Genomic DNA, 57,671 nt, shown 5'->3' with positions numbered 1-57,671 from the left:
AATTAAATGAGTTAACTGAGTTTATTCATTTTAACTGTAATCATAAAAATATCGATGCAGAACGTACTGAAAAGCTATTGTTTTTCATTCGAAAAACAATTACATATCTTTTGGATAAACGCGTTGAGAAAGAAAATAATCTAGTGGATGCGATTAATTGGAATGAAGATATGCTAGTGAAACTAAATGGTAGTATTAATAATCTTACTGCTTTTGAGAAGGAAAAAATTCATTTCATTACAAAATCATATCGTACAATGAAAACTGAAATTATGAATGACCTTACTGAAAATATTCCGAAGATATTACAGGGGTGTTCGGATTTAATTAGTGAAGAAAGTGATTTCGGGCACATGGATACGGAACTAAATAAAGCAATGAATGAAAGAGTACATAAATACTTAGAACAAACGGTATTACCTAATCTTGCTCTTTCTATGCAAAATTGGATTGTAACTTCTAATAATGAGCTCCTTCAAAGTCAATCGTACCTTGAGGAACTTAGTGAAGGACTTAATTCTTTATTTGGAGAAAATCGAATACAGTTAGCATGTGATTTTAAAGTGCTGGATGACTGGCGCAGAGATACGGACAGAATGACGACTAGAATACAAATGGAGGAAGTAAATATTTTACGTCGATTTACGCCAGCACAATTTTTACTGAAAAGTGCAGGTAAATTATTTGGAGTTCTTCCTAAAAACAAAGGTATGCTATATAACAAATATAAACAGTATGTAGAAAATGAAGATTATACCGAGGTAACAGCTTCTATTATGAAGAAATTTTTCTTGCAATTTGAGCTATTTGAAAACACGCAAGAACGGGATATTCATATATTCTTTAGGAATCCATTTAACTCCTTGAAACAAGCTGTAGAAAACACTCATTTAGAAAAACAAGAAAAACAAGAGATGTTACATAAAATGAAATCAAATCCTGAAGTCTATCATGATTCTATCATGCTCTTTGAATTGAGATTACGTCAATGTGAAGTGATTTTAAATATAGGTGATGATCATACCTATACAGATGTAACTTTAGAAACAAGCGTAGAATAAAAGTAAAAAATACGAGGTTTTTATATGAAATTACATCATATGTTATAGAAGAGTAAAAGGGAGCAACTGTAATGAGTTGCTCCCTTTTCATATGTAAATTATTTTTCAGTTTCTTTAATTTTAGTTTGTACTTCGCCAGTTTTCATTTTATTACTTTCTGAGAAACGTAATAAATCACCTTCAATAATTTTGTCAGACATTCGTAATTCATTTTGTGCACGGTTAATGAGTGCTTGTGCTTCTTTTTTTGGTAAATCTACAATTTCACCTGTTATGCGGTCATAGAAAGTGTTGTTTGTGTATGCATACTTGTCTGTAATAAAGCTACCATCACGTAAAACAACAAATCCGGTATATTCATCTGAAAACATATCATGGCCAAAACGAATATCGTTCGTAGTATCAATCCCAAGTAAATTTAGGATAGTAGGTTTCATATCGATTTGTCCCGTAGGCTTTGAAATCGTTTGACCTTCTGTTTGGTCAGGCATATGAATATATAAAGGTGTGCGTTGTAAATTTAAAGTATCAAACTCTGTTATTTGATCTTTTTCTAAAAACTGTGCCATTGCACGATTATGTTTTTCAGAAATGCCATAATGATCACCATACAATACAATAATAGAATCATCATACATTCCCTCGGCTTTTAAACGCTCAATAAATTTTTTGATGGATTCGTCTAAGTAACGTGCTGTTACGATATAACGATCAAATACGCCATTACCAGAGTTATATGGTTCAATGAATTTTGTATCTTCATCATACGTAAATGGATAATGGTTCGTTAGCGTAAGGAAACGAGCGTAAAATGGTTGATCAACAGTTTTTAATATATCTACTGATTGATCAAAGTATTCGATATCTTTTAATCCCCAATTTAAATTTGTTTCGGGCGTAATTTTGTAATCAAGTTCGTTATAGTAACGATCATAACCAAGAGCAGAGTACATAATGTTACGATTCCAAAATGTTGCGTTATTCGCATGGAATACAGAAGTGAAATAACCTTGCTGACGTAAAATTTCTGGAGTCGCAGTATAATCATTGTTACCGTGTGTGAAAAATACAGCTCCTCGATTTAATGGATACAATGACGTATCAATTAGAAATTCAGAATCGGATGTTTTTCCTTGCCCGGTTTGGTGGAAAAAGTTATCGAAGTAATAGCTTTCATTTATGAATTGATTCAAAAATGGTGTAACTTCTTGCCCGTTAACTGATGCGCCTATTAAGAATGTTTGCAGGGATTCAAGAGTAACGACAATTACATTTTTTCCTTTCGCTGCACCAAACATGTTAGGATTCGGTTCACTTTGGTTTGCCTTTACGTAGTTTTCTGTTTCTTGTAATTTACTACTATCAGCAAGTGCCTTTTGTGAACCTGCTTTTACTTGTAGTGTTAAATCATATATTTGATGAGTGTATAGTCCTAAATTTTTAACAAGCATAACTCGGTCGAATGATCTCGTTAATAGTTCAGGTCGCTCTTTTTCTGCAAGATGTAGATTCGCAAAAAATACACCAATCGTTAAAATAAAATATAACAAGCGTGCCGGATGAGTTACACGTCCTGTTTGGAAGACAATTGATTTCTTCTTCAATAAAATAAAGAAGAAAATAATGTCTACGAATGCGAGTATAATTTTGTAGTTCAATATTTCTATAATACTGCCGCCTAATTGGCCAAAGTTTGATGTTTGCCCAAGTACTGGTAACGTAACGAAATCGCTATAAAAATCATAGAACATTACATTCCCAACAAGTACGATTGTTAATAAGAAATTAATACATAGCGCGATATAATTTCTCTTTTCACCGGTTGCAAATAATGCTAATCCGACAAATGCTAATGATGCTGCGAGAGGGCTAATAAACAAAATAAGCTCTTGTGTAGAAGACTCAATTTTTAAATCAAAACTGAATCTTGTAATAAGGTATGTTTTTAACCATACTGCCATAGCAATTATTAAAACAAAGCTTATATTTTGCATTTGTAAATTGATTTTATTTTTCATTTTTACACCTTCTTTATACAAAGTATTTAACTTGTGTTATATATTATATTTTTATAACTATTAGAGTGTAATGAACCATTTAGCTTATGTTTTCTAAAGGTAATAATGTGAAGTATTCATATACGTACAATGAGGAATTTTAAAGCATAAATCTATTTTTTAGAAACAGAACAGAAAAAGTCATAGTTGTAGTAAAAAATACTTATAGACATCCTAACATATTAAACACTATGATGATGTTACAAAATATCGAACAAATGAAAGGGGAAATAAATAGAGGCTTTTAAACCTGTTGACATTCAATTTGTTGGAATTGAATGTCAACAGGTTATGTTAAATATGTATCTCATAAAACCCGGCTTCTTTGCGGCATAATCGTTAGTAAGCTATTATTATGGAATTTAAAATATTTGATTGCAATCTGAATGAAAGAAATTAAATATGAGATAAATATTTTCCAACATACAACCCACTTGCAGCAGCTTGAGATAATGAATGAGTGACGCCGGAACAATCTCCAACTAAAAATAGCCCATGCACACTTGTTTCAAAGTGGTTATTGATTTTTATCGTAGGAGCATAGAACTTTCCGTCAATTCCATATAATAAAGTATCTGTATCGATCGGTTCTTGGATGAATTGTTCTAAGCGTAATAAAAATTCCTTAAGTCCTTTAATATATAATGGAGGAATTTCTGTATGCAAATTTCCATAATCTCCTTGTAGTGTAGGTTGTATACGGTTATGTTTCATGCGGTTGTCCGTTGTAGGTTGTTTATTTAGTAAATCCTCTAAGCGCTGAATAACAATCCGATCTCTTCCTTGGTTAATGCTTTTTATAATTGAACTTGCGTATACATTTGCTTCTTTGAGAGTTGAAAAATAGCGCGGGATAAATAAAGTGAAATTTAAGTGAGACGTGCCAGTTCCTTCCTCTCGAAAATTTTGACCGTCAGGCATAACTAAACCTTCTTCATACTTTCTAATAATGCGTCCTTTTGGATTCATACAGTACGTAGTTGCTGTGAAGTGTTCATGCTCATAAGAAAGTTTTGTCTCAAACGTATCTTTTAATATAGAACGCAATTGGTGTTCTTTCATCTCTACTCGAATACCTAAATCTACACGAGTTTGCTCCTGATAAATATTGAGAGAAGTGCACATTTCTTTTAGCCAATCCGCTCCGGAACGTCCAGTTGCAAATACTAGTTGCTTAGATTGAACTGTTCCTCCATTTGTCTCTATTGTAAAATGATCTTTCTGTTTCATAATATGTTGTACATCTATATGAAATTGTATATTTATTTTCGTAAGTAAAAATTCATAGAGTTGCTGAAAAATGTCACTTGAAAGGGTAGTGCCAAGATGCCTTACTTCTGTTGTTAACATTTGCAAACCACACGCTTCAGCCCTCTTATTGAGAGTTGGATTTTCTGTAGAATATTTTGAAACAGAACTTCCTCCGAACTGACATAGAATTTCATCTACTTCATCCATAAGTTGTATAAAGCCTTCTTTACCGACTTTTTGCTCAAGTTCTCCGCCAAATCCGTTTGTATAATTAAATTTCCCTTCAGATTTTCCTAAACCACCAAACCCGAAATATTTATCACATGTAGTACAAGTACACGCTTTTCCTTCGTCTAAAGGACAATGACGATCTTCTAGCGCTTTACCTTTATCCAGAATTAAAACTTTTTTGTTACTTTTAGCTAGTGAATAAGCCATAAAAATGCTACTTACTCCAGCGCCGATAATTGTAACATCATACATATTCTCTCACCTGCTAACGAATAGTTTGTTTTTTATTTTTCTAGTGTATAACAATTTTATGAAGTTAAGAAATAGATTTTATTAATAAAGAGGGAGTTTTTGAACCTGATGTTTTTTTTTTATTTCTCTAAGTGGTGGAGTAAATACAAATGTCTGAAGGAATAGTTTTTTAAGATTACTATGTCATAGGATTAAAAAATTCTTACATATAAAAAACAGACCTTTTAAGTGAAGAGGTCTGTTAATGGTTTTAAATCTTATTTAGCAAACACATGGTTACCAATTACTGCTACTGTTTGACGTGTCGTAATCCATTTGTCTGTTGATGTTTTTGGATTGTAAAAATAAAGCCAATCAGAATGTATTCCATTTGTGGAGATAGCTTCTTCTACTGCCATTTTTGCTTCTGGGCTTGCAGGCTGATTAATTCTTCCATCTGTAATAGGAGTAAAGGCATATCCGTATTTAATAGGTTCATAAATAACGCCTGTTATTGTATTTGGAAAATCTTTTGCATTTACACGATTTAGAATAACTTTTGCTACAGCCACTTTTCCTTTATAGGATTCGCCACCTGCTTCAGCGGTAACTAAGCGTGCCATTAAGTCTTTTTCTTTTTCTGAAATGCTTGAGTTAATTTTTAAATGTTGTCCTGTATAAAGTTTGTTTCCGATTGTATTGTTAATTTGTTTTATAGATTGAACGGTAACGTTGTAACGCTTTGCTATCGTTTCTAATGAATCTCCCTGTTGTACTTGATAAATAATTTGTCCAGAAATGTTTGCAGGCTTGGCGTTTTGACGAACGGTGATTTCCTTTGAATTCGTGGACCCTGGAATATGTAACTGTTCACCAATAAAAGTTTGATCGTTTCCTTTATTGTTAGCCTGTTTAATGGATGGTATTGAAACCCCGTATTGTTTACTAATGCCCCAAAGTGTATCATTCTTTTTTACTGTATGAATGGTAGATGCTTCAGCTGTACTTTGATGACATACGAATGTAATTGCTGCTGCAGATATAGGGATTATATGTTTTATTTTTAATAATTTCATTGTAAATCCTCCTAGCAAAAATAAAGTGAAACTGTTAAGTAATATAGTTCAGAATGTCTTTGTATAATATTTTAATACAAGTATATTAGCACATATAAAATAAATAATCATTATAAGTTTCTCATTTATGTAGTGTAGAGTCCGAATATGAAATATTGCATATGAAAATACATTGAAGTTCATATTGCTGATTACTATAATCTATTTAGTAGAAAGGGAATATGTTATATAAATTAAATTATTATAGATTAATATAATGATTAATTGTTATTAATAGAAGGAGTGATGTAATGAATATATTTAAAAGAATATCTGTTTCAGCTGTAATTATTTCAACATTTTTAGGAATGGGGGACACTGTCAATATTGTAAATGCTGATTCTGTAGAACAGCAGAGTAAATTAGGGATAGAACAAGAAACAGATAAGCAAATCATTGTAAAATTCAATGCGGATTTGAAATTACCATATGAAGATGGTATTGAAAAACAGATACAAGCTCAAGCAAGTGATAAGGTACTAAAAGATCTTTTGGTAGAATATCCAGATGTAACATTCACTCGTTTATTCACATCTGTAAGTCCAGAAGAAATACAAGACCTTGAAGTGAAAGCACCCAATAATGTATCTACAAGTTTATTAAACTACTATATTCTTCAAACTCGAAATGGAGAGCAGAAAGAAGAACTAGTAGATAAGTTAAAGACATCTTCTTTAATAGAAGATGTCTATATGAAGAAACAAGAAAAAATTGCGCCACCGGAAGTGCAACTATCAAGTGTAGCTCTTAGTCCTAATGACAATCCTAGATTTAAAAACCAAGGCTATCTTGAAGCGGCACCATACGGTATTAATGCGCCTTTCGCCTGGGGAGTTCAAGGCGGTAATGGAAAAGGTATAACTTTTGTTGATATGGAATACGGATGGCTATTAAATCATGAGGATTTAGTACATCAAAATATTGAATTAATGTCTGGAAGAAATATAGATCAGCATGTTGGACATGGAACGTCTGTACTAGGAATTGTTTCATCTGAGGATAATGAAGTAGGGAATATTGGGATTGCACCAAAAGCGAAAGCAAAGGTGATTTCTCAAATAAGAGATAACGGACAGTATAATACAGCTGATGCAATATTAAGTGCTGTAAATCATTTAGAAGCTGGGGATGTTTTATTATTAGAGGCACAAGCTTCCTTTGATGGATATGGTGATAAGTATTTACCTGTTGAAGTACAACCAGATATCTTTGATGCAATTCGAGCTGGTACAGATAAAGGTGTTGTCATTATAGAGGCTGGAGCAAATGGTTGGAATGATTTAGATCGATTTAAAGATAGAAAAGGTAAACAAGTCTTAAATCGTAGTAGTAAAGATTTTAAAGATTCAGGTGCGATTATGGTAGGAGCTGGCTCTTCATCTTTCCCTCATGAACGTATGTGGTTTTCGAATTATGGAAGCCGTATTGATGTGTACGGATGGGGAGAAAATGTAGATACAACTACAGCCGAGCAAAGTAGAAGTGCTGTAAATCTTTATACTTCAAACTTTAGCGGAACATCTAGTGCTTCGCCAATTATTGCTGGGGCAGCGACTTTAGTACAAAGCATTACTAAAGAAAATTTAGGACAACCATATAGACCAAGTGAACTAAGAGCAATATTAAGCAACCGCAACACAGGAACAAAATCTAAAGATCCATATGCAGATAAAATTGGTGTTTTACCAGATTTGAAGTCTATACTAGTAAACTTAGGTTATGAACAAAGAAAACCAAACGGTGAGAATGAGTTACAAGTAACAGAAAATGAACCAAATAATGAGTCTAGACAGGCAAATAAAGTTAACTTTCATACACCGGTGAAAGGAACACTACATAATAGTGATAGAGTAGATGTATTTACTTTCCAAATTGACTCACCCGAAAATATTAAAATTTCTCTACTAAATGAACAAAACATCGGAATGACATGGGTACTTCATCATGAATCAGATTTAAATAACTATGTAGCATATGGTGAAAATGAAGGAAATGTAGTTAAAGGAACTTATAATGCAAAGCCAGGAAAATATTATTTATACGTCTATAAGTATGAGAATAAAGATGGTTCATATGTATTGAACATAAAATAAGCAAAAAGAACTTCAGATGAAGTTCCTTTAAATTTTTCTAATTCAGTATATGTGAATGATTTTTTAACTTTACTTCTATGCAATATTTCATATTGATGAAATTTTATTTATTTTTTATGAACTAGCTTATATTATATTCAATAAGTTTGATATAAAAATAGAAAGAGAGAGGGATAATAATGAGCAATAAGAAGTTAATTTTGAAATTATTCATATGTAGTACAATATTTATCACATTTGTATTTGCTTTACATGATAAGCAAGTAGTTGCAGCTAGCTCTGTTAATGATCTTGAAAATTGGTCAAAATGGATGCAACCTATACCTGATAACATCCCGTTAGCACGAATTTCAATTCCAGGAACACATGATAGTGGTACGTTCAAGTTGCAAAATCCAATTAAGCAAGTATGGGGAATGACGCAAGAGTATGATTTTCGCTATCAAATGGATCATGGAGCTCGCATTTTTGATATAAGAGGACGTTTAACAGATGATAATACGATAGTTCTTCATCATGGGCCATTATATCTTTATGTAACACTGCATGAATTCATAAATGAAGCGAAACAATTTTTAAAAGATAACCCGAGTGAAACAATTATTATGTCTTTAAAAAAAGAGTATGAGGATATGAAAGGGGCAGAAGATTCATTTAGTAGTACGTTTGAAAAAAAATATTTTGTTGATCCTATCTTTTTAAAAACAGAAGGAAATATAAAACTTGGAGATGCTCGTGGGAAAATTGTACTACTAAAAAGATATAGTGGTAGTAATGAATCTGGAGGATATAATAATTTTTATTGGCCAGATAATGAGACGTTTACGACAACTGTAAATCAAAATGTAAATGTAACAGTACAAGATAAATATAAAGTGAGTTATGATGAGAAAGTAAAATCTATTAAAGATACAATCAATGAAACGATGAATAATAGTGAGGATTTAAATCACCTATATGTTAATTTTACAAGCTTGTCTTCAGGTGGTACAGCATGGAATAGTCCATATTACTATGCCTCTTATATAAATCCTGAAATTGCAAACTATATAAAACAAAAGAGTCCTACAAGAGTAGGTTGGATAATTCAAGACTACATAAATGAAAAGTGGTCACCATTATTGTATCAAGAAGTTATAAGAGCGAATAAGTCATTGATAAAGTGAAACTTTAATTAGTGGGGGTCTTACTGCCCGGCAAATAGCGGGATAAAAGAATAAAGATGATGAGAAAAAGAAGCGATAAAATATATCGCTTCTTTTTATTTTCCAATAACCAACAATAGAAATTGTACTTTTATAATAGAAAAAAATAAAAACATAAGATATAATCATACATATAAAATTTGTACCTATAAATTTTGTATGTATCAATGAATTTAATTTGTTGTAATGAAATGGAGGTATATACTATGAGGTTTCCACATGATTTTTTATTTGGAGCTGCTTCAGCTTCTTATCAAGTAGAAGGTGCATGGAATGAAGATGGAAAAGGTGTTACGAATTGGGATGAGTTTTCAAAAATTCCTGGTAAAACATACAATGGAACAAATGGTGATGTAGCTGTGGATCATTATCATCGATATAAGGAAGATGTTCGCTTAATGGCTGAGATGGGATTAGAATCGTATCGTTTTTCAATTTCTTGGGCGAGAATATTGCCGACTGGAGATGGAGAGGTAAATGAAAAAGGGATTGAATTTTATAACAACTTAATTGATGAATGTTTAAAATACGGGATTGTGCCGTTTGTCACTTTATATCATTGGGATTTACCATCACCGTTAGAAAAAGATGGTGGATGGACGAATAAAAGAACAGCAGAGGCTTTCGTAAAATATGCAGAAACTTGTTTTAAGGCATTTGGTGACAGAGTTAAGCATTGGATTACTTTTAATGAGACAGTAATGTTTTGTGGATTAGGTTATTTAAAAGGTGCACATCCACCAGGAATCCAAAATGATGTTCCAAAGTATTTTCAAGCGACTCATTATGTATTTTATGCACATGCGAAAACAGTTGCGGTGTACAAGCAGCTGAAACAATATGGTGAGATTGGGATTACACATGTTTTCTTACCTGCTTATAGTGTGGATGATCAAAAAGAAAATATACGAGCAGCAAATCATGCGAATGAATATGAAACGTATTGGTATTATGATCCAGTTTTAAAAGGTGAGTATCCGTCTTATGTTGTACAACAATTAAAGGAAAAAAGGTGGACTCCTAATTGGACGGTTGAAGAATTAGAAATCATTAAACAAAATGCAGAAGAAAATGATTTTATTGGCTTGAATTATTATCAACCAATACGAGTAGAAAGATACGATATGGATATAAAGAGTGAGGAACATTCTCGAGAAAGCTCAACACTTGCTCCAGGTAACCCTTCTTTTGATGGTTTTTATCGAACAGTTAAAATGGATGATAAAATATATACAAAATGGGGATGGGAAATATCTCCCGAAGGTTTCTTAGATGGATTGCATATGTTGAAAGCGCGTTACGGTGACATAAAGATGTATGTAACGGAAAATGGACTTGGTGATGAAGATCCAATCATTGACGGAGAAATTGTAGATGTTCCGAGAATTAAATTTATTGAAGAGCATTTAAAAGTAATGAAGCGTGCAATTGAAGAGGGGATTAATTTAAAAGGTTATTATGCATGGTCAGTGATTGATCTTTTAAGTTGGTTAAATGGATATAAAAAGCAATATGGCTTTATTTTTGTCGATCATAATGATAACTTAAAACGTAAGAAGAAACTTTCGTTTTATTGGTACAAACATGTGATCGAAACGAGAGGGGAAGAGTTATAACAGATAAAAGAGTATTTTAGGAGAAAGTGTATGAGTGCAAAGTATAAACAAATTGCAGATGTGTTAGAGCAAAACATTCGAGATGGGCTTTTTAATGAAACGAAAAAACTACCTACAGAAGAAGCGTTGATGAATCGATTTGAAGTAAGCCGTAATACGATACGTAAAGTAATTAGTCAGCTTGTGAATAGAGGTTATATTTTTCAAGTGCAAGGTAGTGGCATGTTTTTACGCGAAACTTCTGTAACAGATTACATTAATTTAGGAAGTTTACGTGGATTAACGAAAAATCTTGTTTCACAAAATATTGAAACGAAAGTGTTAGAGCTTGAAGTAATAGATGCGGACGAGGAGATAGCAAAGCGGATGCAATGCGAAGCCGGAGCTAGGTTGTATTTTTTGAAGCGCTTAAGAATTGTAGATGCTAAACCATTCTCTATTGAAGTAAGTTATTTCAAAAAGGATATTATTCCATATTTGAACGAAGAAATAGCATTAAGCTCTGTATACAGTTATTTCATTGAAGATTTACGATTAAATATTGGTTTTGCTGATAAAGTTATTAGTTGTGAAAAAGTAAATAAAGAAAATGCACAGCTTTTAGAATTAAATGAAGGTGATCCGGCGCTTCTTATTGAAAATACAGTGTATCTTGTAAATGGAACAATTTTCGAGTTATCTCAATCGATGTTTCATTATGAAAAGACTAAACTTTTAAATCGAATTAATTTTAAATGAAAATTATCGTGTAGAAAAAGCAACTGGTCCTAAGTGATCAGTTGCTTTTTATTTTTAAAGTGGATGAGCAAAAAAACACAAAAGTGGTTGGTCCGTTTTTTGCAAACATCTATTATGATAAGAGAAGAAAGGTAGTATGTTATCAACGTTTTAAAGAGAAAAGTTTTTATGTAAGTTCTTTAATTAAAATAGACGGGTCTTAGAGAGGTGAAAAGACAATGAGTTTTGCAATTTCACTAGTCGTTATTATTGTAATTGTATCGCTGTTTGGGACTGTACTAGTTGCAAGAAACGTGGAGGAGAATTACGGTAAGTCTACAAAAAGAAATGTGAAAAACTTATCTGCAATCTATATTTTTCTTCTTTTTGTTCTACTGGTTGGGGTAACATGGTATGCGGTAATGATTTGATAGTTTGTAAAAGAACTGAAATGAGAGTATGAAGTTGGAATTTTAGAAGCTATCGAGCAATTAGAAAGAGAACAATTTGGGATATATCCATTTACGGATAAGAAAATATGGCTAATTAATACTATTTTTACGGTGAATACTGTTAGTAAAAAATGAGGATAGTTCGTTTTGAAAGGAGGGAACTAGATGGAATGGAAACCAAATCGTGCAGATAAGACACCTGTATATAAACAAATTGCTGATTATATTGAAAGAGGCATTTCTTCAGGTGAATTTCCTTCTGATAGTAAGTTACCTTCTGAGCGTATATTGGCAAAGGAATTACAGGTGAACCGGAGTACAATAGTAGCTGCGTATGAAGAATTAAAATCACTTGGAGTAGTAGAACGGCAAAAGGGAAGCGGAACACGGGTCAATACAGACATATGGGGTGTCTCACATAAACGAATACCGAACTGGGGTAGGTACGTGGAGGATGGATCGTTCTTACCTAACGTACCACTCGTTCAACAAATTCGAACGGAAACACAAAAAGATGATTTAATTAATTTAGCAAGTGGTGAACTGTCACCAGAATTAATTCCGAGTGATAGATTTCGAAAAATTTTGTCGGAGAAAACATTTATGGAAAACCTCGGCTATGACCATCCACTTGGAAATGAGATGTTGAGAAAAACAATTGCAGCACATGTTCAGCAATATAAACAAATTGAAGCAGATTCAAGCTCTATTCTTATTACATCTGGAGCACAACAGGCGCTTAATCTTATCGTTCAATGTTTATTAAAACCTGGCGATGCAATTGCAATTGAAGATCCGTCGTATTGTTTTTCATTGCCGATGTTTAAATCCGCGGGCTTACAAATATTCCATCTACCTGTTGATCAGCATGGAATGAATCCAGATGATTTAATTGATTTGCATAAAAAGCATCGTATTCGCATGGTATTTCTGAATCCAGATTATCAAAATCCAACAGGTACTGTGCTTTCATTAGCGAGACGTAAAAAGATTTTAGAACTGTCTTCTGAGTTCGGTATACCAATTGTAGAAGATGATCCGTATAGTTTAATTTCTTTTAATGGAGAAGTGAACCCGACATTAAAATCAATGGACCAAAATGGAAATGTTCTTTATATAAGTTCATTATCAAAAATTGTTGCATCAGGATTACGTATTGGATGGATAATTGGTCCGACACGCGTAATTGAGCGTTTAGCAGATGCAAAGCAACAAGTTGATTTTGGCCATAGTGTATTTACGCAGTGGGTAGCAAATCAATTTTTGGAATCAAAGGATTTTCATACACATATTACGATACTTCGTGGACAATTGAAGCAAAGAAGAGATGAATTAATTGCAGAGCTTGAAGAAACATTGGGAGACCGAGTTGAATGTTTCGTGCCAGAGGGTGGAATACATGTATGGTGTAAAGTGAAAGGAAAGTTTGATGAATATCACTTATTAGGTGAATCTATACGGAATGGTGTCGCATTTGTTCCGGGCAGTGTTTTAGGTTCGAAAAATGAATATATACGATTTACGTTTGGTAGAGCGAATATAGAACAAATTCAACTTGGAATTAAACGGTTTGCCGACACGCTAAATGAGATTTCATAATATGGATGTGTGATAGTGAAATGAGGGAAAGAAATGAAGTACGTGACGCTTTTACTTCAAGTAGGCGTGCTATATATATTTAGCTTAGTGGGTACGTGGATTCAGGAAATATTCCATCTATCAATACCGGGAAGTTTAATAGGGATGTTAATACTGTTCCTGCTCCTTTCCACTCGCGTTTTACCGTTAAAATGGTTTGAGTTAGGTGCGGAAAAATTAATCGTATTTTTACCATTATTTTTAATCCCTTCGACAACAGGGCTGATGGAATACGGGTCTTTTCTTTTCAGTAAGGGAATTGTTATATTCCTTTTAGTAGTTGTGAGCACAGTAGTAACTTTGATTATTTCAGGGTATATAGGTCAATTATTAGTAACATCAAAAAAATAAAATCGACAAGGTGCAAGATGCAAATGGTCTTAATTATTATTACTATAGTAATGTATGTATTGGCGACAAAGTTATATAAAAAAATTCCATTTCCTTTTACGTTACCGGTGCTAACAGTTACAGCAAGTATGATTTGCTTATTTTTGATTTTTGGTATTTCTCATCATGAGTATAGAGAAAATGGGGGGAATATTCTTTCCGGTTTATTGAGTCCTGCAATTGTAGCATTAGCGATACCATTATTTAAAGAGCGAAACATACTTATGAAAAACTTTTTGTCGATACTTATCGGCGTAGCAGTAGGTATAGTGGCTTTAACGAGTATGAATGTAGTGATTGGCGGGATGTTAAATATAGATAAGGAACTCATATTAACGACACTGCCGCAATTAGCGACGATGCCTATCGCCATTTCATTAGCGGATCAAATTGGTGGTATTCCATCTATGACTTCTAGTTTCGTAGTAGTTGCAGGAATAACAGGTGCTATGATCGGACCGACAGTACTGAAGTTTTTCCGAATAACAAGTACGATTGGAAAAGGAGTGGGGATGGGATGCGCATCACATATTATCGGTGTGAGCCGCCTCGTGAAGGAAGGCGAGAAAGAGGCGACAATCGGTTCGGTGACGATGATTGTAACTGGAATACTCATTAGTATACTCATACCGTATGGAACGAAATTTATTTTTTAAATGTAATGGAGATGATGAAAATGACAACATGGTTTATAGTTACTTTATTTATTTTTGGGGCTTTTAAAGTACTAGTTTCTAGTATGCCAACTTCTGTTGTAGAATCAATTATTAGTAGATTTGAATTGCATCAAAAACTTGAGGAAGAGAATACCTCTATATCGGTAGATGGAAAAAATATAGAGGGAGAAATGAAACTACAAGTTATTCATGAATTTAATGAAGCTTTATTTTTAGATAAACATTATTTCCCACCGCACGGGGAAGGAACACCGATCGTTATTAACACGAAGAAGGGGAACAAAGAGATTAGGTTTTCTCTATATAGCTATGAGGAACATGTTGATGTAATCAAGCAATATAAGAAGAAAATCGTTGCCTACCGTTTACGTTCAAAAAGTCTTCAAAACCCTGCATCACTAGCAATAACCGAAGAGTACGCTTAAAAAGAGATCTATAATGGTCTCTTTATTTTTGTATGAAATGATATACTTTCCAAATAAAAGAAAAGAAAATCATATAGCCAAATAAAGAATATGTATGATTCCAATCCACACTATGAATAAAGAAACCGAATCTTTCAGCAACCTGTTCAAAAATACTAGCACAAATACCTATTGAAATAATAAATACAATTCTAGAAACTGCAGATAATGTTTTTGAAATTTGTATGAAAATCGTTGTTAAAATCGGTAGTACAAACAAAGTAAAGCCAATGTTAACTGAAAATATGGATGAGAACGGTCTAACTGGAAAGGAATACATTTGTTTTGCAACGAAGAAAGCATCTAAGCAAGTTCCGATCATAGAAGAGAGTAAAATTGTAACGACTAATGCTAGAAACTCATTCTTCTTCTCGGAGGAGGACATTTTTCTTTGCGAGAATTGCGAGTTCAATTTTTTCGAGTGTTTTGCAGTAGTCTTCTGTAATTTGTCCATTTATATTTTCCTCCTTATCAACTAAGTAATTTACAACTTGCCAATCGGTAAACCAATCTTCACTGTCAACTTCCTCATGCTTCATATCTCTCCATGCATAGATGAGTGCAGGACTGTATATACGATAAGCGCCACTTCGCAACTGGCATTTCTTTATTCGGCGCTTATAAAACTCACGGGAAAAAGATTCATTTACACTTGAAAATAAATGGGGCCAGTAATCTTTCCTTGATCCTGTATGCGGATGGTGTTGGGCCCAGCTTATTATTTGAGATAAAACATGTGTATCTCGAAATAATAATGAATACAATCTTTTTCCAATTAATATTCGTTCATGTAAGGAAGTGAAATGTTTCATTGTATCACCAAATAGTAATACTTTTTGTTTTTTATCATTTTCGTAGAATGGGAAAAGGATATGATTAAACTGAAAGAAATCAAAGAGTTTAAATCCAATACTATTTAGTACAGTCTTTTTAAATTGTACATTTTGAATCACTCTTTTTTCTAAGTAGTTTTGTTCATTAATAATAGTTGCAATCGCTAATGTTTTTTTGTTGCCTGTTTTCCAAAAATCGTTCCACATCGTTTCCATAAATGTAGAAACATTTAGGTGAGGGAGAAGGTGAAATAACTTTTGTGATCTCTTTATACTTTGTTCGTAAAGTAAAAATTGAGGGTATACATCTTGGAAAATAAGCCAATTCCCTCTTTCTAAAAAAGAAAAAAATATGAATTGATCTTTCTCTGATAAAATTCTCGTATATAAATCGCCCTTTAAATCAGTCATATTCCAACCACCGTTACGTGATACCATATGTCCAAGCAGTGCCCAATGTATTTCTGGATATTGAATGTAAAATTGATAGTATGCGCGTGTTCTTGTCACATTATTTTTATTTAGCTGTTCTGTTTGTATTTTTATTTTGTTGATGATGAGTTGCTCTTCTTTCGTTAATTTATACATGGTACCAGAAGGAATAAGCTTGCTTTTTTGTTTCAATTCATTTTTTATATCGAATAGTGAGAGAGGCAGGGCTTTGGAATGTCCGTTATATGTATGATTTGAATTATTTCGGTCCATTCCGTTACCTCCCTTATTCATAAATTTAAACATGATTATTGGCTATGAGTCATTCTATTTATTTTATTACGAGTATAAGAAATAAATGAGCGGTGTTTTTTTACAAGGAATTTATTTATCATGAAAACAGTATAAAAAATCTTACTGTTGTGAGGTGAAATGAAAAACAGAAACTATGTTTAATAGTTTCTGTTTTTTTATTTTGTCAATTAAATGTAACAAACGACGATTATGATTTAAATCAATTGAAAATAATTCAATAAATTTTTATAAATACAATTTTAATTGAAATGTGTAGTAGGAGGAAAAGAAATGCTAAATAAAATAATTTTAATTACTGGTGGTACAGGCTCGTGGGGACATGAACTTATAAAACAACTATTAGAAAAATCACCGAAAGAAATTAGGGTTTTTTCAAGAAATGAAACGGTTCAGTTTGAAATGCAGCAACAGTTTATAAATGATGATAGATTAAAATTTATTATTGGAGATATTCGTGATAAAGATCAACTAGCCTATGCTTGCCAAGGTGTACATTATGTATTCCATCTTGCAGCTTTAAAACATGTTCCAGTATGTGAGTATTATCCTTATGAAGCTATAAAAACTAATATACATGGTACACAAAATGTAATTGAAGCATCTATACAGATGCAAGTTGAGAAAGTTATATATGTTTCAACGGATAAAGCGGCCGATCCATCAAATACGTATGGGATGACAAAAGCAATTGGTGAGAAATTAATGGTTCATGCGAATATGCAAACGAAGAAAACAAAATTCATTTGTGTTCGTGGTGGAAATGTTTTAGGAACGAGTGGAAGTGTAGTACCACTTTTTAAACAACAAATTAAAAAATCTTCACAAGTAGGGATTACCGATGCTAATATGACTAGATTTTTCTTAACAGTTGAAGATGCTGTTGAATTGTTATTTAAAGCCGTATATCAAGGTAGAGGCGGGGAAATCTTTGTTATGAAAATGCCGGCATGTAAAATAACAGATTTAGCAGAAGTATTAATTGAAGATTCGGAAAAAGAAAACATTAAGGTAAAAGAGGTAGGGATAAGACCGGGTGAAAAATTAAGTGAAATGCTTTTATCTGAGGTAGAGAGTAAAACAAGTATAAGTTTTGATCAAAATTATTTTGTGGTACTACCGACGATTTCTATAGAAGGACTTCAAGAATATTATTCTAGCTATCCGCTAGTGGATATGAAGAGTTTTAGTTCTCAACAAGACTTACTTACAAAACATGAGGTGAAACAAATGCTAGGAAAAGGAGGGTTTTTACGATGAAAAAAAATGCGAGCCTTTTAATAACTGGTGCAAATGGTTTCACAGGACGCCATGCTTGCCAATATTTTTTAGAGCAGGGCTTTCATGTAATTCCTATGTTTCAAAATCGTGCATATAGAGAAACAATTGGGAATGGTATTACTTGTAATTTAACTAATAAGAGCGAAGTAATGAAGGTAATGAAACGAATAAAGCCAGATTATGTATTGCATTTAGCAGGAAGGAATTCGGTCATAGAGTCTTGGACAGCTGCTCTTGAATATGTAGAGATTAATGTAATAGGGACATTATATTTATTAGAAGCAATTAAGCAAGAAGCACCTCACTGTAGAACGTTGGTTATAGGATCTGCTTTGCAAGCAGATAGTATGAACGAAATAAAAATTTCAAATCCATATAGTTTAAGTAAAACGATGCAAGTCATTATTGCAGAAGCGTGGAGTGAATTAATGAATTCAAATATTATCATTGCAAAGCCCTCGAATTTAATTGGTCCAGGAGTATCGAATGGTATTTGTTCTATTCTTGCAAAAAAAATGATAACGATAGAGTCGAATAAAAGTGAAGCAATTATTGAAGTAAACAGTTTGAAAGATAGTAGGGATTTTTTAGATGTACGTGATGCGGTTAAAGCGTATCATGTGTTATTACGCGATGGAACAAATGGAAAACAATATAATATTGGATCAGGGGTAAAACGGTCTTTATTAGATGTAATAGAACAATACAAAGAATTAACACAGCTAAATTTTTCCATAAAAGAAGCAGAGCATAGTGGGAGCGAATCAAATGAGAGTTTAGTAATAGAGGATATAAAAAGGTTAGGTTGGGTCCCAGAAATTCAATTTCATCAATCATTAAAAGATGTACTTGAGTATGCGAAGTGTAGTGAAATCTGCATTCAATGAAAAATAAAAAGGGTGTAAGAAATATATGAATGGCTATAAAACAATAGATAATCAAAATACGCTATTTCTTTTAATTGTTGATACGCTGGACTGGAAAGATGAGGAAGAGCATGTTTTGTGTATCTATGAGGCGATAAATAAATGTCTAGTCTATGTGGAGGGTAAAAAGGGTGATAGGAAAAGTCCAGTAATAGGTACAGGAACTAGGGCGGTAATTCAAGTCTTTGCTCAGTATGAATGTAGTGAGTATGGAAATGATTTTTATGATCTCGTTAAAGATTTTTTGCAAGATATAGGATTTGAGTTAAATGTTTATATAAATAATAGTAAGTTTACTTACATTTAATAGATAAGTATAAAACAAGATTTTTAATGATAAAGGTGGATATAAATTATGAATAAAAAGATTCTCTTTACTGGGGGCGGTACAGCCGGACACGTAATGATTAATATGGTATTGATTCCTAAATTTATGGAAAAAGGATGGGGAGTTGAGTATATTGGATCTCAAAATGGAATTGAAAAACTATTAGTTCAAAATGTGAAATACAATAGTATTTCAACGGGAAAGTTTAGGAGATATTGGGATTGGGAGAACTTTAAAGATCCTTTTAAAATAATAAAAGGTTGCATACAAAGTTATAAATTGATGAAACGAATAAAACCAGATGTTATTTTTTCGGCAGGAGGATTTGTTTCCGTTCCGGTAGTAATAGGAGCGTGGATGAATAAAGTACCCGTAATAATACGTGAACCAGATAGTACGTTAGGATTAGCAAATAAAATAGCATTACCTTTTACTACAAAACTATGCACAACATTTCCTCAGACAGGAGAAAATGTAAGTAATGAGAAGAAGGTTTATGTAGGACCAATTGTAAGGGAAGAAATTGAGAGGGGCAATGTATTACGGGGAAGAAGCTATTGTAAATTTCAGCAAGATAAACCAGTATTGTTAATTATGGGTGGGAGTCAAGGTGCTCAATGGATAAATGATATGGTAAGGGAAAGTTTGGAAACATTACTATTAAATTTTAATATTGTTCATATGTGCGGTAAAGGGAAGGTGGATTCATCTATTGGTATGGAAGGTTATATGCAATTTGAATATATAGGGGAAGAGTTGCCGCATATACTAAATATGGCGAGTGTTGTAGTTTCGAGAGCGGGTTCTACTGCTATTTCTGAATTGCTATTCTTGAAGAAACCAATGTTGCTTATCCCGCTAACTAACAGTTCCAGTAGGGGAGATCAAGTTTTAAATGCTGAATATTTTTCTCGGCAAGGATATGCAGAAGTTATACTCCAAGACAAAGTAAGTATGAATGTATTCATACATGCAGTAAATAAGTTGTATGCAAATAAGGAGAGATATATTCAAAACATGACTGGCTATACGAAAACAAATGATGAGGGGATTCATCAATTAATAGATATAATAAATGAAGTGGTACAGTAATAGAAATTTAAATAGTAAAAAGGAAAGAAGGTATCTTCTTTCCTTTTTACTATAGTTGTTCAAATTCATTATTACTTATCCTGATTAGCTATGTATTATGGGTGAATCCCACTTTCTAATAGCTCAGTAAATGCATTAGTATGAATAGGTTTACTGTAATAGTAACCTTGAATAAACTGACATTTATTTTTTTGAAGGAAATTCACGTGTTCTTTCGTCTCTACCCCTTCAGCAATGACAGACATTCCTAATGTATTTGCTAATGTGATGATTGTTTTAATAATTTCCATTCCATCGTCACATGTTTCAGACATTGTAATAAATTCTCTTGGGATTTTTAACGTATCGATTGGATATAAAGGTAAGTAAGCTAGCGAAGAATAGCCTGTACCAAAGTCGTCGATTGAAATGTGAATCCCTAAACTTTTTAGTGTGCGCAATTTTATCAATGTTTCTCGTTCATCCATCATTGCAATTCGCTCTGTTAACTCAAGATCGAGAGAACTTGCTGGTAAACCTGTATTTGCTAAAGTAGAAGAAATAGACTTTACAAAATCCTCTTGTTCAAATTCTTTAGCAGATAAATTTACACCTATTTTTAAATGTGAATATCCGAGTGCATGCCAACGTTTCATTTGCTCGCAAGCTTGCTCTAATGTCCATTTTCCTATTGGAATAATTTGTAGTGTTTCTTCTGCAATCGGAATAAACTCGTATGGAGAAATAACGCCTAATTCAGGATGATTCCACCTGATTAAAGCCTCTGCACCAATAATTTTATTAGATTCACTATCAACTTGAGGTTGGTATAAAAGGAATAATTCTTCATTTTGTATTGCGTTTGGTAAATCTTTTTCTAATCGTAATCGTCTTTCAATTTTTTTAGCGATTACATCGTCATAAATAGAGACAGAGTTAAGCTCTTTTGCCTTTGCATCATACATTGCAACATTAGCGTTTTTCAGAAGTGTAGCGGTATCGATTCCGGAATGTGGATAAATTGCGATGCCGATACTTAGTGATAAAGTTAATGTATGCTCATGTATGACAAACGGCTTTTCCATGCATTCAAATAACCGGTTACATAATTGGAATAAGGAATCTTCGTCAGTATAGTTTTCAATTAAAATTGTAAATTCATCGCCACCGATTCTTGACAGATGAGTATGTGATGGAAGACAGGATTGGAATCGCTTTGCTACTTCTTCTAATATGTAATCTCCTGACGAATGTCCCAGTGTATCGTTAATTGCTTTAAAGCGATCTAAATCTAAATATAATAATGCGAACTCACTGTCTGTTGTTCTAGCATTTTTTATAACTCTTTTTAATTTCTTATGGAAAAAGGCACGGTTCCCAATTTTCGTTACAGTATCATGGAATGCTAAATATTTTATTTCTTCTTGCTGTTTTTTTAGTGCAGTAATATCTTTCACCATTATATAGCTTCCTGAAATTTGCCCGTCTATCATAATAGGGACGATGGTAACGTATAAAAAATAAGTAAAGCCATCTTTATATTGAGAACTGAGTTGTAAGGATGCCGATTCTTGTTGTTTCACTTTTTCTAATGCAGATGCTAGTTTATGTTTATCTTCATCTAAAATAATCGAAAAACAAGTTTCACCGAGTAACTCATTCGTTGGTGCTCCCAGTAACATACTTCCAGCTTTATTTACATTTAAGAAGATTCCATTTAAATCAATCGTAAAAATAGGATCAGGATGATATTCATATAGTGATTTGAATTTTTGTTGTTTCTGAGATAGAGCCTCTGATTTATAAACTAAATCAGAAGTTCGTAAAGTCACTTTTTCTTCTAGTTGAGCATTAAATGCCTGTAAACGTTTTGTTAGGGAATTGTTTTGCATACGTACAATAGAATGACGAATGAGTACGAAAATAAAAGTAATACAATTTCCTGTAATGAGAGTTGAAGATGCTGTTTGTTCTTTTAGTGTAAACCCGATTAGTATTGTAACGGCAAGATAGGGGAATACAACTAAAACTTTTTTTCCTAGTTTAGGGTGTACAATAAAGTAATTTTTAGTGCTATTATAATCATCTGAAATAGAACCAGCTATTGCAATAAGTAATATAGGTATTCTATATAAAAGACGTAATAATGTTATCGTTTCAGTTGATAAATGATTATTTAAGTAAAAATAAATATAGTTAAAAGTTGCAGAACTTATTAATACAAAAATAAAGATATAAATCTTCCGTTTGGAATTAAAAATTGTCGGACGGAAAAAGAGACTAACGCCTAGTAGAAGAAATAATAAATCTGCAATTGGGTATAGAAATGAAAGGAAAACATCTCCTAGTGAAAGAGAGAATATATTTAAATTTGGCTGATTAAATAAATACCACTCCAATGTGAATATGGAAGTAAGTACGATGCATATATCACAAATAAAGAACGCTTTTTCCCATTTATCGCATTCTTTTAAAATTTTATAACAGAAAGCGATAAGACAGAAAAATAAGAAAAACATGTAAAATACATCAGAAATAGTAAATCGATGTATTGGAATTTCGAAGAAGCTATCCTCATATGTGTATACTATTTTCCCTAATAAAAAGCTACCGATTGCTATTGTGATACATATCCAAAATGGATTTGAACTAACTTTTTTAGAATATATAGAGTAAATGAGTGATACAAATGTAATGGCTTCAACGATAAGTGAAGCGAAGCGTACATCCGAATTTGAAAAATGAGTAGGGAACAGATAAAAAAATATAAAATAGATTGAATAGCATATTAATGTTCCAATTAATATATATAGTTGTAAATTTTTAGTTAATTTCAATAAAATCACCTTCTTTAATTATGCACTATATTCGTAATATCTATACATAATAATATTATTTAAGAATTGTATCAGATTTCCTTATAAAAATCATGTTTATAAGGAAAGTGTTAAAAAGTGTAATACTTCTTAAAATTAAAAAAGTGTTGTTTTTAATAATATGTACTTCATCAAGATTTTAAATGGGAATTGTATATTTAGTCATCCTTTGGATTCTATAGGTTTTTTAATAGTTCGCAAGTGAATATGCATAATTGCATAAAGATAATACATTCAATTTTATATAAAATATTTTCATTATAAAGTATGAACTAAACTTTTGTATGTGTTTATTCTCATACTAATGAGGGATTTCAAAAAGAGGTTACGTATATACAATAATACGTAAGCATGTATAAAATTTTTAGTATGGGAGGAAAAGCATGAAGAATTGGGTGAAATTTCGAATAGCACGTCCAACTGATCAGTTTGAAAAGGTTATAGAATTCTATGAAAAAGGAGTAGGCTTAAAACGTATAGGTGAATTCTACGATCATGAAGGCTATGATGGGGTCATGTTTGGACTCCCAGATGAAGAATATCATTTAGAATTTACGAGACATATAGAGGGGAGTCCATGTCCAGCTCCGACGAAAGATAATTTACTCGTATTTTATATGCGTGAAGATAGCGAAATGAAAAAGGTGAGTAAAAGGCTGTATGCATTGGGATATGATGAGGTAGAGCCTGAAAATCCATACTGGAAAGATAAGGGGATAACGATAGAGGATCCAGATGGTTGGAGAATTGTGTTGATGAAACTAGAGGAATAATGGGTAATGATGCTTGAAGTTCAAGTAGGACGAAATACGTAAAAGAGCTTTCTTTTGAGGGGATACACTCATGGAAGGCTTTTTTATTTGGAATCTGAAAAATAAAATTTGAAATTATATTCTGAAAAGTTGTAAAATAAGAACGTATATTCCTATTGGTTTAAGAGAAGAGTCTGTAAAGATAAATAGAAAAGTAGGGGGCTTTTTATGAAATGCCGGATTAAGGATACAGAAATATATTATGAAATCATTGGCGAAGGAAAACCAGTCATTATTATACATGGCTGTGCACCTGATCATAGGTTAATGCAGAGGTGCATGGAATCAGTATTCGAAAAATATAAAGGCTATCAAAGAATATATATTGATTTACCTGGCATGGGGAAATCGAATGCTCCAGATTGGATAAATAGTTCAGATCATATGTTAGAACTGTTACTTGCATGTATTGAAGAAATCATTCCAACGAAAAACTTTTTATTAGTAGGAGAATCTTATGGGGGATATTTAGCTAGAGGTATACTCACAAAGCTGTTTGAAAGAGTTAATGGATTACTATTAGTATGCCCTGTTGTTGTAGCGGAGCAAGAAAATAGGATTATCTCTAATAAACAGATAATTGTACAAGATAAGGAGTTTTTAAATACACTAACTGCCACTGATAGAGAAGAATTTTGCGAGTTAGCAGTGGTCGCGAATGAATATACATATACGAGATTTAAAGAGGAGATTAAGCCGGGACTAGATATTGCTAATTATGAATTTATTGAAAGGTTGCAAAAGAATTACTCTCTTACTATGAATTTTCATCATATGAAATATGAGAAACCCGTTCTTTTACTAGCTGGAAGACAAGATATCTCGGTAGGTTATCAAGACATTATAAGAATTATTGATGATTATCCAAGAGCGACATTAGCGATGTTAGATATGGCAGGGCATAATTTACAAATTGAACAACCTGAAGTATTCGAGTGTTTAGTAGGCGAGTGGATTAGACGAACAAATCAACAAAGTTTATAAAAGACGAATGAATATTTTCAAGGAGGAAGTATGAGTACCTATATCTATATGGTTAGACATGGTGAATCACCAAAATTAGAAGGAAATGAAAGAACAAGCGGATTAACTGAAAAGGGAAGTTTAGATGCTCATAGAGTAACGGACATATTAAAAACAGAGGGAATCGATACTTTCATTTCAAGTCCGTATAAGAGGGCTGTGTTAACGATAGAAAAATCAGCCGATTTCTATGAAAAAGAAGTAGTAGTATATGAAAATCTCAAAGAGTGTATGTTTTTAAGTGAGGATAAGATTATATCAGATAAAGAGGTGTATCCACTTGTAAAGAATATGTTCTCTGATCCGGATTTTGCACTAACGGAAGGAGAGTCATATAAGGATTGTCAGAGACGGATAGTGAAAGTGCTAAAGGAAATATTGATGGATTTTCAAGGGCAAAAAGTTGTAATTGGTACGCATGGGCTTGTAATGACTTTAATGATGAATTACTTTGATAATCAATACGGGTTTGAATTTCTTATACATGCATCGAAGCTCGACATATATAAGTTGGAATTTAAGGATGAGCAATTAATGAATGTAGAAAGATTATGGATAGGAGATAGAAAGAATCTTTATCAACTGTTTTTAGAATCTTAAATCAATAAGTAATTATTCAGTTTCTGAATAATATTATTGGAAGTTGGTTTAAGTAAACAACTTTTAATATGACAAAATTCCAAACATTGGATTTATATTCAATTGGAGAAAAAGATGTAGAATTTTGTCTTACGGTCCCCGTTTACTTTTCATTTCATTACATATAGGCTTTGTGGTGTAAAGGAGAAAATCACCTTTACACAAAATTTATAAGGAGGACATTGTGATGAAAAAGATTAGAAAGTTTGCGGGAGTTGCTTTAGCGGGCACGATTGGATTAAGTGGACTACTGTTTTTAGAACCAAGTGTAAGTGCTGCAGAAACACAGCAGGTGAAAGAAGAAAATTTCAATGCAATTGATGTAACGATGAATCAAAGTGAATTTTATGTATTGAGTGGCAGAAGCATTGATGTTCTTTCTGGAGATAAAGAAGCAATTCAACTAAATAAATACACAATTCGTTTTAGTAAACCAGGGAAGTATGTCATTAAAGTAAATGGCTGTATTTATGACGATATATATACTTTTATTGTAAATGAGTAGTATATATTCTTAAATTGTGAGATAAAAAAAGAAACACCCTATTTGCGGTGAGAATCGTAAATAGGGTGAATTTATTTGGATTAAGCTGTACTTTAAATATGTTCACTAATGTTCTTTTTGCTATGTAAAGTATGTAAAAGAGTTTGAAACATCTTAAATGATTGTTGAAAGATTGGGCTTTGAATAAAGGTGTACAGAAAAGTTACGATGAAAACAGGACCTCCTAGCATAAATCCAATAACTAGTACAACACATTCTACTATAATTCTAGCACGGCTAATAGACAGTCCTGTTTTGTCGGAAATAGTAAGCATGAATCCATCGCGAGGTCCAGCACCAATCCCAGCCGCAACGTACATCCCTCCCCCAATACCTGTAATGGCAATACCGGATAATAAAATGAGTAAATTTATCCATAAAAAATCACTAGCGTTTGGAAGGATATTTGATTGTAAGAAAAAGTCCATAATGGGGCCGATAAGTAGTGCATTTAAAAATGTGCCCACATTTATATATTTTCGATCTACTAGTAAAGAAATGAGAACGAGACATAATCCACATATGACACTCCACGTACCAATGGTCCATCCAAATCTTTGGTAGAGAGCCATGTTTAAAACTTCCCAAGGATGTAAACCGAGAAATTTAACTTTGACTGCAAGAGCATTCCCAAGGCCGAAAAAAATTAATCCTAAGAAAAAAAGAAAATAGCGTAAGAGAGTTAGCCTCATCTTTAATACCTCCCATATTTTATAATTATGTATATTACATGTAAGAGTCTTAATGTACAAATATTACGACTTTTTAGTTGGTATTCATAATTTCTAAAATACAAATGAAATATATATTCACAGTCAAAAAAGTTAAAATATTTCGTTTTAAGGATTATAATAGAAAGAGAAACGTAAAAGGGAGTGAATGAGTTTGAAACAAGAACTTATTGAAAGATTTACGAGATATGTAAAGATTGATACACAATCAAATGAAGAAAGTCATACAGTACCAACAACACCTGGACAAATTGAGTTTGGAAAGATATTAGTGGAAGAGTTAAAAGAGATTGGCTTAACAGAAGTAACAATGGATGATAATGGGTATGTAATGGCAACACTTCCTGCTAATACGGATAAGGATGTTCCAGTAATCGGCTTTTTAGCACATTTAGATACGGCAACAGATTTTACAGGGAAAAACGTAAAACCACAAATTCATGAAAATTTTGATGGCAATGCAATTACGTTAAATGAAGAGCTAAATGTTGTGTTAACGCCAGAACAGTTTCCAGAATTACCATCATATAAAGGGCATACGATTATTACAACGGATGGTACGACACTTCTTGGAGCAGATGATAAAGCGGGTCTTACAGAAATTATGGTTGCAATGAATTATTTAATACATAATCCGCAAATTAAGCATGGGAAAATTAGAGTTGCATTTACGCCGGATGAAGAAATTGGTCGTGGGCCAGCGCATTTTGATGTAGAAGCGTTTGGTGCATCATGTGCTTATACGATGGATGGAGGTCCATTAGGTGGTTTAGAGTATGAAAGCTTTAATGCTGCAGGTGCTAAGTTAACGTTTAACGGAACGAATACACATCCTGGAACAGCGAAAAATAAAATGCGTAACGCAACTAAACTTGCTATGGAGTTTAATAGCTATTTACCGGTAGAAGAGGCGCCGGAATATACAGAGGGTTATGAAGGATTCTATCATTTACTTTCTTTAAATGGTGACGTTGAGCAAAGTAAAGCGTATTATATTATTCGAGATTTTGATCGTGAAAATTTTGAAGCGCGTAAACATAACGTTGAAAATATTGTGAAGCAAATGCAAGAGAAGTATGGACAAGATGCAGTCGTTTTAGAAATGAATGATCAATACTATAACATGCTTGAAAAAATTGAACCAGTGAGAGAAATTGTTGATATTGCATATGAGGCGATGAAAAGCTTAAATATCGAACCAAACATTCATCCGATTCGTGGTGGAACAGATGGATCACAATTATCGTATATGGGATTACCAACGCCGAATATTTTCACAGGTGGTGAAAACTATCACGGTAAATTTGAATATGTTTCGGTAGATACGATGGAAAAAGCTGTTCAAGTTATTGTGGAAATCGCAAGACGCTTCGAAGAACAAGCTTAAAAAAAACCAAGTAGTGCGGATGCGCTACTTGGTTTTTTAGTATAATACTCGCCACAAATAAAAAGTTGCGTAAGACTCCCAGTTGGTCCAATTTGCCGCAAAATCTTTTATTTCACGTTTAGTCGGTTTACTTTCAGAACCTGTTATATATTTAATTGCATTGTGCAAACCAACATCGTCAATTGGAAAAGCGGAAGGAAATCGTAAACAGCGCATTAAAACATAGTGGGCAGTCCACGGTCCTATACCATGTATAGCAGTTAATTGTTTTTCAGCTTGTTTCACGTCTTGTATTTGTAGTAAAGATTCTTTTGATAGTTTTCCTTCTGTAATAAGCTTTGCAATACCGATTAAATATTCACATTTTCTAGTCGTCATTTTTAAGTTTTTGAGATCCTCTACATGTAAATTGGCAATCGTTTCAGGAGAAGGGAATATCCAATGTTTTCTATCATTCCACTCTACATAACTTCCAAAGTGTTCGACTAATCTTCTTTTTAGTGTATAAGCATATGTGAGGTTTATTTGCTGACCGATAATTCCCCAGGAAAGTGCTTCAAATAAGTCTGGAATACCTAAAGTACGAAGACCATAATATTGTTCAATTGGTCTTTGAAGGAGTACATCATGTTTAGCTAATGTATAAAAGGGAGCTAAATCAGTAGTTAAATCAAACCACTCTTTCACATAGTGAGCGACAGCTTCGCATACCAATTCTTCAGATGTATATAATTCTTCTAAAAAACGTATTTGAATATTTCCATCCATATTCATACTAATTTCAACTAAAAGATTTACATCGTGAACAGGGATCACTTTATAAATTTTGTTATCTTCAATGTGGAACATACATTCATTGTTAGAACGCGATAGATAGCGTAAATTTTCTTGGAAACTAAATTCTGTTGGAACTACTAAAGTTAATGCGCTAGTATGTTCTGCTGTCATATGCATTTTACCTGCGACTTTTCTAATATAAGCAATTCTTTCTTCATTGCTAATCCACCTCTAAATCCGGTTAATTTACCATTCTTTCCAATAACACGATGGCAAGGAATCGTAATGAGAAGAGGGTTGGCAGCAATAGCAGTAGCAACAGCACGTACAGCCGTAGGTTTTTGTATTCTTTCGGCAATTTCTGAATAAGAATATGTTTTCCCGTAAGGAATTTCACGTACCGTATTCCAAACAGATAATTGAAAATCAGTTCCGTAAGCATCGATAGGGAATGTAAAAGTTTCTCGTTTACTTTCTAAATACTCGGTAACTTCTTTCGCATATGATTGCAGATAATCTGGATTACAGGCCAATATATGTTGTGGCAATTTTTTTCTAGCCCATATATTTAGTTCTTCTAAATTTTCATCTTGTGATCCAATAAAGCATAGTCCATTTTCTGTTGCCGCAATATGAAACTGCCAATTCTTATGTGTAAGTAGCGTCCAATAAATAAATTTATTTTTGTTGGAATTCATTTTTGTATCCTTCTTTCATTTCGTTCTTTTTTCGATATTCAGTAGGAGTAAACCCGGTTTTCTTTTTAAATAAGGTTGCGAAATACTCTGTGTTTTCTATCCCGACAGCAGTACTAATTTCTTTAATGGATTGATTTGTTTGTAATAGTTGTTCTGCTGCTTTAACAATCCTGAACTGTAGTATATATTCTATTGGACTTATTCCTGTTGTTTTTTTGAAAGTGCGTTGTAAATGAAAGGGGCTACCATGGCACATTTCTGCAAGTATATCGAGAGTTAATAATTCGTTAAAGTTCTTTTCTATATAATCTTTAATTTGTTCTACCCATTCTTCATTAGGTAAAGTTAGTCCATTTGGCTTACAACGTTTGCACGGGCGAAAGTTTTCACTTAATGCTTGCTCTGCATGATGAAAAATTCGTACATTGTTTCTATTCGGTATTCTTGATTTGCATGACGGCCGGCAAAAGATTCCTGTTGATTTCACGGCATAAAAGAATTTGCTATCATAGGAAGAATCATTCTGAATAATTGCTTGCCAATGCTCATTTGTTAACGTAATTCCTTCATTGTGCAAAGAACATCACCTCTGAAATTAGTATAACCTGAATAAAGTGCGTATGTATGTATTCACAAATGTAAGAGCAAGATTACAAAGGTGAAAATATGATTGTTTTTCTATTTTGTGATAGCATGAAATTTGGAAATAAACATCAAGAGGAGGGCTATAAGTGAAGTTAATTTCATGGAATGTAAATGGTTTGCGAGCAGTTATCGCAAAGGGTGGATTTTTAGAATATCTCGAGGAATCAAATGCTGATATATTTTGTTTACAAGAGATTAAATTACAAGATGGACAAATTGATTTAAATCCAGAGGGATACTATACATACTGGAATTATGCTGTGAAAAAAGGCTATTCAGGAACGGCTATTTTTTCGAAACAAGAACCGCTTTCTGTTACATACGGTTTAGGCATCGAAGAGCATGATCAAGAAGGCCGAGTTATTACTGTAGAATTCGAAGGTTTTTATATGATAACGTTATATACACCAAATTCAAAACGTGGATTAGAACGATTAGATTACAGAATGAAATGGGAAGATGATTTCCGGGCGTATATAAAACGATTAGATGAAAAGAAACCAGTTATTTTTTGCGGTGATTTAAACGTTGCTCATAAAGAAATCGATTTGAAAAATCCAAAAAGTAATCGTAAAAATCCTGGATTCTCTGATGAGGAACGAGAGAAATTCACACGTATTTTAGAAGAAGGATTTATTGATACATATCGTTATCTGTATCCTGATCAGGAAGGCGCATACTCATGGTGGTCGTATCGTATGGGAGCGAGAGCGAAAAATATTGGATGGCGTTTAGATTATTTTGTTGTTTCTGAAAGAATGAAAGACAAAATAACAGAGGCGAAAATTAATAGTGAAGTAATGGGATCAGACCATTGCCCAGTTGAATTACACATAAATTTCTAAAAAAAGAAGTATCTCCCTGACATTAGGCGGATACTTCTTTTTTATTCAGTTTGTTAAAATTTTTCAAATCTTTCTTGAAATAATTGCATATTAAATATATACTTAGTAACGATAATCATTATCAATGAAAAGGGTTATCAATGGATGAGGTGTAAAAGAATTATAGTTTAGGGGAAGTGAACGGGAATGAGTTCTGGATAGAATTATTAATCTAATGAAATATATATGTAAGACAAGTTTCATATAGTTAAATTTTGTTGAGAATATAGTTTGAAAATTAGAGAGGAGATATATAAAGATGAACAAGAAGTTATTTACATTAGGGATGGTTACAGTATTAAGTGTAGGATTAGCAGCATGTAATAGCGCTGATAAAACTTCTGGGGAGCAAAAGCAACAGACAAAAGCTACGGAAACGAAAAAAGACGAAAAAAGAAAAATTACATATTTAGGTGAAGAATATACAGTACCAGCAAAAGTAGATAAAATTGCGACAGCTAGTTTAGAGTCAATGGAAGATGCAGCGGTACTTGGTATTAAGCCAGTCGGTGCAATTACTGTTGGTGGTAAATTACCGAAGTATCTTGAAAAAGATTTAGAAGGTGCAAAATCTGTTGGTGAGAAAATGGAACCAAATTTTGAAACATTACTACAATTAAAACCAGATGTTATTACATCAAGTACGAAATTCCCAGCAGAAACAGCTGAAAAGTTCACGAAAGTAGCTCCGACATTCCCAGTATCGCACGTGTCAACAAATTGGGAAGATAATTTAAAGTTAATGGGAGAATTAACTGGTAAAAAAGATAAAGCAGAAAAGATTATTAAAGATTACAATACGGATGCTGAAAAAGCAAAAGCAAAATTAGGAGATAAGTTAAAAGACAAAAAAGTACTTGTTATTAGACTTAGAGCAAACGACTTATTCCTATACCCAGAAGGAGTATACTTTAATCCTGTAATTTATAAAGATCTTGGACTAACTGCTCCAGAACAATTGAAAACTGTAAAAGCACAAGAGAAAATTTCATTTGAAAAACTTGCTGAACTTAACCCGGATTATATTTTCTTACAATATGAGTCAACTGAAAATAAAAACCCGAAAGTGCTAGAAGAAATTGAAAAGAATCCAATTTGGCAAAGTATGAATGCTGCGAAAGAAAAGAAAGTATTTGTAAACGTTGTAGACCCAATGGCACAAGGTGGTACAGCTTGGAGTAAAACAGCATTCTTAAAAGAAGCAGTGAAGAATTTATCTAAATAATACAATAAGTAAGGTGCGTTGAATGATATGCAGAAAACAAATGCAGTACCAGTGACTATATTATGTATAGCACCCATACTCATCTTATTCACAGTTATACTTTCTATTTTGTATGGGGCCAAAAGTATTGATGCTGAAACAGTGTGGAACGCATTATTTCATTTTGATTCAAGTGATGTAAATCATAATATTATTATTACTTCACGTTTACCAAGGGTAGTTGCAGCTCTTTTAGTTGGAGCATTTCTAGCCATATCAGGAGCACTTATGCAGGGGATGACAAGAAACTATCTTGCATCCCCTTCTATTATGGGTGTGACGGATGGGGCAGCTTTTGTTATTACACTTTGTATGATTTTTCTTCCGGGAATGTCATCAATTGGTATGGTTGTGTGTTCAATGATTGGTTCTGCGCTAGGAGCAGGTATTGTGTTTGGTTTTGGTTCGCTCCTCCAAAATGGCTTATCACCAGTTAGATTAGCAATTATCGGGACAGTTATTGGAACATTTTTAAGTAGTGTATCTGCTGCGATGGCTTCGTATTTCCAAATTTCTCAAAATGTTAGTTTTTGGTTTAATGCAAAGTTAGATCAAGTGGACCCTAATGTAATTATAATCACGATACCTTTTGGGATAATTGGGATAGCTTTAGCATTAGTAATATCAAAATCTATTACAATTCTTTCTTTAGGAGAAGAGGTATCTATTAATCTAGGACAACGTACAAAACTAGTTAAAGGGATGGCGATTTTATCCGTTATTCTTTTAACAGGAACAGCAGTTGCATTAGTCGGAAAAGTAGGTTTTGTAGGTTTAATTATTCCGCACATTACTCGCTTTATAATTGGGGTAGATTATAAGTGGATCCTGCCATGTGCAGGTGTTATTGGTGGAGTTTTCTTAGCGTTATGTGATGTTTTAAGTAGATTTGTAAATTATCCATTTGAAACGCCAATTGGAGTCGTTACTTCCTTAATTGGAATTCCTTTCTTCCTTTATTTAATCCGTACAAGAGGGGGAGAGAGACATGCTTAATAGTTCAAGGCAACGTTTCGGAATGACGATGGGGATTATTATATTTTTAATACTATGTGCTGTTTATATTAGTTTAACGAATGGCACGTTTGATATTACGATTACAGATGTATTTAAAACACTCTTTAGAATAGATCCAGTACCAGATCATGATTTAGTTATTTTTGAGTTTCGTCTTCCGCGCATCGTAATTGCTGGATTAGTAGGATTGGGCCTCGGCGTTGCAGGTGCTGTTATTCAAGGGATTACGAGAAATGGATTGGCAGACCCAGGTATTTTAGGAGTAAATGCCGGAGCAGGAACAGCAATCGTCATCTTTATGTTTTTCTTTCAAGGACAATTAAAGAGCACAGACTGGATGTCTATTATGATGATGCCAATGTTTGGTTTAATCGGCGGATTAGGTGCAGCTATTATCATTTATCTGTTTTCTTGGAAAAACGGTAAGCTAGATTCGCAACGTCTTTTATTAACAGGGATTGCGATTGGATCAGGATTTGGGGCATTTTCTATGTACCTATCACTCAAAATGAAGTCAACTGATTTCGAGATGGCTGCAGTTTGGGTTTCAGGAAGTATATATAGCGCAAACTGGAAGTATATTATTGCAATGTTGCCGTGGCTTATCATATTAATTCCGCTTATACAAAAGAAAGCTTATTTATTAGATTTATTTCAATTGGAAGAAACGAGTATTACAAGTTTAGGAGTTTCAGTAGAAAGAGAGAAATCTATTTTACTATTAAGTAGTATCGGACTTGTGAGCGCTTGTGTTGCAGTTTCAGGAAGTATCGGTTTCATTGGACTAATGGCACCGCATATAGCGAAAAGACTTGTCGGTATTCAGCATAAGCATATTATTCCTACGTGCGGGGTAATCGGAATGTTCCTTGTAATTGCTTCAGACTTTATTGCAAAAACAGTTTTCACACCTGTAGAGTTACCAGTTGGAATCGTTATTTCTATTGTCGGTGTACCGTATTTCTTATATTTACTTTATAAGGCGAAAGCGTAAGAGGAGGAATAAAAGTGAGTATTTTAAGTGCAAAAAATTTAGAAACGAGTTATGAAAAGCTTACAGTGTTTCGCGATTTAAATGTGGAAATACAAGAAGGAAAAGTAACGACAATTATAGGGCCAAACGGGTGCGGTAAATCGACATTGTTAAAAACAATGGGAAGAATTTTAAAGCAAAAGAGCGGTAAAGTATATTTGCAAGGACAGGATTTAAATACAATTCCAACGAAAGAAATTGCGAAGCAGTTAGCTTTACTTCCGCAAACTCCAATTGCGCCAGGAGAGCTTAAAGTAGAAGAGTTAATTTCTTATGGACGCTATCCACATCGCAATAACGTAAATAAGTTAACTTCAAAAGATAAAGAAATGATTGATTGGGCATTAGATATTACGAAAACTTCTGAATTTCGAACGAGACAAATTGCCAATTTATCAGGTGGTCAAAGGCAAAAGGTATGGTTAGCGATGGCTTTAGCACAAGAGACAGAAGTGTTACTACTAGATGAACCAACGACATACCTTGATATGTCTCATCAATTAGATGTATTACAAATTGTGGAGAAGTTAAATAAAGAACATAATTGTACGGTCGTAATGGTACTACATGATATTAACCATGCAGCAAGGTTTTCAGATGAAATTATTGCAATGAAGGAAGGGGAAATCGTTACAACTGGTAGCCCAGAAGAAATCATTACAAATGAAGTGTTAAAAGAAGTATTTCATATTGATGCGCGTGTCATGATTGATCCATATAACGGATCTCCTGTTTGCTTTGGATACGATAGCGTTGTATCTCAAGAAGAGAAAGTTGAAATATATGTAACGAGTTAAGAGGGGGGATATAGGATGAATACTACTATTGAAAAACAGCAGATTATAACATTTAATACAGAGCAGTGGAAAATGTATTCAAAACTAGAAGATAAGGAATATCAAATTCATATTTCAAAGCCGAGGCAGCCAGCACCAGAGTCAGGCTATCCTGTTATATACGTATTAGATGGCAATGCTTTTTTTCAAACATTCCATGAAGCGGTTAAAATACAATCAGTTAGAGCAGAAAAAACAGGTGTTTCACCAGCAATTATAGTAGGTATTGGTTATCCAATTGAAGGGGCATTTTCAGGTGAAGAAAGATGTTATGATTTTACACCTAGCGTAATTTCAAAAGATGCGCCTTTAAAACCAGATGGCAAACCGTGGCCTAAAACAGGAGGAGCACATAACTTCTTTACTTTTATAGAAGAAGAACTGAAGCCTCAAATCGAAAATGATTTTGAGATTGATAAAGGAAAGCAAACGTTATTTGGGCATTCGTTAGGTGGTTTATTTGCTTTACATATACTATTTACAAACGTAAATGCCTTTCAAAATTATTTTATTAGTAGTCCATCTATTTGGTGGAATAACCAGTCTGTACTTGAAAAAGAAGTGAATCTTATAAGTGAATTAAATAGTGCCAAGTTTGAAACGGGAGTGTTCCTTACAGTTGGGTCATTAGAGCGAGAGCATATGGTTGTAGATGCAAATGAATTATCAAAGCGCCTTTTCCAAGTAAAACACGATCAGTTTAGATTTACGTTTTATGAAGCTGAAGGGGAGAATCACGCATCTGTTGTACCGACTTCTTTAAGTAAAGGGTTAAGATTTATTAGTCACGTATAAATTGAAATGAATATCTAATAAAATGCAAACAAAAGGCTATGGGGAATTTCTCCATAGCCTTTTGTTTGTGCAAGTAGAATTGTCCTTTTTGAACGTTTTGTTTCAACTTTTCGTCTAAAGAGACAAAAAGTTGTCACAATTCGGTCACAATTAGCATAAACATAAAATAGACGAAATGAACTTATTTCCAAAAAGGCTTGATTCATTACATTCATGATTAGTAGAGCTGAAAAAGCATGGATTAAAAGTTCACTATATTCTCAAGGAGGTAGATCGTATGAAAACTATTCTTGCTATCGCTGGGCTTATTTGGGTTTTATCACATGGCATTCCAATTTATGAAGGAGAACAAATTCGCAGTGCTCTAAATAAAAATTTTAATGAATATCACATTATTGATCGGCAAGATAATGTTGTGACAGTTCGTGTAAATGACTGTTTTCATACGGTAACCGTGGAAGGAACTTCAGTAGTGAATGACACAAAAGTATGTGATCAGCAATAATTATATATAGGAAGAAAAAAGTCTCAATTTACACGTATGTAAATTGAGACTTTTATTATTGTTTTTTGAAAAAAGGCAAGGGTATTATAATAATTGAGTCTGAGAAGCTAATAAGTTGTTAAGAATAAGCATAGAGCGGAAATATACTCATATGGGGTATCATACATAGATAATTAATGCTATAATTGGTATACTCGTAAAAGCAATTGTTTTATTGGATGAAGAGAAACTTTAAGAAGGTGATAATATGGATCATAAAGAGCATGAAGCAGTAACACATAGATCAGAAAAAGAAAAAGAACAAATTATAAATAGATTAAAGAGAATTGAAGGGCAAGTCCGCGGTATTCAAAATATGATTGAAAATGATCGTTATTGCGTGGATATTTTAGTGCAAATTTCAGCGATTAATGCAGCGATGAAAAAAGTAGGAATGGGTGTATTAAAAAACCATACAAGTCATTGTGTTTCAGGTGCTATTAAAGATGGCAATGGTGACGAAGCAATTGAAGAATTAATGACTGTATTTGAACGTTTTTCAAAAGCGTAAAAACAAGCTAGTATGTAACTGGCTTGTTTTTTGTTTACCTTCATATAAGATTTTGGTGTATTGATGTGAAAAAGTGTATGTAAAATAAACTTTTAGAAAATAATTGAAAAATCATGATACAAAACCATTGATTACCTTAGGGGGGTATGGTAAAATGTAATTGTGATTAACAAACAATGAAGAAACAAGAGGAGGATTTTAAATGGAACAGTTAACATTACAAGTTGAAGGTATGTCTTGTGGACATTGTGTAAATTCTATTGAAAGCAGTGTAAAAGAACTAAACGGTGTTGAACAAGTGAAAGTTCAATTAGCAGAAGGAACTGTTGAAGTTACTATCGACTCGTCTGCTGTAACACTAAAAGATATCGTTGCTGTAATTGAAGATCAAGGATACGATGTTCAATAATTATTTTTAGATATGGAAATAAATCGTACTTTATAGGAAGTACGATTTATTTTGCTAATAATTATACCTCATAAGGGTATATAGAGGTGAGAGACATGAATGAACAAAAAGAGGCCAATCTTCAAATATCAGGAATGACATGTGCGGCATGTGCGAATAGAATTGAAAAAGGTTTGAAAAAAGTAGAAGGTGTTCATGATGCAAATGTAAATTTTGCACTTGAAAAAACAAAAATAATGTATGATCCCCAAAAAACAAATCCGCAACAATTTAAGCAAAAAGTTGAATCGCTAGGGTATGGAATTGTAAGTGATAAAGCTGAGTTTATTGTTTCAGGGATGACATGCGCGGCATGTGCGAATAGAGTAGAAAAGCGCTTAAATAAATTAGAAGGTGTGAACGGAGCGACAGTAAATTTCGCTTTGGAATCGGCTACAGTAGATTTTAATCCTGATGAAATTCATGTAAATGAAATGAAGAGTGCAATTACGAAATTAGGCTATAAATTGGAAGTGAAATCAGATGAGCAAAATGGATCAACTGATCATCGCTTACAAGAAATTGAGCGACAAAAGAAGAAATTTATCATTTCGTTTATATTATCATTCCCGTTATTGTGGGCAATGGTAAGCCATTTCTCATTTACATCGTTTATTTATTTACCTGATATGCTTATGAACCCTTGGGTACAGCTAGCTCTTGCAACTCCAGTTCAGTTTATCGTTGGCGGGCAGTTTTATGTTGGAGCTTATAAAGCATTACGTAATAAAAGCGCAAATATGGATGTTCTTGTGGCACTTGGAACGTCTGCAGCGTATTTCTACAGTGTGTATTTAAGTATTAGGTCGATTGGTTCTTCGGAACATATGACAGACTTGTATTTTGAAACGAGTGCAGTACTTATTACATTAATTATTTTAGGTAAATTATTTGAGGCGAAAGCAAAAGGACGCTCGTCAGAAGCAATTAAAAAATTAATGGGATTACAGGCGAAAACCGCTACTGTTGTACGAGATGGAACAGAAATAAAAATTTTAATTGAAGAAGTGGTAGCTGGTGATATCGTTTATGTGAAACCAGGGGAAAAAATCCCGGTAGATGGGGAAATTGTAGAAGGAAAGTCAGCAATAGATGAATCGATGTTAACAGGCGAGAGTATCCCGGTTGATAAAACAATTGGGGATGTAGTAATCGGTTCTACAATAAATAAAAATGGCTTTTTAAAAGTGAAAGCAACTAAGGTAGGAAGAGATACTGCATTAGCTCAAATTATTAAAGTAGTAGAAGAGGCTCAAGGTTCAAAAGCTCCTATTCAAAGGGTAGCAGATCAAATTTCAGGTATTTTCGTACCGGTTGTAGTTGTGATTGCTATTATTACATTTGCAGTGTGGATGCTATTTGTTACACCTGGTGATTTTGGCGGAGCACTTGAGAAAATGATAGCCGTACTTGTTATCGCTTGTCCGTGTGCATTAGGTCTTGCAACGCCTACATCTATTATGGCGGGATCAGGAAGATCGGCTGAGTATGGCATTTTATTTAAAGGCGGGGAGCATTTAGAAGCAACGCACCGATTAGATACAGTTATTCTAGATAAAACAGGTACTGTGACAAATGGGAAGCCAGTGTTAACAGATGTAATGGTAGCAGATGGATTCCATGAAGAAGAAATACTACGTTTAGTCGGTGCGGCGGAAAAAAATTCTGAACATCCACTTGCAGAAGCGATTGTAGAAGGAATTAAAGAAAAGAAAATTGATATCCCAAGTTCAGAAACGTTTGAAGCGATTCCGGGATTCGGTATCGAATCAGTTGTAGATGGGAAACAATTATTAATTGGTACACGTCGATTAATGAAGAAATTCGATATTGATATTGAAGAAGTTTCTAAATCGATGGAAGCGCTAGAACGAGAAGGAAAAACAGCAATGTTAATAGCAATAGATAAGAAGTACGCTGGAATAGTTGCCGTTGCGGATACTGTTAAAGGTACTTCAAAAGCAGCTATCTCAAGACTTAAGAAAATGGGTCTAGACGTTGTTATGATTACAGGAGATAATACACAAACCGCTCAGGCAATCGCTAAGCAAGTTGGTATTGATCACGTAATTGCAGAAGTATTACCAGAAGGAAAAGCAGAAGAAGTGAAAAAACTGCAAGCGCAAGGTAAGAAAGTAGCAATGGTTGGAGATGGAATAAATGATGCTCCTGCACTGGCTACGGCGGATATCGGTATGGCAATTGGAACAGGTACGGATGTAGCGATGGAAGCGGCAGACATTACGTTAATCCGTGGTGATTTAAATAGTATTGCTGATGCAATCTTTATGAGCAAGATGACGATAAGAAATATTAAGCAAAATTTATTCTGGGCACTAGCTTATAATGGGTTAGGAATCCCGATTGCAGCGTTCGGTTTCTTAGCACCTTGGGTTGCTGGAGCCGCGATGGCATTTAGTTCTGTATCCGTTGTATTAAATGCATTACGACTGCAAAGAGTGAAATTAAAAAAATAAAAATCTATAGAGTAATTGCATATGCTTACAAACAAAAAAACAATACTTTGAAATAAGTATTGTTTTTTTGTTTATATAGAAAGAAAAAAGATATAATAAAGCAGAAATATTGAATACTAGATGGTAGAAAAGTTAAATGATAGTTTAGTAAGGAGGTTCATATATGTTAAAAGATATGATCATTAGAACATTCCATCAAGAGGATTTAGAACAAGTATTACAGTTATTCTATGAAACAGTTCATACAATTAATGCAAAAGATTATAACGTGTTACAGCTACAGGCATGGGCACCAGATCGACTAGAGAGAGAAAGCTGGTTACAGTCTTTAGAGAAGAATATTAGTTATGTAGCGGATTATAACGGTGTAATAGTGGGATTTGGGGATTATAATGATGAGCATTACGTAGATCGTTTATTTACACATAAAGATTATCAAGGAAAAAGGATAGCTTCCTACATACTACAGAAGTTAGAAAAAGAAGCAGTAAACTTGGGGCATGGGGAGATATATACAGAGGCGAGTATTACAGCAAAACCTTTCTTTGAAAGGAAAGGTTTTATTTGCATAAAGGAACAAAAGAAACAGCATAATGGTCAGATTTTTATTAATTATGTAATGAAAAAAATAGCCCTCTCGTAAACGAGAAGGCTATTTTTTCATTATTTTACAGCTTCTTTAAGTTCTTTACCAGCTTTGAAAGCAGGTACTTTAGAAGCTGCGATTTGCATTTCTTCACCAGTTTGTGGGTTACGGCCTGTACGAGCAGCTCTTTCGCGAACTTCGAATGTACCGAATCCGATAAGTTGTACTTTTTCACCAGCAGCTAAAGTGTTAGTGATTGATTCTACTACAGTTTGTACAACTACAGTAGCTTCTTTTTGAGAAATCTCAGCGTTTTGTGCTACGTTTTTAATTAATTCTGTTTTGTTCATGTTTTTCACCTCATATGTAAATAATGCTATTTAAGTTGTTATTATAACGTATAAAACATTCGAGAACAAGTGTACGCACATATATTCGTAAAAAAAATGAAATTTGTAATATTTTTTAGAGCCACTGTATAGACAGTTCATTTAAGCGGATACAGATTGTTTCTTTAATTCGGTTTGCTCTTTATTGGAAGGTAGTTTTTTATTATAAGATATGAAATAAGGTAACGCTACAAATAACATACCGCCTACTAAGTTTCCGAAGAAAACAAAAATGAAGTTTGGAAAATATTCAATCCAAGTTAACTGCCCGGCAAAAATTGCAGCTGGGATAACAAACATATTGGCTACAACGTGTTGAAATCCAATCGCAACAAAAGTCATAACTGGGAACCAGATGCCGATAATCTTTCCGATAAATTCTTTACTTCCCATACTGAGCCAAACAGCTAAACAAACGAGCCAATTACATCCGATTGCAGAAATAAAGGCTTGTAGAGGTGTATCTTCTAGTTTAGCTTGCGCAATGGAAACTGTTTTCGCTAAAAAAGCGCCCTCTGTTAATCCGACGATATGACCGAAAAAATATGCCACGAATATAGCACCTATGAAGTTGCTAAACGTAACAATAACTAAATTTCGTATGAAATGAAATAAAGTAATTTTCTTTTGAAGCCAAGCCATTGAAACGGTCATCATATTGCCAGTTACTAACTCACCGCCTGCAAGAATAACGAGTATAAGACCGATAGGGAATACAGCAGCGCCTAGAAAACTAGTAAATGATCCCCAAGATTTTGGCATTGTTCCGATAACATGGATATCAAGTAAATACCCTAATGCTATGAAAGCACCACCAAAAAAACCGAGGATTAGCATAGGAAGTAATGATAAATGAGCTTTTTTTCTTCCGGAATTCGCAGCAAGTTCCGTAATTTCTTCTGGTGTAAATACAGACATGAATAATCTCTCCTTAATAAAATGATAGAATGAATAGGTGGAACATTTTTAAAAATCTATGTATTATAAAAATATGTTATGACTTCTGTATAAATTTGTCAAAGTGAATGGGATAGAATTGGATATAACTAAAATTGTTCATGTTGTCACATTAATGTAACAATAAGGTTGTAAAGTACTTCTAGAGGTGAGAACATGAATACGCATCATGTGAAAAAAGAACAAAAAAAATCAATCGTCAAGATATTTATAATTAGTTTCATAAGCATAGTAATGATTTCAGTAAGTTTGTATTTCTATGCGACAGAAATAGAACGAAAACTAGTAACAGTTACGTGGAATGAAATAGAAGCATCTACAATTCCTAAAGAGTTTAATAATAAAAAAATATTACAATTCTCAGATGTACATTTAGGGCCAGAATTTACACTGAAACAACTAGAAAATTTGGTGGAGAAGATGAATGCGTTACATCCAGATGTAGTAGTTTTTACAGGGGATTTAATAGATAAGTTTGGATCGTATAAGGCGGAAAGAGAAGAAGCGAAAGGTATTTTACAAAAAATACATGCACCCTTAGGGAAATATGCAGTGTATGGGAATCATGATAGGGGCGGGGGAGGTAGTTTATTTTATAAAAAGTATATGGAGGAAGCCGGTTTCTCTGTGTTAGTAAATGAAGTGCAAAAAATTAAAGTAGAAAACGGAAAATATATTACAATATCAGGTTTGGATGATTTCTTATTAGGAAAGCCGCAAATAGACTCGACTTTAAAACATGTGAGACAACAAGATTTCAATATGCTCTTAGTACATGAGCCGGATGTTGTAGACAAAGTAGCTCGTTACCCAGTTGATTTTCAAATGTCAGGCCATAGTCACGGAGGACAAGTCCAAATTCCTTTTATAGGTCCATTAATTACTACAAAATTAGCTGAGAGCTATGTGGAAGGTATGTATGAATTAGAAGGGAAGAATAAGCCGTTACATTTATATGTAAATCGTGGTATTGGGACAACACGAATGCCTGTTAGATTTTGGAGTGTACCTGAACTTTCGGTATTTGTGTTAAAGCAAAATAGCAACTAGACTATCTTAGAGTAGTAGAAGGGCTTTCAAAGAAAGTGCTCTTTTTTATTGATTGAACACAGAATATTATGTAACTTTTAATTAAAGTGTTAAAAAAGAAAGGGGCATTTCTATGATAGAAACATGGCATAAAGAATTAGAAAGTTTATATAACCAAATGGTTTTGTGGCGAAGAGATTTTCATCAGTACCCAGAGCTATCGTTTCAAGAAATAGAAACATCGAAAAAAATAGCTGAAATCTTAAAAAGCTTTCATATTAATGTGAAAACAGATGTTGGTGGAAGAGGGATAATCGGCGTAATTGAAGGTGGAAAACCTGGGAAGACGATAGCGCTACGTGCTGATTTTGATGCACTACCTATTCAAGATGAAAAGCAAGTTTCATATAAATCAAAGGTTCCCGGCGTAATGCACGCTTGTGGCCATGATGGACATACAGCAACACTTTTAGGCGTTGCAAAAATATTAAGTGAACATAGAGACCAGCTTTCTGGCAAAATAGTTCTTATACATCAACATGCAGAAGAGAAAGACCCTGGCGGAGCAATTGCTATGATTGAGGATGGTTGTTTAGAAGGTGTAGATGTTGTGTTTGGAACACATTTATCTTCTCAAATGCCTATAGGAATGGTTGGAGCGAAAGCTGGAGCAATGATGGCGGCAGCTGATACATTTGAAGTAAAGATTCAAGGGCGAGGCGGTCACGGCGGTATGCCGCATCATACTGTTGATGCTATTATCGTTGCAACACAAATAATTAATCAGTTACAACTTTTAGTGAGTCGAAGAATAGATCCGCTTCAATCTGCGGTATTAACAGTTGGTACATTCCATGCTGGTCAGGCGGATAATATCATTGCGGATACTGCTACGTTTACAGGAACCATTCGAACACTAGATCCTGAAGTGAGAGAATATATGGAGAATGAATTTAAACGAGTTGTTGAAGGGATTTGTCAGTCTCTTCATGCTGAAGTTACTATTCAATATAAACGAGGCTATCCAATATTAATAAATCATGCAGATGAAACGAGTCATTTTATGGAAATCGCGAAACGTGACCTTGGAAGAGAAAGAGTCATTGAAGTACCACCTATTATGGGGGGAGAAGATTTCGCATACTACTTAGAGCATGTTCCAGGAGCATTTTTCTTCACAGGTGCGGGTAATGAAGAAATAGGAGCAACATATCCACATCATCATCCTCAATTTGATTTTGATGAACGAGCGATGTTAACTGGTGGTAAATTACTTTTAAGCCTTGTAAATAGTTATGTAAGAGATGGAAAAGAATCTCTTCATCATGTAGAAGTGAAAAAGTGATTTATATAAATAAAAAACAACAATAGGTCATATAACCTATTGTTGTTTTTTATTATTTTTGCAAGGGGATGGCATCAAAATATGTTCTATAGTTATTAGAGAATTCAAAGTTGTTTTTTGCATCCCAATTAATAGACCAAGACATTAGGCCGCGGAATGCAGGGTAGCCGCTCTGATTTGAAAGCTTATACTTTCCTCCGAAAGGAATTCCTTTCATGATATAATCTAAAGCTTTTTTCATTTCAGTTGGAGAAATATATCCGCCACTTGGAGCGGCCGCTGGTGCTGCAGGAAGTCCAATCATGACTTGATCCGAACGAAGGGCTGGGAAAATGTTATTTGCATTACCACCTACAGGAAAACCATGTAAGAGCATATCTGCCATAGCGACCTCGTAGTCTGCAGTACCTTGATTGTAGTTATTACCGTCCATTCCAATCCCGCTGCCAGCATTGTAGTGTTGAACGTGAATGTATGTTAGTTTGTCTTTCACTCCGTAAATGATTGGTAAATATGCACCCCAGATGCTTCCGTATGCGCTATAACCACCTTGAACATAAGCTGTTTCAGGGGCCATGCTTAATAGAAAATTTGTACCATAATGATCTGAGATTGTCCGAATAGCTGAAATAAGATTTACGATTTGAGGAGTCGTGGGGTTTTTGAAATTAGTGTCATTTCCGTTTAAGTAAATTCCTGATTCAAGGTCAATATCTATTCCATCAAAACCGTATTTATTGATTAGAGATTGTATGGAATTAATAAAACGTAGCTTAGCGGCATTGTCAGGAAGTAAAACGATCCCATTTTGTCCACCTATTGAAAGAACTACTTTTTTTCCTTTGCTTTTTAAATAAGAAATATCTGATTTGAATTCTGCATCTGTACCATACACAGGAGAAAATTCAACAGTGGAACGATCACCACCAGTTTCACCGAAAGATACATTGATTACATCCCATTTTGGTGAAACGTCTCTTAATTTAATAATGCCAGTACCGTTATCGAAGTTATGCCAATATCCAACGAGTAATTTTGATCCTAAATTGTTTGCTGCTTGTGCTTGAAAGGGAGATAGCGGTAGCAGTAAGAAAATTACTAAAGTACAACAAATGAATTTGAACTTGTTTAACATATCAACACTCCTATACAAAAAGTTGTCTAGATGTATAATCTTGTTTATTTAATGATATCTGAAAATTCACTCTTTTGTAAGGTAGCTATAATTTTCTCAACAATTGTGTATGAGAAATTATTAAACCTAATGAAATAAATTCTGAAGGAGGTCGAATTACGATTGTTAAATTCAGAATATTTTGATATATTTTAAAGTATAGGACAAGATTTTTTGCATAATACTCTTACATAAATTTCAAAATTAAGTTTGGAAGGGGATGTACAAGAGTTGGATAAAAATCTTAAGAAAGACCTCAAAATACGCCACATTACAATGATCTCAATTGGCGGTGTAATAGGTGCTGGTTTGTTTGTTGGAAGTGGTGCGGTTGTGCATTCAGCAGGTCCAGGTTCTATCGTTTCATATGCATTAGCAGGACTTCTAGTTATTTTCGTTATGAGAATGCTAGGAGAAATGGCAGCTATTAATCCGACAAGTGGTTCATTTGCAACATATGCAAGAGAGGCAATTGGTCCATGGGCAGGTTATACAATTGGGTGGCTATATTGGTTTTTCTGGGTAATTGTTATTGCAATAGAAGCTACAGCAGGTGCTGGTATTATTCAATACTGGATTCCAGAAATCCCACTCTGGCTATTAAGCTTAATATTAACGATTTTATTAACATTGACGAATGTTTTCTCGGTGAAATCATTTGGAGAATTTGAATATTGGTTTTCATTTATTAAAGTAATAAGTATTGTTTTGTTCCTTTGTCTTGGACTAGCTGTTATTTTAGGATTTGTACCAGGAACGGAAGTACCTGGCACTTCGAATTTAATAGGTCAAGGAGGATTTATGCCAAATGGTATAAGTTCGGTGTTACTTGGAATCACCGTCGTTATATTTTCATTTATGGGATCTGAGATTGTTGCAGTAGCCGCTGGAGAGTCTGCCGAACCTGTAAAGGCAGTAAAAACAGCAACAAATAGTGTAATTTGGCGTATTCTCGTATTTTTCATTGGATCGATTGCTGTAGTTGTTACACTTCTTCCATGGAATTCGGCGAATATACTAAAAAGTCCGTTTGTAGCGGTACTGGAACATATAGGGATACCAGCGGCAGCACAAATTATGAATTTTATCGTTTTAACAGCTGTACTTTCTTGTTTAAATTCGGGTTTATATACGAACTCAAGAATGCTTTTTTCGATGGCAGAAAGAGGAGATGCTCCAAAGGTATTTTTGAAATTGAATAGTAGTGGTGTTCCAGTTCGGGCGGTTTTATTTGGAACTTTCTTTGCTTACATTGGAGTTGTTTTTAGTTACATATCTCCAGATAAAGTATTTTTATTTTTAGTGAATGCATCTGGCGGGATTGCGTTACTCGTTTATCTCGTTATAGCAGTTTCTCATTTCAAGATTCGTAAAAAAATGGGGAAAGTAGAACAACAAAATTTGAAAGTGAAAATGTGGTTTTTCCCGTATGTAACGTATGTTACAATTGCCGCTATTATAGCAGTTTTAGTTGCAATGCTTGCAATTGAATCTTTACGTTCACAGGCACTTTTAACGATGCTTGTTACTGTTCTTATAATAATTTCTTATTTTATTTTTAATAGAAAGAAAAATAGTACAGTGTTGAATACTACAAGTAAGAATGAGGAATCTGTTCGATTCTAATTTCTTATTTTCGAAGAAATAGTACATCCAATCATTGCTAGAAAAGATTCATATATAAGTAAAGAAAAGAGTAATTACTATTGTCATAGTGAATATAAACTTTTTTCTTGACTTTTTATACGAAGGCGAGCAAAATGGTAAAAAAGGAAGGGGGGATGACAATGGAAGAGTACGTATTAGAGCTGTATAACCTGTTATATACGACAGAATGGCAAGATATTGTTTCGTTTCTAGGAATAATGTTTTGTATGAAAATTGTAATTGTATATATGGAAGAGCAAGGTATGTTCTATTCCTTCTCATCCCCGTTCGATGTGCAGCGCGAGCCGTTGCCAAACTATGCCAAGGTAAATTACGAACAAATTCCTTTTGTTATATTCTTTATGATTCGATTTATAACAGCAATTGTAAAGAAAAAGGAAAGTGACGATGAAGAGTGCCACTCAACTTGTAATATAGCGACTGCTTTTTAAGCTAAATACAAGGAGGAGATTTATATGTGGTTTCGATTTCTTATGATTGGTTTCTTTTCATTAACAGCAATTTCTTTAATGGGATATCAAGTGTCTGAAATTTTTCAAGCATATAGCAATACGTTTTTCAACAAAAACTAATTACATTGCTATTTAAATAATAAAGCGATAAAATCCTTCTTAAGAAGTTTTATTAAGAAGGATTTTTTTCTTTGCTCTGTCTTACTGTGTCAAACTATTGTCACATTTACACTGTGAATAATATGTTAAAATAGTGAGGTTACGTATACATATTTGAAGGAAGAGGAGTGACCATTTTGGTGGATCAATCAACTAGTCAGAAAAGCTATGCTCCTATTGTGATAACGCTTTCTGTAATTGTAAATGCGATTATTTTATTTTTGTTCTTTGGACCTGTTGGCTATGAAGGAGAAGTGCATTTTGATGTAACAATTTTACCAATGTTAAATGCAATTTTTAATAGCTTTACGTTCGTATTCTTATTAGCAGCTTTATACTCGATTATTAAGAAGAATGTGAAAATGCACCGCGGTTTCATCCTGGCGGCATTTACAACGACGTTGCTATTTTGTGTTTCTTATTTATCGTATCATTACTTGGCGCCGGCAACACATTTTGGTGGGGAAGGATTCATTAAATATGTGTACTTCATTATTTTAATTACACATATTATCCTTGCAGCAATTATTGTACCACTTGCATTGTTTGCACTTGTATTTGGTTTTACAAATCAATTAACACGTCATCGTAAAATTGTACGTTGGACGATGCCAATTTGGTTATATGTAAGTTTATCTGGTGTTATTGTTTACTTAATGATCTCACCTTATTACCAATAAAAAATCTCAGCCTGTAGGCTGGGATTTTTTTGTTAGGCAAATATTTTTGTGAAATGAAAAAAATATGGTATACAAAAGTATAGTTGCTTTTTATATAGAAGGGATGGTAAAGGGATATGCAAAATTTTGTATTTCGTAATCCGACGAAACTTATTTTTGGTAAAGGTCAATTAGAACAGTTAAAAAATGAAATTCCACAGTTCGGTAAAAAAGTTCTTCTCGTATACGGGGGAGGCAGCATTAAAAGAAATGGTATTTATGATAATGTACTTTCTATTTTAAAAGATATAAATGCAGAAGTATTTGAATTGACAGGCGTTGAACCGAATCCTCGTGTATCAACTGTAAAGAAAGGGATTCAAATTTGTAAAAATAATGGCGTCGAATTCATATTAGCAGTTGGCGGAGGCAGTGTAATCGACTGTACGAAAGCAATTGCTGCTGGTAGCAAATATGATGGAGATGTATGGGATATTGTAACGAAAACAGCATTTGCTAGTGAGGCGTTACCATTTGGTACGGTGCTTACTCTTGCAGCAACAGGATCTGAAATGAATGCGGGTTCTGTCATTACAAACTGGGAAACGAATGAAAAATATGGTTGGGGTAGCCCAGTTACTTTCCCGCAGTTTTCGATTTTAGATCCAGTTCATACTGTGTCTGTGCCGAGGAATCAAACAATTTACGGTATGGTAGATATTATGTCACACGTATTAGAGCAATATTTCCACCACGGAACAAATACAGAACTACAAGATCGTTATTGTGAATCTGTATTAAAAACAGTAATTGAAACCGCTCCTAAGCTTTTAAGTGATTTAGAAAGTTATGAGCATAGAGAAACCATTTTATATTGCGGTACTATGGCGTTAAACGGCATTTTAGCGATGGGAGTTAAAGGAGACTGGGCGACTCATAATATTGAACATGCAGTTTCTGCGGTTCATGACATACCACATGGAGGCGGTTTAGCAATTCTATTCCCGAACTGGATGAAGCATGTTGTAGACGAAAATATAAGTCGTTTTAAACAGTTTGCTATTCGTGTATTCGATGTAGAAACAGATGGGAAAACTGATCGAGAAATTGCGTTAGAAGGAATTGAGGCGTTACGTCAATTTTGGACTTCAATTGAGGCACCGGTAACATTAGCTGATTACGCTATTGGAGAAAATGAAATTGATGTAATGGCGGATAAAGCGATGGCTTATGGTGAATTTGGTAACTTTAAAAAATTAAATAAAGACGATGTTTTAAGCATATATAAAGCTTCCCTATAAGTGAAGCAAGTAAAGGAACCCATTTGATATAACAATCAAATGGGTTTCTTTTTTGTTGTTTATAACTGTTCTTGATTGATTTTGGTTATTTATGAATGTTTATGGTTGATTTTTGTGATCGTTTTCATTATACTGTAATCAAAGAAGAGGTGAATAAAATGTTAACTCCTGAACGTCATCAAATGATATTGCAACTTGTAAAAGAGCAGAAGGTTGTTAAATTACAACAATTAGTAGAAAGAACAGAAAGCTCTGAATCAACAATTCGTCGTGATTTAGCGCAATTGGAAAAACAAAGGTTATTAAAAAGAGTTCACGGTGGTGCAGCTGTTTTAACAGGAAAAGGACAGGAGCCGACGATGGTTGAAAAATCATCCAAAAACATTCAAATAAAACAACAAATTGCGAAGTATGCCGCTAGCATTGTTGAACAAGGTGATTGCATTTATTTAGATGCAGGAAGTACGACATTTGAAATGATTCCATTTTTAATAAATAAAGATGTTACTGTCGTTACGAATGGACTTATGCATATTGAAGCTTTAGTTGAAAATAATATTCGTGCATATTTACTAGGCGGAATGATGAAAAGTAGGACGAAAGCTTTAATTGGTGCTATGGCACAGGAAAGTATGCAAAAGTATCGCTTTGATAAATGTTTTTTAGGCGCAAATGGTGTACATGAACAGCTTGGTTTTACAACGCCAGATCCAGAAGAGGCACTATTAAAACAAATGGCATTAACATTAGCGAACGAAGGATATTTCTTAATTGATGAAAGTAAGTTTTCAGAAGTTGCGTTTGCGAAAATTGCCAATGTTGAAGAGGCAAATATTATTACAAACCATTTAGAAATTGATTTAGAAAAATATAAAAGACAAACCAATGTAATTGAGGCTGATAAACAATGATCTATACAGTTACTTTAAATCCATCTATTGATTATGTAGTACAAGTTAATTCCTTTGATTTAGGCGCAGTAAATCGAGCGGAGAAAGATATGAAATTTCCTGGAGGGAAAGGCATTAACGTTTCTCGCGTTCTTCATCGTTTAGGTGTTGAAAATATAGCACTTGGATTTACTGGTGGATTTACCGGTCGATTTATTAAAGATATATTACAGGCGGAAGGTGTAACAACAAACTTCGTCCAAGTAGATGGTGATTCCCGAATTAATGTAAAAATAAAAGGGCAAGAAGAGACAGAATTAAATGGGCAAGGTCCTAATGTGACAAATGAGCAATTTGAACAATTAATGAAACAAATTAAAAGTATGAAGCAGGGAGATTGCGTTGTACTAGCTGGAAGTGTACCGGCGTCTATCTCAACTACTTTTTATGAATCAATCGCAGCTCTCGGAGCTGAAAAAGGTATTCGCGTAGTAGTCGATGCGAGCGGAAGTGCACTGCAACATGTAATTAAAAATAAACCATTTTTAATAAAGCCTAATCATTATGAACTTGGTGAGTTATTCGGTGTAGAGATTTCCACAGTAGAAGCTATTTTACCGTATGGAAGAAAATTAATTGAACAAGGTGTAGAGCACGTTATCGTATCAATGGCCGGAGATGGAGCTTTATTATTTACGGCAGAAGGTATATATGAAGCAACTGTTCCAAAAGGTGTTGTAATTAATTCGGTTGGGGCCGGAGATTCTCTCGTTGCAGGATTTGTAGGGAAATATGAACAGACAAAAGATATTGAAAAGGCATTTCAATATGGCGTTGCAACAGGGAGTGCAACAGCATTTTCAGCTGATTTATGTGAAAAGGAAAAAGTAGAAGAATTATTGTCGCAAGTAATTGTAACTAAGCGATAGGGGGAAGCAACATATGAAAATTACAGAACTATTAAAAAGGGATACAGTTATTATGAATTTGACAGCTTCAAATAAAGAAGCTGTCATAGATGAATTAGTTGAGAAATTAGACGGCGCAAATCGTTTAAATAGTAAAGCGGAATTTAAAGAAGCTATTTTAAAGAGGGAGTCACAAAGTACAACTGGAATAGGGGAAGGGATTGCAATCCCTCATGCGAAAACAAAAGCTGTTAAGCAACCGGCGATTTGTTTTGGTAGAAGTGTAAGCGGTATCAATTATGAATCGCTTGACGGACAGCCAGCGCATTTATTCTTTATGATTGCTGCGAGCGAAGGGGCGAATAATACTCATTTAGAAACGTTATCGCGTCTATCTACAGTATTAATGGATGAAGAATTTCGGAAGCAATTATTAGAAGCAAAGGATGAAGAGGAACTTCTTCGTTTATTTGATGAAAAAGAGAATGAAAAAGAAGAAGAGGTTGAAGTTGCAAAACCAGAAGGAAATGAACCGTACGTATTAGCGGTTACGGCTTGCCCAACTGGAATCGCTCACACGTATATGGCAGCGGATAGCTTGAAAGCAAAAGCAGCAGAGCTAGGTATAGCAATTAAAGTTGAAACGAATGGATCAACAGGCATAAAAAACGGTTTAACGAAAGAAGATATTGAACGCGCAACGGCAATAATTGTTGCAGCAGATAAACAAGTGGAAATGAACCGCTTTGCTGGGAAGCATGTCATTCAAGTACCGGTCGCTGATGGGATTAGAAAAACGGAAACACTTCTTAATCGAGCTGTAAAACAAGATGCACCAATCTTTAAAGGGTTAAAAGAAGATGGGAAGACAGAAAGTACAGAGAAAGAAAAAGGATTAGGAATTTATAAGCACTTAATGAGCGGTGTAAGTAATATGCTTCCATTCGTTGTTGGTGGCGGAATTTTAATCGCATTAGCATTTATGTTCGGTGGAATTAAGGCGGAAGGCCCTATTGCTGAAATATTAATGACTATTGGAGGTGGAGAAAAAGGAGCCTTTTTATTCCTTGTACCAATTTTAGCTGGATTTATTGCAAGTTCTATTGCTGATCGACCTGGTTTTATGCCTGGTGTTGTAGGTGGATTTTTAGCAGCACAAGCAAATGCTGGCTTTTTAGGTGGATTAATTGCTGGTTTCTTAGCTGGATATGTTGTTGTTGGTTTGAAAAAGTTATTTTCTAGTTTACCAGCGCAGTTAGAAGGTATTAAACCAGTCTTGATTTATCCGGTATTAGGGTTATTAATTACAGGTTTTATCATGTTAAAAGTGGTTAATCCACCTGTAGTTGCGTTAAATGAAATGTTAACGAGTTGGTTAAATAGTTTAGGTGGTACAAATGCTATACTATTAGGTTTAATTTTAGGTGGTATGATGGCAATTGATATGGGGGGACCAATTAATAAAGCAGCATTTACATTTGGTATCGCTGCAATCTCAGCAGGGAACTTTGGTGTTCACTCAGCAGTTATGGCTGGTGGTATGGTACCGCCGTTAGCGATTGCATTCGCAACTACCGTCTTTAAATCAAAGTTTACTGAAGCAGAACGTAAATCTGGTTTAACAAATTATATTATGGGGGCGTCGTTTATTACAGAAGGTGCGATTCCATTTGCAGCTGCAGATCCGGTTCGAGTAATAGTAAGTTGTGTTGTTGGTTCAAGTATTGCGGGTGCATTATCTATGTTATTCCAAATTACATTACCAGCACCGCATGGTGGATTGTTTGTTATCGCATTAGTAAATAAACCGGTGTTATATATTTTCTCGATATTGATAGGGACAGTTGTCTCAGCTCTTATGATGGGGATTTGGAAAAAGAAAGTTAAATAACATATGAAAAGGGAGGAGCTTTTATTAGCTGCTCCTTTTTATTACAAAAAAGAAGGTTAATAATTGGAGAATGATGGATTTTGGTAAAAGATGTAATGAAATATGAATTTTTTGTAACAAAAAAGTAATACTGTAATTTTTTCTGGAAAAAAATTCTGGAGCTTGTATGTGGAAAATATATGAAAACTATTGGGAATTCTATTGGAAATGGAATTAATCAATATGGAAATTTATGTTACAGCTCATTAATCGTATATTACGAATGGTTTGTAATTGTGTGATTTCTAAAAATCCTAAAAATCTGTTGCTATAATGAAAATACGAAAACAAAGCAAATGGAGGCTATTCATGAAAAAATTATTAGGTATAGCAACGGCAGCAGTTTTTGGTCTTGGGATTTTTGCGGGTTCTGCGAAAGCAGAAACGATTGTAACAACAGACGTATTAAACGTTAGAGAAAACCCAACTGTAGAATCAAAACTTGTAGGTAAAATGTTAAGTGGAAATACATTAGATGTTGTAAATACAGAAAATGGATGGACAAAAATTAAATTAAATGGTCAAGAAGCGTTTGTGAATGCTGAGTTTACAAAAAGTACATATTATGTAACAGCGGGCGTGCTAAATGTTCGTGCTGGAGCGAATACGGACTCTGAAATTCTTGGTAAACTTAATAAAAATGATGTAATTGAAACGACAAATCAAGTTCAAAATGAATGGTTACAATTTGACTATAATGGAAAAACAGGATATGTTCACGTGCCATTTTTAACAGGGACGGCACCTGTGATTGAAAAGAAAGAAATTGTAACGCAAGAAGAAGCGCCGGAAAAAGTAAATACGCCGGTTAAAAATAATAAAGCAGTTAAGAATAAAGAGTCTGTTAAGAATGTAGAATCAAGTAAACCTGTGGCAAAAGAGAAGCCAACTGCGAAACCAGTTGCGAAATCTACTGAAACAAGTGCGCCTGCTGGTGGACGTGAAATAACAGTAGAAGCGACAGCGTATACAGCGCATCCAAGTGAGAATGGTACGTATGGTGGTCGTGTATTAACTGCAATGGGGCATGATTTAACAGCAAATCCAAATATGAAAGTCATTGCTGTTGATCCTAAAGTAATTCCACTTGGATCAAAAGTATGGGTAGAAGGATATGGAGAAGCGATTGCTGGAGATACAGGTGGCGCGATTAAAGGAAATCGTATTGATGTTTTAGTTGGTTCAGATGGCAGTGCTGATAACTGGGGGCGCAAATCTGTAAAAGTGAAAGTTATAGAATAGTATATATGTATGAATATGAAAGGCGGTTGCTTGAAAGTACGTAAGCAACCGCCTTTTATGGATTATTGAAAAGGATAAATGGTTTTACCTGTAATAATTTTATATGCACTGCAAAATTGATTTTGAATATATTCTGTATTTTCATTTTCTGGATGTAATGTTGTTTCTTGAAGAGTAGAATGAAAAGAACGTAGCAAACAATTTAAGGCGAAGTATAATTCTTCTTGTGAGCAATTTTGTTCTTTTGTAGCAGTAGCTAAAATGAGGTCTTTTGTTAAAGATGAAAAATTAAGGGTGGATTGTTTCATAGTCAACTCATCCTCTCGAAGGTATTTTTAATCATGTATATGCGGAATTGGACAAACTATGTTCTTTTTTATTTATAATTTCATGTACCGGAATGAAAGAACTTGCAATCATGCCGTTAAAATTGGTAAGATTGGATATAATCAATAGATGGAGTACATCACATAAAGAGAGTTGAATGATATGGGAGAAATGCAACGTGAAAAAGTTGCTGTCATCATTGGACCAACTGCTGTTGGGAAGACGAAGTTAAGTATTGATCTTGCTAAAGCGTTGAATGGTGAAATTATAAGTGGAGATTCCATGCAGATTTATCGTACGATGGATATTGGAACTGCAAAGGTGACGAAAGAAGAGATGGACGGAATTCCACATTATATGGTCGATATAAAAAATCCGGAAGAATCATTTTCTGTTGCCGAATTTCAAGAACGTGTTCGTAAGCATATTCGAGAGATTACAGAGCGTGGTAAATTGCCAATTATTGTTGGTGGAACTGGGCTGTATATACAATCTGTTTTATTCGATTATCAGTTTACGGATGATGCTGGTGATACTATGTACCGAGAACAAATGGAACAGTTAGCATTAGAACGTGGTGTGGAATATGTACATAAAAAGTTACAAGAAGTAGACCCAGAAAGCGCTGAGCGTATTCATGCAAATAATGTACGCCGTGTCATTAGAGCGTTAGAAATTTTCCACACGACGGGTGAAAAAATGAGCGATCAACTTGAAAAACAAGAAAACGAGTTATTATACGATGTTTCCTTGATTGGCTTGACAATGGATCGAGAAATGCTATACGATCGCATTAACTTACGAGTTGATATAATGATGGAACAAGGTTTATTAGAAGAAGTAGAAGGATTGTATAATAGCGGGATACGAGATTGTCAATCTATTCAAGCGATTGGGTATAAAGAGATATATGATTATTTTGCGAATCGTGTCTCTTTAGAGGAAGCGGTATCACAATTAAAGACGAATTCACGTCGTTATGCAAAGCGTCAATTAACGTGGTTCCGTAATAAGATGGATGTCACATGGTTTGATGTTACAGACGGTGAAAAAACGTCAGAAATTTTACGATACATAGAAGGAAAGTTACAACTAAAGTCGAATAATAGTAAGTAGAGAAAAAGAGGAGGATTCGACATGAAGCAATCAATCAATATTCAAGATCAGTTTTTAAATCAACTCCGTAAAGAAAATACGTTTGTTACGCTGTACTTATTAAATGGTTTCCAGCTTCGTGGATTAATTAAAGGATTTGATAATTTTACAGTCCTACTGGAAACAGAAGGTAAGCAACAGCTTATTTATAAACATGCAATTTCTACATTTGTACCACAAAAAAATGTTTCAATTGAATTAGAGTAGTAATGAATTATTGTACATAACAAAAAAAGAGCGAGTTTCTCGCTCTTTTTTTATTTGCCATAAACAATAGATCATGGAATTTAAGCGATTCTAAATACAGTAAGACGAATGTTAGTGTTTCCTGTTGCAGGGATCGTAATCTCGTTAAGAGTAGATTGGACTGAAATGTTTGCGCCAGCTCTTAACGTTTCGATTGTAGTAAATGAAAGTGAGTCGCCTATTAGATTTGAAGAGAAGTTGTCAGTTGCGACTGCTCCATTTATTGAAATTCCTACTCCGAGTGGTGCACATCCTGGTGCAGTTGTAGAAATCGATACGCTAATGACATAAATACCACCGTTGATAACTGTAACTGTATCTGTGCCATTAAAGATAATATTGTTTACGTTAATTGCAGTACTGAAAATAAAGTTATTAAATTGTAGTACTGTTTGTTGAATGTTGTTTGTTACAACAATTGTTGCTACAGGGAAGCTAGGTCCAGTAGGCCCGGTAGGTCCAGTAGGTCCACCAGAAGGGCCAGTAGGGCCAGTAACCCCTATACCAGTGGCACCGGTAGCGCCTGTTGGCCCTTGAATACCTTGAGGACCAGTAGCACCCGTGTTACCTTGAGCACCCTGAGGACCAGTGGCACCAGTAGCACCTGTGTTACCTTGAACCCCTTGAGGACCAGTAGCGCCCGTGTTACCTTGAGCACCTTGAGGTCCGGTAGCACCAGTAGCGCCCGTGTTACCTTGAGCACCTTGAGGTCCGGTAGCACCAGTAGCACCTGTGTTACCTTGAACCCCTTGAGGACCAGTAGCACCAGTAGCACCTGTGTTACCTTGAACCCCTTGAGGACCAGTGGCACCGGTAGCACCCGTGTTACCTTGGATACCCTGAGGACCAGTAGCGCCTGTGTTACCTTGAGCACCTTGAGGTCCGGTAGCGCCGGTAGCACCCGTGTTACCTTGAGGTCCAGTAGCGCCGGT

The 57,671-nt window shown here is 34.1% G+C and carries 57 protein-coding genes (1 of these 57 running past the window's edge); 42 read left to right on the top strand and 15 right to left on the bottom strand.

What is annotated here, in order from left to right:
• On the top strand, window positions 1-1,061 hold the final stretch of the coding sequence (locus tag K5S59_RS09900; protein ID WP_098872141.1) for a dynamin family protein. 1,723 nt of this gene lie to the left of the window's left edge; 1,061 of the gene's 2,784 nt are visible here — the last part of the coding sequence; its start codon lies beyond the left edge, outside the window; its stop codon occupies window positions 1,059-1,061.
• A 98-nt stretch (window positions 1,062-1,159) separates the two neighbouring features.
• Here K5S59_RS09900 and K5S59_RS09895 read toward each other — a convergent pair whose 3' ends face one another.
• The 3 genes from K5S59_RS09895 to K5S59_RS09885 form a co-directional block, all read right to left on the bottom strand.
• On the bottom strand, window positions 1,160-3,079 hold the full coding sequence (locus K5S59_RS09895) for an LTA synthase family protein (protein ID WP_098872142.1): 1,920 nt from the start codon (window positions 3,077-3,079) through the stop codon (window positions 1,160-1,162).
• Window positions 3,080-3,514: 435 nt separating this feature from the next.
• Window positions 3,515-4,852, bottom strand: a complete 1,338-nt coding sequence (locus tag K5S59_RS09890; protein WP_098872143.1) for an NAD(P)/FAD-dependent oxidoreductase — start codon at window positions 4,850-4,852, stop codon at window positions 3,515-3,517.
• A 257-nt stretch (window positions 4,853-5,109) separates the two neighbouring features.
• Window positions 5,110-5,907 carry a cell wall hydrolase gene (locus K5S59_RS09885; RefSeq protein ID WP_120450816.1) on the bottom strand — a complete coding sequence of 266 codons (798 nt, stop codon included), beginning with the start codon at window positions 5,905-5,907 and terminating at the stop codon, window positions 5,110-5,112.
• 290 nt (window positions 5,908-6,197) lie between these two features.
• Here K5S59_RS09885 and K5S59_RS09880 point away from each other — a divergent pair, with 290 nt between their 5' ends.
• The 9 genes from K5S59_RS09880 (at window position 6,198) to K5S59_RS09840 (ending at window position 15,159) form a co-directional block, all read left to right on the top strand.
• Window positions 6,198-8,039, top strand: a complete 1,842-nt coding sequence (locus K5S59_RS09880; RefSeq protein ID WP_120450814.1) for a S8 family peptidase — start codon at window positions 6,198-6,200, stop codon at window positions 8,037-8,039.
• Window positions 8,040-8,218: 179 nt separating this feature from the next.
• Window positions 8,219-9,205 carry a phosphatidylinositol diacylglycerol-lyase gene (gene plcA, locus K5S59_RS09875; RefSeq protein ID WP_098872145.1) on the top strand — a complete coding sequence of 329 codons (987 nt, stop codon included), beginning with the start codon at window positions 8,219-8,221 and terminating at the stop codon, window positions 9,203-9,205.
• A gap of 245 nt (window positions 9,206-9,450) precedes the next feature.
• Entirely contained in the window at window positions 9,451-10,860 is a 1,410-nt protein-coding gene (locus tag K5S59_RS09870; protein ID WP_001212118.1) for a glycoside hydrolase family 1 protein, read from the top strand.
• 30 nt (window positions 10,861-10,890) lie between these two features.
• Window positions 10,891-11,598 carry a GntR family transcriptional regulator gene (locus K5S59_RS09865; protein ID WP_001274910.1) on the top strand — a complete coding sequence of 236 codons (708 nt, stop codon included), beginning with the start codon at window positions 10,891-10,893 and terminating at the stop codon, window positions 11,596-11,598.
• 218 nt (window positions 11,599-11,816) lie between these two features.
• Window positions 11,817-12,008: a hypothetical protein gene (locus K5S59_RS09860; protein WP_000006456.1), complete on the top strand. Its 192-nt coding sequence runs from the start codon at window positions 11,817-11,819 to the stop codon at window positions 12,006-12,008.
• A gap of 186 nt (window positions 12,009-12,194) precedes the next feature.
• Entirely contained in the window at window positions 12,195-13,628 is a 1,434-nt protein-coding gene (gene pdxR, locus K5S59_RS09855; protein ID WP_000454955.1) for a MocR-like pyridoxine biosynthesis transcription factor PdxR, read from the top strand.
• Between the two features lie 33 nt (window positions 13,629-13,661).
• Window positions 13,662-14,018, top strand: a complete 357-nt coding sequence (locus tag K5S59_RS09850; protein WP_000878477.1) for a CidA/LrgA family holin-like protein — start codon at window positions 13,662-13,664, stop codon at window positions 14,016-14,018.
• 23 nt (window positions 14,019-14,041) lie between these two features.
• Window positions 14,042-14,713 carry an LrgB family protein gene (locus K5S59_RS09845; protein WP_000242937.1) on the top strand — a complete coding sequence of 224 codons (672 nt, stop codon included), beginning with the start codon at window positions 14,042-14,044 and terminating at the stop codon, window positions 14,711-14,713.
• A gap of 20 nt (window positions 14,714-14,733) precedes the next feature.
• Window positions 14,734-15,159 carry a YfmQ family protein gene (locus K5S59_RS09840; protein WP_000214607.1) on the top strand — a complete coding sequence of 142 codons (426 nt, stop codon included), beginning with the start codon at window positions 14,734-14,736 and terminating at the stop codon, window positions 15,157-15,159.
• 22 nt (window positions 15,160-15,181) lie between these two features.
• On the opposite strand, the gene K5S59_RS09835 is transcribed toward K5S59_RS09840, so the two are convergent.
• Both K5S59_RS09835 and K5S59_RS09830 read right to left on the bottom strand, forming a co-directional pair.
• Window positions 15,182-15,583 (bottom strand): CBO0543 family protein, encoded by a 402-nt coding sequence (locus tag K5S59_RS09835; RefSeq protein WP_000098931.1) that lies wholly within the window; start codon window positions 15,581-15,583, stop codon window positions 15,182-15,184.
• Complete coding sequence (locus tag K5S59_RS09830; protein WP_000375771.1) at window positions 15,558-16,736, bottom strand: DUF2515 domain-containing protein; 1,179 nt, start codon at window positions 16,734-16,736, stop codon at window positions 15,558-15,560. The genes K5S59_RS09835 and K5S59_RS09830 overlap by 26 nt, the downstream gene beginning before the upstream one ends.
• A gap of 312 nt (window positions 16,737-17,048) precedes the next feature.
• On the opposite strand from K5S59_RS09830, the gene K5S59_RS09825 reads away from it, so the two are divergent.
• The 4 genes from K5S59_RS09825 to K5S59_RS09810 are packed head-to-tail and all read left to right on the top strand — an operon-like array spanning window position 17,049 to window position 20,402.
• On the top strand, window positions 17,049-18,035 hold the full coding sequence (locus tag K5S59_RS09825; RefSeq protein ID WP_000932599.1) for a UDP-N-acetylglucosamine 4,6-dehydratase family protein: 987 nt from the start codon (window positions 17,049-17,051) through the stop codon (window positions 18,033-18,035).
• Window positions 18,032-18,943 carry an SDR family oxidoreductase gene (locus tag K5S59_RS09820; RefSeq protein WP_000739096.1) on the top strand — a complete coding sequence of 304 codons (912 nt, stop codon included), beginning with the start codon at window positions 18,032-18,034 and terminating at the stop codon, window positions 18,941-18,943. The genes K5S59_RS09825 and K5S59_RS09820 overlap by 4 nt, the downstream gene beginning before the upstream one ends.
• Window positions 18,944-18,968: 25 nt before the next feature.
• Complete coding sequence (locus K5S59_RS09815; RefSeq protein WP_001014805.1) at window positions 18,969-19,289, top strand: DUF6572 domain-containing protein; 321 nt, start codon at window positions 18,969-18,971, stop codon at window positions 19,287-19,289.
• Window positions 19,290-19,337: 48 nt separating this feature from the next.
• Complete coding sequence (locus tag K5S59_RS09810; protein ID WP_001035070.1) at window positions 19,338-20,402, top strand: undecaprenyldiphospho-muramoylpentapeptide beta-N-acetylglucosaminyltransferase; 1,065 nt, start codon at window positions 19,338-19,340, stop codon at window positions 20,400-20,402.
• Between the two features lie 95 nt (window positions 20,403-20,497).
• Here the strand turns inward: K5S59_RS09810 and K5S59_RS09805 are convergent, their stop codons facing one another.
• Window positions 20,498-23,218 carry a GGDEF domain-containing phosphodiesterase gene (locus K5S59_RS09805; protein WP_120450812.1) on the bottom strand — a complete coding sequence of 907 codons (2,721 nt, stop codon included), beginning with the start codon at window positions 23,216-23,218 and terminating at the stop codon, window positions 20,498-20,500.
• 422 nt (window positions 23,219-23,640) lie between these two features.
• Between K5S59_RS09805 and K5S59_RS09800 the strand changes: the two genes are divergently transcribed.
• From K5S59_RS09800 to K5S59_RS09785, 4 genes are all read left to right on the top strand, one after another.
• Entirely contained in the window at window positions 23,641-24,030 is a 390-nt protein-coding gene (locus K5S59_RS09800) for a VOC family protein (protein WP_061678152.1), read from the top strand.
• Window positions 24,031-24,237: 207 nt separating this feature from the next.
• Entirely contained in the window at window positions 24,238-25,053 is an 816-nt protein-coding gene (locus K5S59_RS09795) for an alpha/beta fold hydrolase (protein ID WP_098872151.1), read from the top strand.
• A gap of 30 nt (window positions 25,054-25,083) precedes the next feature.
• The gene (locus K5S59_RS09790) at window positions 25,084-25,692 is read left to right on the top strand and encodes a histidine phosphatase family protein (protein WP_120450810.1); all 609 of its coding nucleotides are present in this window, start codon (window positions 25,084-25,086) and stop codon (window positions 25,690-25,692) included.
• Between the two features lie 226 nt (window positions 25,693-25,918).
• Window positions 25,919-26,236 carry a hypothetical protein gene (locus tag K5S59_RS09785; protein WP_000723810.1) on the top strand — a complete coding sequence of 106 codons (318 nt, stop codon included), beginning with the start codon at window positions 25,919-25,921 and terminating at the stop codon, window positions 26,234-26,236.
• Between the two features lie 92 nt (window positions 26,237-26,328).
• Here K5S59_RS09785 and K5S59_RS09780 read toward each other — a convergent pair whose 3' ends face one another.
• Window positions 26,329-26,967 carry a YczE/YyaS/YitT family protein gene (locus tag K5S59_RS09780; RefSeq protein WP_001241281.1) on the bottom strand — a complete coding sequence of 213 codons (639 nt, stop codon included), beginning with the start codon at window positions 26,965-26,967 and terminating at the stop codon, window positions 26,329-26,331.
• A 193-nt stretch (window positions 26,968-27,160) separates the two neighbouring features.
• Here K5S59_RS09780 and pepT point away from each other — a divergent pair, with 193 nt between their 5' ends.
• The gene (pepT, locus tag K5S59_RS09775) at window positions 27,161-28,393 is read left to right on the top strand and encodes a peptidase T (RefSeq protein ID WP_000806997.1); all 1,233 of its coding nucleotides are present in this window, start codon (window positions 27,161-27,163) and stop codon (window positions 28,391-28,393) included.
• Between the two features lie 36 nt (window positions 28,394-28,429).
• On the opposite strand, the gene K5S59_RS09770 is transcribed toward pepT, so the two are convergent.
• The 3 genes from K5S59_RS09770 to K5S59_RS09760 are packed head-to-tail and all read right to left on the bottom strand — an operon-like array spanning window position 28,430 to window position 30,445.
• Window positions 28,430-29,341 (bottom strand): DNA-3-methyladenine glycosylase family protein, encoded by a 912-nt coding sequence (locus tag K5S59_RS09770; RefSeq protein ID WP_000123145.1) that lies wholly within the window; start codon window positions 29,339-29,341, stop codon window positions 28,430-28,432.
• Window positions 29,338-29,868, bottom strand: a complete 531-nt coding sequence (locus K5S59_RS09765) for a methylated-DNA--[protein]-cysteine S-methyltransferase (protein WP_097844251.1) — start codon at window positions 29,866-29,868, stop codon at window positions 29,338-29,340. Before K5S59_RS09765 ends, K5S59_RS09770 begins: the two co-directional genes overlap by 4 nt.
• Window positions 29,849-30,445 (bottom strand): bifunctional transcriptional activator/DNA repair enzyme AdaA, encoded by a 597-nt coding sequence (locus K5S59_RS09760; protein ID WP_000551295.1) that lies wholly within the window; start codon window positions 30,443-30,445, stop codon window positions 29,849-29,851. Before K5S59_RS09760 ends, K5S59_RS09765 begins: the two co-directional genes overlap by 20 nt.
• Before the next feature lie 154 nt (window positions 30,446-30,599).
• Here K5S59_RS09760 and K5S59_RS09755 point away from each other — a divergent pair, with 154 nt between their 5' ends.
• From K5S59_RS09755 to K5S59_RS09705, 11 genes are all read left to right on the top strand, one after another.
• A complete protein-coding gene (locus K5S59_RS09755; RefSeq protein WP_000767604.1) occupies window positions 30,600-31,358 on the top strand; it encodes an exodeoxyribonuclease III in 759 nt (252 codons plus the stop codon).
• Window positions 31,359-31,656: 298 nt separating this feature from the next.
• Window positions 31,657-32,622 (top strand): iron-hydroxamate ABC transporter substrate-binding protein, encoded by a 966-nt coding sequence (locus tag K5S59_RS09750; protein ID WP_120450808.1) that lies wholly within the window; start codon window positions 31,657-31,659, stop codon window positions 32,620-32,622.
• Between the two features lie 27 nt (window positions 32,623-32,649).
• Window positions 32,650-33,657 (top strand): FecCD family ABC transporter permease, encoded by a 1,008-nt coding sequence (locus K5S59_RS09745; RefSeq protein WP_001173063.1) that lies wholly within the window; start codon window positions 32,650-32,652, stop codon window positions 33,655-33,657.
• Window positions 33,650-34,672: a FecCD family ABC transporter permease gene (locus tag K5S59_RS09740; RefSeq protein WP_000935144.1), complete on the top strand. Its 1,023-nt coding sequence runs from the start codon at window positions 33,650-33,652 to the stop codon at window positions 34,670-34,672. Before K5S59_RS09745 ends, K5S59_RS09740 begins: the two co-directional genes overlap by 8 nt.
• A gap of 14 nt (window positions 34,673-34,686) precedes the next feature.
• The gene (locus tag K5S59_RS09735) at window positions 34,687-35,508 is read left to right on the top strand and encodes an ABC transporter ATP-binding protein (protein WP_000025778.1); all 822 of its coding nucleotides are present in this window, start codon (window positions 34,687-34,689) and stop codon (window positions 35,506-35,508) included.
• A gap of 15 nt (window positions 35,509-35,523) precedes the next feature.
• On the top strand, window positions 35,524-36,342 hold the full coding sequence (locus tag K5S59_RS09730; protein ID WP_001098314.1) for an alpha/beta hydrolase: 819 nt from the start codon (window positions 35,524-35,526) through the stop codon (window positions 36,340-36,342).
• 277 nt (window positions 36,343-36,619) lie between these two features.
• Window positions 36,620-36,847, top strand: coding sequence for a hypothetical protein (locus K5S59_RS09725; RefSeq protein WP_000849103.1), 228 nt, complete (start codon window positions 36,620-36,622; stop codon window positions 36,845-36,847).
• 247 nt (window positions 36,848-37,094) lie between these two features.
• Complete coding sequence (locus K5S59_RS09720) at window positions 37,095-37,397, top strand: metal-sensing transcriptional repressor (RefSeq protein ID WP_000349636.1); 303 nt, start codon at window positions 37,095-37,097, stop codon at window positions 37,395-37,397.
• Between the two features lie 202 nt (window positions 37,398-37,599).
• Window positions 37,600-37,806 carry a copper chaperone CopZ gene (copZ, locus tag K5S59_RS09715; protein WP_000436979.1) on the top strand — a complete coding sequence of 69 codons (207 nt, stop codon included), beginning with the start codon at window positions 37,600-37,602 and terminating at the stop codon, window positions 37,804-37,806.
• 95 nt (window positions 37,807-37,901) lie between these two features.
• Window positions 37,902-40,322, top strand: a complete 2,421-nt coding sequence (locus K5S59_RS09710) for a heavy metal translocating P-type ATPase (protein WP_120450806.1) — start codon at window positions 37,902-37,904, stop codon at window positions 40,320-40,322.
• 163 nt (window positions 40,323-40,485) lie between these two features.
• Window positions 40,486-40,965 (top strand): GNAT family N-acetyltransferase, encoded by a 480-nt coding sequence (locus tag K5S59_RS09705; protein ID WP_000910306.1) that lies wholly within the window; start codon window positions 40,486-40,488, stop codon window positions 40,963-40,965.
• A gap of 20 nt (window positions 40,966-40,985) precedes the next feature.
• On the opposite strand, the gene K5S59_RS09700 is transcribed toward K5S59_RS09705, so the two are convergent.
• Together K5S59_RS09700 and K5S59_RS09695 are read right to left on the bottom strand one after the other, a co-directional pair.
• Complete coding sequence (locus K5S59_RS09700) at window positions 40,986-41,258, bottom strand: HU family DNA-binding protein (protein ID WP_001043904.1); 273 nt, start codon at window positions 41,256-41,258, stop codon at window positions 40,986-40,988.
• Between the two features lie 141 nt (window positions 41,259-41,399).
• The gene (locus tag K5S59_RS09695; RefSeq protein ID WP_000110534.1) at window positions 41,400-42,215 is read right to left on the bottom strand and encodes a formate/nitrite transporter family protein; all 816 of its coding nucleotides are present in this window, start codon (window positions 42,213-42,215) and stop codon (window positions 41,400-41,402) included.
• 195 nt (window positions 42,216-42,410) lie between these two features.
• Between K5S59_RS09695 and K5S59_RS09690 the strand changes: the two genes are divergently transcribed.
• Both K5S59_RS09690 and K5S59_RS09685 read left to right on the top strand, forming a co-directional pair.
• Window positions 42,411-43,304: a metallophosphoesterase gene (locus tag K5S59_RS09690; protein ID WP_120450804.1), complete on the top strand. Its 894-nt coding sequence runs from the start codon at window positions 42,411-42,413 to the stop codon at window positions 43,302-43,304.
• A gap of 112 nt (window positions 43,305-43,416) precedes the next feature.
• Complete coding sequence (locus K5S59_RS09685) at window positions 43,417-44,628, top strand: M20 family metallopeptidase (RefSeq protein ID WP_120450802.1); 1,212 nt, start codon at window positions 43,417-43,419, stop codon at window positions 44,626-44,628.
• Window positions 44,629-44,680: 52 nt separating this feature from the next.
• Here K5S59_RS09685 and K5S59_RS09680 read toward each other — a convergent pair whose 3' ends face one another.
• Complete coding sequence (locus K5S59_RS09680; protein ID WP_098258587.1) at window positions 44,681-45,763, bottom strand: chitinase; 1,083 nt, start codon at window positions 45,761-45,763, stop codon at window positions 44,681-44,683.
• A gap of 270 nt (window positions 45,764-46,033) precedes the next feature.
• Here K5S59_RS09680 and gabP point away from each other — a divergent pair, with 270 nt between their 5' ends.
• From gabP to entD, 8 genes are all read left to right on the top strand, one after another.
• Window positions 46,034-47,428, top strand: a complete 1,395-nt coding sequence (gene gabP, locus K5S59_RS09675; protein ID WP_120450800.1) for a GABA permease — start codon at window positions 46,034-46,036, stop codon at window positions 47,426-47,428.
• Window positions 47,429-47,562: 134 nt separating this feature from the next.
• Window positions 47,563-47,901: a hypothetical protein gene (locus K5S59_RS09670; protein ID WP_002072695.1), complete on the top strand. Its 339-nt coding sequence runs from the start codon at window positions 47,563-47,565 to the stop codon at window positions 47,899-47,901.
• Window positions 47,902-48,218: 317 nt separating this feature from the next.
• Window positions 48,219-48,761: a DUF420 domain-containing protein gene (locus K5S59_RS09665; protein WP_000228318.1), complete on the top strand. Its 543-nt coding sequence runs from the start codon at window positions 48,219-48,221 to the stop codon at window positions 48,759-48,761.
• Between the two features lie 116 nt (window positions 48,762-48,877).
• The gene (locus K5S59_RS09660; RefSeq protein ID WP_001179070.1) at window positions 48,878-50,041 is read left to right on the top strand and encodes an iron-containing alcohol dehydrogenase; all 1,164 of its coding nucleotides are present in this window, start codon (window positions 48,878-48,880) and stop codon (window positions 50,039-50,041) included.
• A gap of 158 nt (window positions 50,042-50,199) precedes the next feature.
• The gene (locus K5S59_RS09655) at window positions 50,200-50,952 is read left to right on the top strand and encodes a DeoR/GlpR family DNA-binding transcription regulator (RefSeq protein WP_000957277.1); all 753 of its coding nucleotides are present in this window, start codon (window positions 50,200-50,202) and stop codon (window positions 50,950-50,952) included.
• A complete protein-coding gene (gene pfkB / locus K5S59_RS09650) occupies window positions 50,949-51,860 on the top strand; it encodes a 1-phosphofructokinase (protein WP_000640831.1) in 912 nt (303 codons plus the stop codon). The genes K5S59_RS09655 and pfkB overlap by 4 nt, the downstream gene beginning before the upstream one ends.
• 13 nt (window positions 51,861-51,873) lie before the next feature.
• Window positions 51,874-53,730 (top strand): PTS fructose transporter subunit IIABC, encoded by a 1,857-nt coding sequence (locus K5S59_RS09645; RefSeq protein ID WP_000704622.1) that lies wholly within the window; start codon window positions 51,874-51,876, stop codon window positions 53,728-53,730.
• A gap of 348 nt (window positions 53,731-54,078) precedes the next feature.
• Window positions 54,079-55,011, top strand: a complete 933-nt coding sequence (entD, locus tag K5S59_RS09640; protein ID WP_000734634.1) for a cell wall-binding protein EntD — start codon at window positions 54,079-54,081, stop codon at window positions 55,009-55,011.
• 62 nt (window positions 55,012-55,073) lie between these two features.
• On the opposite strand, the gene K5S59_RS09635 is transcribed toward entD, so the two are convergent.
• The gene (locus K5S59_RS09635; protein ID WP_000814434.1) at window positions 55,074-55,319 is read right to left on the bottom strand and encodes a hypothetical protein; all 246 of its coding nucleotides are present in this window, start codon (window positions 55,317-55,319) and stop codon (window positions 55,074-55,076) included.
• 181 nt (window positions 55,320-55,500) lie between these two features.
• On the opposite strand from K5S59_RS09635, the gene miaA reads away from it, so the two are divergent.
• Window positions 55,501-56,454 carry a tRNA (adenosine(37)-N6)-dimethylallyltransferase MiaA gene (miaA, locus tag K5S59_RS09630; protein ID WP_000504367.1) on the top strand — a complete coding sequence of 318 codons (954 nt, stop codon included), beginning with the start codon at window positions 55,501-55,503 and terminating at the stop codon, window positions 56,452-56,454.
• 21 nt (window positions 56,455-56,475) lie between these two features.
• Window positions 56,476-56,700: an RNA chaperone Hfq gene (hfq, locus tag K5S59_RS09625; RefSeq protein ID WP_000813896.1), complete on the top strand. Its 225-nt coding sequence runs from the start codon at window positions 56,476-56,478 to the stop codon at window positions 56,698-56,700.
• Window positions 56,701-56,780: 80 nt separating this feature from the next.
• Here the strand turns inward: hfq and K5S59_RS09620 are convergent.
• Window positions 56,781-57,671: Gly-Xaa-Xaa repeat protein (locus K5S59_RS09620; protein ID WP_220784050.1), on the bottom strand; the 891-nt coding region annotated here is incomplete at its 5' end.

Source organism: Bacillus sp. BML-BC051, assembly GCF_019656175.1.
Classification (GTDB): domain Bacteria; phylum Bacillota; class Bacilli; order Bacillales; family Bacillaceae_G; genus Bacillus_A; species Bacillus_A mobilis.
This window is presented reverse-complemented; position numbering and strand designations above follow the sequence as displayed.

Coding starts and splice junctions, on each gene's coding strand:
- K5S59_RS09880 (WP_120450814.1), top strand. CDS start 6,198: ATGAATATATTTAAAAGAATATCTGTTTCAGCTGTAATTATTTCAACA.
- K5S59_RS09645 (WP_000704622.1), top strand. CDS start 51,874: ATGAAAATTACAGAACTATTAAAAAGGGATACAGTTATTATGAATTTG.
- miaA (WP_000504367.1), top strand. CDS start 55,501: ATGGGAGAAATGCAACGTGAAAAAGTTGCTGTCATCATTGGACCAACT.
- K5S59_RS09780 (WP_001241281.1), bottom strand. CDS start 26,967: ATGAGGCTAACTCTCTTACGCTATTTTCTTTTTTTCTTAGGATTAATT.
- K5S59_RS09695 (WP_000110534.1), bottom strand. CDS start 42,215: ATGTCTGTATTTACACCAGAAGAAATTACGGAACTTGCTGCGAATTCC.
- K5S59_RS09870 (WP_001212118.1), top strand. CDS start 9,451: ATGAGGTTTCCACATGATTTTTTATTTGGAGCTGCTTCAGCTTCTTAT.
- K5S59_RS09835 (WP_000098931.1), bottom strand. CDS start 15,583: ATGTCCTCCTCCGAGAAGAAGAATGAGTTTCTAGCATTAGTCGTTACA.
- K5S59_RS09725 (WP_000849103.1), top strand. CDS start 36,620: ATGAAAACTATTCTTGCTATCGCTGGGCTTATTTGGGTTTTATCACAT.
- K5S59_RS09685 (WP_120450802.1), top strand. CDS start 43,417: ATGATAGAAACATGGCATAAAGAATTAGAAAGTTTATATAACCAAATG.
- K5S59_RS09635 (WP_000814434.1), bottom strand. CDS start 55,319: ATGAAACAATCCACCCTTAATTTTTCATCTTTAACAAAAGACCTCATT.
- K5S59_RS09745 (WP_001173063.1), top strand. CDS start 32,650: ATGCAGAAAACAAATGCAGTACCAGTGACTATATTATGTATAGCACCC.
- K5S59_RS09710 (WP_120450806.1), top strand. CDS start 37,902: ATGAATGAACAAAAAGAGGCCAATCTTCAAATATCAGGAATGACATGT.
- K5S59_RS09765 (WP_097844251.1), bottom strand. CDS start 29,868: ATGAATTCCAACAAAAATAAATTTATTTATTGGACGCTACTTACACAT.
- pdxR (WP_000454955.1), top strand. CDS start 12,195: ATGGAATGGAAACCAAATCGTGCAGATAAGACACCTGTATATAAACAA.
- K5S59_RS09810 (WP_001035070.1), top strand. CDS start 19,338: ATGAATAAAAAGATTCTCTTTACTGGGGGCGGTACAGCCGGACACGTA.
- K5S59_RS09865 (WP_001274910.1), top strand. CDS start 10,891: ATGAGTGCAAAGTATAAACAAATTGCAGATGTGTTAGAGCAAAACATT.
- K5S59_RS09815 (WP_001014805.1), top strand. CDS start 18,969: ATGAATGGCTATAAAACAATAGATAATCAAAATACGCTATTTCTTTTA.
- K5S59_RS09890 (WP_098872143.1), bottom strand. CDS start 4,852: ATGTATGATGTTACAATTATCGGCGCTGGAGTAAGTAGCATTTTTATG.
- K5S59_RS09680 (WP_098258587.1), bottom strand. CDS start 45,763: ATGTTAAACAAGTTCAAATTCATTTGTTGTACTTTAGTAATTTTCTTA.
- K5S59_RS09840 (WP_000214607.1), top strand. CDS start 14,734: ATGACAACATGGTTTATAGTTACTTTATTTATTTTTGGGGCTTTTAAA.
- K5S59_RS09895 (WP_098872142.1), bottom strand. CDS start 3,079: ATGAAAAATAAAATCAATTTACAAATGCAAAATATAAGCTTTGTTTTA.
- K5S59_RS09660 (WP_001179070.1), top strand. CDS start 48,878: ATGCAAAATTTTGTATTTCGTAATCCGACGAAACTTATTTTTGGTAAA.
- K5S59_RS09885 (WP_120450816.1), bottom strand. CDS start 5,907: ATGAAATTATTAAAAATAAAACATATAATCCCTATATCTGCAGCAGCA.
- K5S59_RS09820 (WP_000739096.1), top strand. CDS start 18,032: ATGAAAAAAAATGCGAGCCTTTTAATAACTGGTGCAAATGGTTTCACA.
- K5S59_RS09770 (WP_000123145.1), bottom strand. CDS start 29,341: ATGACAGCAGAACATACTAGCGCATTAACTTTAGTAGTTCCAACAGAA.
- K5S59_RS09845 (WP_000242937.1), top strand. CDS start 14,042: ATGGTCTTAATTATTATTACTATAGTAATGTATGTATTGGCGACAAAG.
- K5S59_RS09795 (WP_098872151.1), top strand. CDS start 24,238: ATGAAATGCCGGATTAAGGATACAGAAATATATTATGAAATCATTGGC.
- K5S59_RS09830 (WP_000375771.1), bottom strand. CDS start 16,736: ATGGACCGAAATAATTCAAATCATACATATAACGGACATTCCAAAGCC.
- K5S59_RS09705 (WP_000910306.1), top strand. CDS start 40,486: ATGTTAAAAGATATGATCATTAGAACATTCCATCAAGAGGATTTAGAA.
- K5S59_RS09670 (WP_002072695.1), top strand. CDS start 47,563: ATGGTAAAAAAGGAAGGGGGGATGACAATGGAAGAGTACGTATTAGAG.
- K5S59_RS09800 (WP_061678152.1), top strand. CDS start 23,641: ATGAAGAATTGGGTGAAATTTCGAATAGCACGTCCAACTGATCAGTTT.
- K5S59_RS09860 (WP_000006456.1), top strand. CDS start 11,817: ATGAGTTTTGCAATTTCACTAGTCGTTATTATTGTAATTGTATCGCTG.
- hfq (WP_000813896.1), top strand. CDS start 56,476: ATGAAGCAATCAATCAATATTCAAGATCAGTTTTTAAATCAACTCCGT.
- K5S59_RS09720 (WP_000349636.1), top strand. CDS start 37,095: ATGGATCATAAAGAGCATGAAGCAGTAACACATAGATCAGAAAAAGAA.
- plcA (WP_098872145.1), top strand. CDS start 8,219: ATGAGCAATAAGAAGTTAATTTTGAAATTATTCATATGTAGTACAATA.
- copZ (WP_000436979.1), top strand. CDS start 37,600: ATGGAACAGTTAACATTACAAGTTGAAGGTATGTCTTGTGGACATTGT.
- K5S59_RS09750 (WP_120450808.1), top strand. CDS start 31,657: ATGAACAAGAAGTTATTTACATTAGGGATGGTTACAGTATTAAGTGTA.
- K5S59_RS09790 (WP_120450810.1), top strand. CDS start 25,084: ATGAGTACCTATATCTATATGGTTAGACATGGTGAATCACCAAAATTA.
- K5S59_RS09700 (WP_001043904.1), bottom strand. CDS start 41,258: ATGAACAAAACAGAATTAATTAAAAACGTAGCACAAAACGCTGAGATT.
- K5S59_RS09850 (WP_000878477.1), top strand. CDS start 13,662: ATGAAGTACGTGACGCTTTTACTTCAAGTAGGCGTGCTATATATATTT.
- K5S59_RS09690 (WP_120450804.1), top strand. CDS start 42,411: ATGAATACGCATCATGTGAAAAAAGAACAAAAAAAATCAATCGTCAAG.
- K5S59_RS09740 (WP_000935144.1), top strand. CDS start 33,650: ATGCTTAATAGTTCAAGGCAACGTTTCGGAATGACGATGGGGATTATT.
- K5S59_RS09730 (WP_001098314.1), top strand. CDS start 35,524: ATGAATACTACTATTGAAAAACAGCAGATTATAACATTTAATACAGAG.
- pfkB (WP_000640831.1), top strand. CDS start 50,949: ATGATCTATACAGTTACTTTAAATCCATCTATTGATTATGTAGTACAA.
- K5S59_RS09825 (WP_000932599.1), top strand. CDS start 17,049: ATGCTAAATAAAATAATTTTAATTACTGGTGGTACAGGCTCGTGGGGA.
- K5S59_RS09785 (WP_000723810.1), top strand. CDS start 25,919: ATGAAAAAGATTAGAAAGTTTGCGGGAGTTGCTTTAGCGGGCACGATT.
- entD (WP_000734634.1), top strand. CDS start 54,079: ATGAAAAAATTATTAGGTATAGCAACGGCAGCAGTTTTTGGTCTTGGG.
- K5S59_RS09655 (WP_000957277.1), top strand. CDS start 50,200: ATGTTAACTCCTGAACGTCATCAAATGATATTGCAACTTGTAAAAGAG.